The sequence below is a fragment of the Streptomyces sp. NPDC004752 genome (assembly GCF_053601275.1).
Window position 1 is genome coordinate 1 of record NZ_JBSGBN010000023.1, and the last position, 57,288, is coordinate 57,288.

Consider the following 57,288-nt stretch of genomic DNA (forward strand, 5'->3'; position numbering starts at 1 on the left):
GGACGCCCCGACGGCCGAGGCCGCGCCCGCGTCCGCGTCTGCGCCCGCGTCCGCGAAGAAGGCCGCGGCGAAGAAGACGGCGGCGAAGTGAGCACCCCGCAGCTGGTCGTGCACCGCGACAAGGAGCTGATGGCCCAGGCCGCCGCGGCCCGCCTGATCACCAAGGTCGTGGACGCGCAGGCGTCCCGCGGCTCCGCGTCCGTGGTGCTGACCGGCGGGCGCAACGGCAACGGTCTGCTGGCCGCGCTGGCGGCGGCGCCCGCCCGGGACGCCGTCGACTGGGCCCGGCTCGACGTGTGGTGGGGCGACGAGCGCTTCCTGCCCGAGGGCGATCCGGAACGCAATGTCACCCAGGCCCGCGAGGCACTGCTGGACGCCGTACCGCTGGACCCGAAGCGCGTGCACCCCATGCCCGCGTCGGACGGCCCGTACGGCGGCGACGTGGACGCGGCGGCGGACGCGTACGCGGCGAAGCTGGCCCGGGCCGCGGGCCCCGAGAACCATGGGGCCGTGCCCACCTTCGACGTGCTGATGCTCGGCGTGGGCCCGGACACCCATGTGGCCTCGCTCTTCCCGGAGCTGCCGGGGGTGCGGGAGACCGAGCGCACGGTGGTCGGCGTGCACGGCGCGCCCAAGCCGCCGCCGACCCGGGTCTCCCTGACCCTCCCGGCGATCCGGGCGGCCCGCGAGGTGTGGCTGCTCGCGGCCGGTGAGGACAAGGCGCGGGCCGCGCAGATCGCGCTGTCCGGCGCGGGCGAGATCCAGGCCCCGGCAGCGGGCGCGTACGGCAGACAGCGCACCCTGTGGCTGCTGGACGCGGCGGCGGCCTCCCGGCTGCCGCGCTCGCTGTATCCGCCGGCGTCGGCGTGACACGACGGGCGGCGGGGCCGGTGCCCCGCCGCCCCGGTCATTTCACCGACCCCGCCATCACGCCCTGCACAAAGTGCCGCTGGAAGGCGAAGAACACCACCACCGGCACGATCAGGGACAGGAAGGCGCCCGGCGCGAGCACATCGATGTTGCTGCCGAACTGCCGTATCTGCGACTGGAGTTCCACGGTCAGCGGCTGTGCTGAGGTGTCCGCGAACAGCAGGGCGACCAGCATGTCGTTCCACACCCACAGGAACTGGAAGATGGCGAGGCTGGCGATGGCCGGCCGGCCGACAGGCAGCACGAGCCGGATGAAGATCCGCCATTCGCTGCCGCCGTCCATCCGCGCCGCCTCCAGGATCTCCTTCGGCATCTCGGCGAAGTAGTTGCGCAGCAGGAACACCGCGAACGGCAGCCCGTACGCGACATGGAACAGCACCACGCCGGGGATCGTGCCGAACAGCCCGAGCTGGCCGAAGAGTTTGGCCACCGGCAGCAGACCGATCTGCACCGGCACCACCAGCAGGGCCACCACCAGCAGGAACAGCGGTTCGCGGGCCGGGAAGTCCAGCCAGGCGAAGGCGTATCCGGCCAGTGCGGCGACGACGACCACGAGCACGGTCGTCGGCACCGAGATCAGCACGGTGTTCCAGAACGCCTGGGTGATCCCGGCGTTCTTCAGCAGCGCCGAGTAGTTGTCGAAGGACAGCTGCCCGGGGCTGGCCAGCGCCGTCCACCAGCCGCCCTTGGCCGAGTCCTCGGCCGATCTCAACGAGGACAGGAACAGCCCCGCGAGCGGAGTCAGCCAGATCAGGCCGATCACCACCAGGAACGCCTGGACCAGCCCGTTGCCCAGGCCGCGCCTGACCGCGTTCATCGCTGACTCCTTCGGAAACGGCGGACGTTGAGGACCATCGCGGGGATCACCAGGAGCAGGAGCAGCACCCCGAGGGCGCTGCCGAGGCCCTGATTGTTGCCGCCGCCGAAGGACACCAGCCACATCTGCGTCGCGAGCACGGTCGCGTCCTCCTGCACCGGCCCCGGCGCGATGATGTAGACGAGGTCGAAGACCTTCATCACGTTGATGACGAGGGTCACGAAGACGACGGTGAGCACAGGCGCCAGCAGCGGCACGGTGATCCGCCGGAAGATCTGCCACTCGCTCGCGCCGTCCATCCGCGCGGCCTCCAGCGCGTCCCGCGGCAGGGTGGCCAGGCCCGCGCCGATCAGCACCATCGCGAACCCGGTCCAGATCCACAGATACGCGCCGATGATCGCCGGGGTGACCAGCGCCGGACCCAGCCAGGAGACGCCCCGGTAGGGGGGTGCGAAGTTGTCCGCGGGCAGCTTCACCGTATAGGTGCCGGCGGCGAGCCCGGTCAGGCGGAAGGAGCCGTCGGACGCGGTCGTGGTGCTCGCCACGGTCCGTCCGTCGCGCACCGCCTCGACCTTCATCTCGGGCAGTCCGCTCTCCCCCTGGTCGACCTTGCCCCGGGTGCCTCCCCCGCCGGGTGTGAAGTCCAGATAGACGACGCCGCGCAGTTCGTCGGGGGCCGCGCCGCGGCCGGCCGACGGGTCGGCGGGCGCGGCGCCCTGGGGCAGGTCCTTGGGCAGCACGCCGACGATCGGAAGCGTCACGGAGTCGCCCGGTGCGGCGCTCACCCGGTACGAGCCGTCGCTGTCCCGGGTCAGCCCGTTCCCCTCGCGGGCCCGCGCCGTCGGATACGACGAGGATCCCTTGACGGCGTCGTGGACGGAGACCACGGCCGCGTTCAGTACGCCCTTGTCCGGGTCCTCGTCATAGGCGAGCCGGAAGATGATCCCGGCGGCCAGGAAGGACACCGCCATCGGCATGAACAGCAGCAGTTTGAACGCGGTGGCCCAGCGGACCTTCTCCACCAGCACGGCGAGGATCAGGCCGAGCCCGGTGAGCAGTATCGGGGCGACGACGACCCAGACGGCCGTGTTCCGGATGGCCTTGAGGGTGGCCGGGTCGCGGAACATCTCGGTGTAGTTGTCGCCGCCGACGAAGCGGGTGCCGGAGGCGTCGAAGAAGCTGCGGCCGACAGAGAACAGCACCGGGTAGACGACGAGGGCGCCGAGCAGGAGCAGGGCGGGGAGGACGAAGAGCAGGGCGATGATCCGGCCCCGCCGCCGGGTGCGGCGCTTCCGCGTCGCACCGGCGGCGGGCGGGCCCGCCTCCTTCGGTGTGGTCATGGTGGTTGCGTTCATGGCAGGTCAGTCCTGGTATGCCTTGGCCGCCGCGTCCTCCAGCCGAGCCGCGGTCGCCTTGGGGTCGGACGGGTCGCGCAGGAAGTCCTGGAGGAGCTTCCACTCGCCGGTACCCTTGGTGCCGCCGAAGGCCGCGGGTGCCTGGTCGGACATGTCGAAGCGGACCGAGTCGCCGGCGCCGACCAGGGACTTGGCGGTGGCGCGGGTGACCTCGTCGCCGTAGGCGGCCAGGTCCAGCTTCTTGTTCGGGGACAGGAAGCCGCCGGCCTTGGCCCATACGGCCGCCGCCTCGGGGGTGGCCAGGTACTCCAGGAGCTTCATGCCGGCCTTGGCGTTCTTGCCGTCCTTGAGGACGACGGCCGCGTCGCCGCCGCTGACGACGGGCGCGGTGCCGCCGTCGACCGCCGGGAACGGGAAGAAGTCGGCGTCCTTGCCGACGGTCCGCCCGAACTGGTCGTGGGCGACACCGGCGACGAAGTCGCCCTCATAGACCATCCCGGCCTCGGGCTTGGGTCCGAACACCTTCTCCACCGAGCCGGGGAAATCGGTGTTGAGGGCCTCCTTCTGGCCGCCGGCGACCAGCTGCTTGTCCTTGAAGAGCTTGCCGAGGGTGGTGAGCGCCTCGACCACGCTCGGGTCGGTCCACTTCAGCTTGTGCGTGGCGAGGGCGTCGTACTTCTCGGGGCCGGCCTCGGAGAGGTAGACGTTCTCGAACCAGTCGGTGAGCGTCCAGCCGTCCTGTCCGGCGACCGCGAAGGCGGCCAGACCGGAGTCGGAGACCGTGCGGCCCGCCTTCAGCATCTCGTCGTACGTGGTGGGCGGCTTGACGCCGGCCTGGGCGAGGGCGTCGGGGCTGTACCAGACCGTCGACTTGTGGGCGGCCTTGAAGTAGAGGCCGTAGAGGGTGTCGTCGACGCTGCCGTAGGTGCGCCACACGCGGGCGTAGCCGGCGTCGATGCTCTGCTGGGCGGTCTTGGACAGCGGTTCGAGCCAGCCCTCCTTCGCGAACTGCTGGAGCACGCCGACCTGCGGGACCATCACCACGTCGGGCGCGTTGCCGCCCTCGATCTTGCTGCCGACGACGGTGGAGACGTTGTCGCCGGTGGACATGAACTGCGTCTTGGCGCCGGTCTTCTCGGTGAAGGCGTCCAGCACCTTCTGGAAGTTCTTCTGCTCGGTGCCGGACCAGACCCCGGCCACGGTGACCGTCTGGCCGCTGAGCGCCTTGTCGCCGCCGCCGGCCGAGACGGGCTCGTCGCCGCCGCAGGCGGTCGCGCCGAGCGCCAGGGCGAGGGCGGTGCAGGAGGTGAGCAGCGTCGTACGTCGTCGCATCATCGTTGATGTCCCTTCAAAATGGCTTTGGGTGGGGGAACTGACGGGGTGACAGGGAACGGATCTCGGGCGGCCGGGTCAGAGGTCGCTCATCCACCAGGCCGCGGTGGAGCCGGGCAGCACCCCTACCGGGCAGGGGCCGCTGGACAGCAGGGGGGTGCCGGCGACGGGCGCGGGCGTGGGGGCGGTGGTGAAGTTGACGGCGCAGACCAGGCCGTCGCCGCGGACGAAGGCCAGCACGCCCGGCGGGCACTGCAGCCAGTCGAGCGTGCCCTCGCCCAACTGGGGCAACGCGGACCGCAGTTGCAGGCCGTCGCGGTAGAGGTGCCAGAAGGAGCGGGTGTCGGTGACAGCCCGGTCGGTGGCGTACTCGGCGAAGTACTCGGGCTGTGGCAGCCACGGTTTGGCGCCCTCGGCGCCGGAGGTGAAGCCGAACGGGGAGGCGTGCCCGGACCAGGGCAGCGGCACCCGGCAGCCGTCCCGGATCCGGGCGCGACTTCCGGTGCGCCGGAAGATGGGGTCGGTGAGCACGTCGTCGGGCAGGTCGACGACCTCGGGCAGGCCGAGTTCCTCGCCTTGGTAGATGTAGGCGGCGCCGGGCAGCGCCAGCATGAGCAGCGCCGCGGCGCGGGCGCGGGCGGGGCCGAGCCCGCTGCCCCCGGTGGCCGGTTCGCCGTAGCGGGTGACGGTGCGGACCTGGTCGTGGTTGTTGAGGACCCAGGTGACCGTGGAGCCGGTACCGGCGATGTCCTGCATGGCCTCGGAGATGACCTTGCGGAAGGCGTCGGCGTCCCAGGGGGCGCTGAGCAGGTCGAAGAAGAACGCCTGCTGGAGTTCGTCGGGGCGGACGTAGCGGGCGTGTTCGCGGGCGGTGGGGACGGAGACCTCGCCGACGAGCAGCCGTTCGCGGCCGTCGCATGTCGTGTACTCCTCGCACACCGTGCGCCAGCGCCGCCACACGTCGTGCACCTCGGGCTGGTTCCAGGCGAGCGGGTTGACCGAGTCGCGGGTGCGGGCGTCGGCCTCGGGGTCCGGTGAGTCGGGCAGGTCCGGGTGCTTGTAGAGGCCGGCGGCGACGTCGATGCGGAAGCCGTCGACGCCCCGGTCGAGCCAGAACCGCAGGGTGCGTTCGAACTCGGCGGCGACCTCGGGGGTGCGCCAGTTCCAGTCGGGCTGCTCGGGGGTGAACATATGCAGGTACCACTGGCCCGGGCGGCCGTCGGGCTCGGTGACCCGGGACCAGGCGGGGCCGCCGAACATGGCGTGCCAGTTGTTGGGTGGCTCGGCGCCGCCCGGGCCACGGCCGTCGGCGAAGTGGAAGCGGGCGCGGGCCGCGTCGCCGGGCGCCGCGGCGAGGGCGGCGCGGAACCAGGGGTGCTCGCTGGAGCAGTGGTTGGGGACGATGTCCAGGAGCACCTTGATGCCGAGGCGCCGGGCGGCGGCCATCAGCAGGTCGAACTCGGCGAGGTCGCCGAAGAGCGGGTCGACGTCGCAGTAGTCGGCCACGTCGTAGCCATGGTCGTGCTGGGGGGACGGATAGAAGGGGCTCAGCCATATTCCGTCGACGCCGAGCTTCTTCAGGTACGGCAGCCCGGCCCTGACCCCGGCCAGATCGCCGATGCCGTCGCCGGTGCTGTCCAGGAAGCTGCGGACGTACACCTGGTAGATCACTGCGTCGCGCCACCAGCGGTGCGCGTCGATGTGCTGGGAACTCACCCCGTCGACCTGTCTGTGCGTGCTAACGGTTATGCATGCATGTTAGGTATTCGTTTCATGAGGGTGTCAATGAAGTGGACGGAAACTACTGCGGAGTTGGGGGTTCAAATCCGGACTTGTCAACCCAGCGAGGGCACAGATGAGATGCGCGCGTTACCTAACAGGTAACTATCGACGAGAGATGGCCGCCAGCTCCCGTGCCAGCCGTCGCACCGCGCTCTCGGGCGTCTCCTGCCCGGTCAGCGCGTCGTGCACGACTGCCTGCACCACCAGGCTGACCTGGTCGTAGCGCGGGCTCTTGGGACGCGGGGCCGCCGAGAGCACGGCGGCCCGCAGGGTCGGCAGATAGGGGAACTGCCGGATGAGGTCCGGGTCTTCGTAGAGCGCGGCGCGCACCGGCGGCAGGGCGCCGCGGGTGAGGACCTGGCGCTGGACGGGCTCGCTGGTGAGGTAGGCGATCAGCCGGGCGGCCGAATCGGCGTGCCTGGCATGCGTGTTGACGGCCAGATTCGAGCCGCCGAGGACGCTGGTGCCCGGCCCATCGGGACCCGGCAGCGGTACGGCGCCGATCTTCCCGGCGACCGCGGAGCCCTCGGCCGACGCACCGACGTACGCGTACGGCCAGTTGCGCAGGAAGAGCAGCCGGCCGTCCTGGAACGCCTGCTTGGACTCCTCCTCCTTGTACGTCAGCGCCTGCTCGGGGATCCAGCCCTCGCGCACCCCACGGACCAGGAAGCCGATGCCCTCGCGGGCCGCCGCCGAGTCCACGGTGACCCGGGTGCCCTCGTCGCCGAGGATCGTGCCGCCCGCCGAGTAGACGGCCTCGGCCGCGTTGACGGTGAGTCCCTCGTAGGGCAGTAACTGGCCCGCGTAGCCGTCGAGTCCGTACTTCGGCGCGACGGTCCGCGCGAGGTGCGCCAGCTCGTCCCAGGTGCGCGGCGGGGCAACGTGCTCCTTCGCCAGGATGTCCGCGCGGTACAGCAGCAGTCCGGCGTTGGTGACGTACGGCACCGCGTACAGCCGGCCGTTGTAGGTCGCCGTGTCGACGACCGGCGGCAGAAAGGCGTCCAGCGGGAACCGGTCGCGCGGCAGCGGGCGGATCCAGCCCGCCGCGGCGAACTCCGAGGTCCAGTTGACGTCGATGTTGAGCACGTCGAAGCGGCTTCGGTCACCGCCGCGCAGGTCGGTGGCCATCTGCGCGCGGGTCTCGTCGGCGGAGTCCGGAAGCTCCACGAGGGTGACCCGCTCGGCGGGATGCGTGCGATTCCAGCCCGCCAACAGGGGGCCGAGATAGCCGGTGAGGTCGCCCGCGGTGGCCAGGGTCAGCGGCCCGCGGCCCCCGCCGCCCTCGTCGACCCGGGCGCCGGAGGCCAGATAACCGGCCAGGACCACGGTGAGAGAGAGGAGGCCCCTACCGGCGGCGCGCATCCACCGCATAGGTTCCTCCTTGCACCCCCGGCGCCGGGCACCCCCGCCCGGTGCGGCCATGTATACCTGTTAGGTATGGGCGATACTAGGGCCTGGAGCACAGCACGAGAACAGGAGGACTGCACGAGTGCGCCTGCCCCTCCTGGCCCTCCTCGCGCGCGGCCCCGCCCACGGCTACGAGCTGAAACAGGGCCTTGAGCAACTGCTGGGCTCCGCGTACCCTCAGCCGAACGTCGGCCAGATCTATGTGACCCTCGGCCGCTTGGAGAAGCAGGGCCTGATCGAGGGCGAGGAGGTCGAGCAGAGCAGTCGGCCCAACAAGAAGATCTACCACCTCACCGACGCCGGGCGTGAGGCGCTGCGCGGCTGGTTCGCGGAGCCCGAGGACGAACCGCGGGTGCGGGACGAGTTCTTCATGAAGCTGGCCCTCGCCCCGCAGACCGGACTCGCCGACCAGCTCGCCCTCATCAACAAGCAGCGGCGCCAGTACCTCAACACCATGCGCAACCTGTCGAGACTGGCCGCCGCCGAGAACCGGGACAACCGCATCGCCCACCTGCTCATCGAGGGGGCGATGCTGCACCTGCAGGCCGACCTGGACTGGCTGGAGCGGTGCCAGGAGGAACTGGAGGAGCCGGAGTGACCAACCGCCCGAGCGCTCCGGCGTTGTGGGCCGAGGGTCTGGTCAAGACCCACCACGGCCGTGGCGCGCCGGCGCACGCCGTGCGCGGCGTCGATCTGTCCGTGGCCCGCGGCGAGTTCGTGGCGGTCACCGGCCCCTCCGGCGCCGGCAAGTCGACCCTGCTCCATCTGCTCGGCGGGCTGCAGCGGCCCGACGCCGGCAGCATCCGGCTGGACGGCGCGTGCACCGACTCCTACAGCGAGGCGCGCTGGGCGGTGGAGCGCAGAAAGCGCATCGGGATCGTCTTCCAGTTCTTCAACCTGGTCTCCAACCTGTCCGTCGCCGACAATGTCGAACTGCCCGCACTGCTCGCCGGCGTCCCGCCGAAGCGGGCCCGGGCCGAACGGCGGGAACTGCTGGACGAGTTGGGGCTGACCGGCAAGGAGTGCAGCATGCCGGGCGAGTTGTCCGGCGGCGAGCAGCAGCGGGTCGCCCTCGCCCGGGCGCTGGTCAACCACCCTCCCCTGCTGCTCGCCGACGAACCCGCGGGCAGCCTCGACAGCAGGGGCACCCGCGAGGTGATGCGGCTGCTGTCCCGCTTCCACGACCGCGGCCAGACCATCCTGCTGGTCACCCACGACGCCCGGCTGGCCAGCGCCGCGGACCGGGTGATCTGCTTCTTCGACGGCCGGATCGCCGACGACGCCGCGCTGGACGCCGCACCGCCGCGCCGGACCGGGACATCCGGCGTGCTGGAGCTGAGGGACTGAGCCGCGGTGGACGACGACCTTCACGGCCCCCGCCCGGGGGCGCGCCGCGGGACGGGGCGTACCGCCGTGCGCGGGACGGGACGTACCGCCATGCGCGGGACGGGACGTATCCCCGTGCGCGGGACGAGCGGGACGAGGGGCTGAGCCGGTGCGGGCCACGTTGCGCTGGGCGCACTCCGATCTGCGGACGCACCGCGGCGAGGCACTGTTCCTGGTGCTCGCCACCGTCGGCATCGTCGTCTCGCTGCTGCTGGCGACCGCCCTGTTCGGCTATGCGACCAACCCCTGGCAGCGGGTCTTCGCCCAGTCCCGCGGCGCGCACGTGTGGATCCACACGGCGCAGACCGCGGACACCGCGCGGCTCGCCCGGCTGGACGGCGTCCGGGCCCTCGCCGGCCCCTACGCCACCGAGAAGGTCACCGTCTCGTCCCGCGGCACCCGCGCCTCCGTCGAGCTGCGCAGCACACCGGAGCGACCGGCCGTGGGCCGCCCGCTGCTCGCCTCCGGCCACTGGCTGCGGCCCTCCGACCCCGACGGCGTCGTCCTGGAGAGCCGGCTCGCCCGGGCCCTGCTGGCCGAGCCCGGGGACGTCCTGACCCTGCCCGGCACGGCCCGGGCCCTGACGGTCGTGGGCGTCGCCGACAGCCCCGAGCCCCGCTACAGCCCAGGTGAGCAGCCCGGACTCGTCTGGGCGCCGCCCGCCGCCGTGCGCGACCCCCGCGGCCAGGTCGTCGGGCTGCGCCTCGCCGATCCCGACGACACCGACTACGCCGTGCAGCGGGCCGTCACGGCACTGGGCGCGGGCGCGGTCGGCGAGGTCTCCACCTGGCAGCAGGCGCGGGCCGAGGCACAGGGCGACAGTCGGCTCCTCGGCCAGGTACTGGGGCTGTTCGGCCTGAGCGCGCTGGTCGCGGCCGGGTTCGCGGTGCACGGCGCGATCGGCACCCGTATCCGTGGCCATCTGCGGGACATCTCGGTGCTGAAGGCGATCGGGTTCACCCCCGGCCAGGTGGTGCGGATCTTCCTGCTCCAACACATCGCCTACGCCGTCCTCGGCGCACTGGCCGCCGCGGCGCTCACCGAGGGTCTGGGCCACCGGATCCCCGGGCGGCTCGGCGACGCGGTGGGTGTGTGGCAGGGGCTGCCGGGGCACACCCTGACCCTGCTCGCCGTGCCCGTGGGCGCGGTGCTGCTCATCGGGCTGACCACGTCCCTCGCGGCCTGGCGGGCGGGGCGGGTGCCGCCGGTGCCGGTGCCGCGCCCGGCGGCCCCGGCCGACGGGCGGCTGGCACGGGCGGGCCGGCTCGCCCTCGGGCTCGGCCTGCCGCCCGCGCTGGTCCTCGGCTGCCACACGGCGTACACCGGCCGTCGCCGCTCGCTGGCCACCGTGGGACGGCTGGCGCTGCCGCTGCTGCTGATCGTGGTGGCCCTCAGCGCCTGGACCACGATCGACCGGGTCCACCGCGATCCGCAGCACGTGGGCCTCGCGGCCACCCTCACCGCCCGTACGGACGGCAGCCTGAGCGACCGGGAGGCGCGGGCCCTGCTGGAGTCCGACCCCGACGTCGCCGCCGCCTACCCCGGGGTCGAGGTCGCCGCCCTGGTCCCCGGCCAGACCGCCACGATCGCCCTGCGCGGCCTGGGCACCCGCCAGGACCCCTACCCGTACGCGCTCGCCGAGGGACGCCCGGCGACCGGCCCGGACGAGGCGGTGGCCGGCCAGGGGCTGCTCGACCTGCTGGAGGCGCACGTCGGCGACTGGGTGCGGATGACCGTGGGCGACCGGCCGCAGATCCTGCACATCGTGGGCCGCAGCATCGAACCGGAGAACGCCGGCCGGGTCGTCTCCACCTCGCTGGACACGCTCCGCGAGAACGACCCCCGGCTGGCCCCCGGTCTCTACCAGCTACGGCTGCACCCGGGTGCCCAGCCGCACCGGGTCGCCGCCGACCTGGCCCGGGCCGGGCGCGGGCACCTGGACGTGCACGCCGTGCCGAACCCGGCCGACGGGCTGTCCCCGCTGCGCGGGGTCGTCGTCGGCGTGGTCGCCGTCCTCGCCCTCATCGGGCTGATCGAACTGCTCACCGCGATCGGCGGGACCGTCCGCGAGAGCGAGCGGGACCTGCCCGCGCTCAAGGCGAGCGGCATGTCCCCACGGCAGATCACCGCGATCACGGTCACGGCGACCGGCTGTACGGCCCTGGCGGCGGTCCTCGTCGGCATGGCGCTGGGGGTGCCCCTGGCGCGCTGGCTGATCGACGCCCAGGGCAGCTCCAGCGGCATCGGCAGCGGAATCGCCCAGTCCCCCTCCCCCGGCCTGCTGCTGGTGCTGGGCGCGGGCGCGGTGCTGGGCGCCGCCGCGCTGGCGGCCCTGCCCGCGGCCCGCTCGGCGCAGCGGCGGCTGGCGGACACGCTGAGCGCGGTGGCCTGACCGCGCTCAACTCCGGCCGCCCGCCCGGAGGGCTCCCGGCTCCGGCCTTCCGCCCGGGGGCTCCCGCTCGGCGCCGGTGCCGCGCTCAGCTCCGGCCGCGCAGTTCCCGGTACGTGGCGACCAGGGCCCGCGTGGACTCGTCCAGGCCCTCGACCTCGGCGCCTTCGGTGAGGGCGGGTTCGACGCGCTTGGCGAGGACCTTGCCCAGCTCGACGCCCCACTGGTCGAAGGAGTCGATGTTCCAGACCGCGCCCTGGACGAACACCTTGTGCTCGTACAGGGCGATCAGCTGCCCGAGCACCGACGGGGTCAGCTCACGCGCAAGGATCGTGGTCGTCGGCCGGTCGCCGCGGAACGTCTTGTGCGCCACCAGTTCCTCCGGCACCCCCTCCGCACGCACCTCCTCGGCGGTCTTGCCGAAGGCCAGCGCCTGGGTCTGGGCGAAGAAGTTCGCCATCAGCAGGTCGTGCTGGGCCGCGAGTTCACCGCCCAGCTCGGCCACCGGCTCGGCGAAGCCGATGAAGTCAGCGGGGATCAGCCTCGTGCCCTGGTGGATGAGCTGGTAGTAGGCGTGCTGCCCGTTGGTGCCCGGCGTTCCCCATACGACCGGCCCGGTCTGCCACGCCACCCGGTTCCCGTCCCGGTCCACGGACTTGCCGTTGGACTCCATGTCCAGCTGCTGCAGATAGGCGGTGAACCTCGACAGATAGTGGCTGTAGGGCAGCACCGCATGCGACTGCGCGTCGAAGAAACCGCCGTACCAGACACCCAACAGCCCCAGCAGCAGCGGCACATTGGCCTCGGGAGGCGCCGTACGGAAGTGCTCGTCGACCAGGCGGAAACCGGCCAGCATCTCCCGGAAACGGTCCGGGCCGACGGCGATCATCAGGGACAGGCCGATCGCCGAGTCGAAGGAGTACCGGCCGCCGACCCAGTCCCAGAACTCGAACATGTTGTCCGGGTCGATACCGAACGCGGCGACCTTCTGCGCGTTCGTCGACAGCGCCACGAAGTGCCGCGCCACCGCCTTCACGTCACCGCCGAGGCCCGCCAGCAGCCAGTCGCGGGCCGAGGCCGCGTTGGTGATCGTCTCGATGGTGGTGAAGGTCTTCGAGGCGACGATGAACAGGGTTTCCGCGGGATCCAGGTCACGGGTGGCCTCGTGCAGGTCGGCGCCGTCCACGTTCGACACGAAACGGAACGTCATCTCCCGGTCCGTGTACGCCCGCAGCGCCTCGTACGCCATCGCCGGACCGAGGTCGGAGCCGCCGATGCCGATGTTCACCACGTTCCTGATGCGCCTGCCGGTCTGTCCCGTCCAGGCACCGGAGCGGACCCGCTCGGCGAAGCCGGCCATCTTGTCGAGCACCGCGTGCACGGCGGGGACCACGTTCTCCCCGTCGACCTCGATCACCGCGTCACGCGGGGCGCGCAGCGCCGTGTGCAGCACGGCGCGGTGCTCCGTGACATTGATCTTCTCGCCGCGGAACATCGCGTCCCGCAGCCCGAACACGTCGGTCGCGGCGGCCAGCTCACGCAGCAGCCGCAGCGTCTCGTCGGTGACGAGCTGCTTCGAGTAGTCGACGTACAGGTCGCCGACCTGAAGCGTGTAGCCGGTGCCGCGCCCCGGGTCGGCGGCGAACAGATCCCGCAGACGGGTGTCGGCGAGCTGCTCGCGGTGCTCCGCCAGCGCGGTCCACTCGGGCATCTGATCGAGCCGGATACGGCCGTCTGCGTTCATTTCGGACTTCAGCCTTCTTTCCTACATCTGTCCTGCTGCGTTCCTTGCCCCGCTGCCGGTCCCAACCTAGTTGATCACGGCGTGACATGATGTCCCGTCGCGCCGTCCTGCGGCGCAACAACAGATACGTCCGGCTTGCCCGCCGGTATCAACGAGGCGACCGCCAGTGCGAACAGGCCCGCCGCAAGCAGGGCCGGTCCATTGGACCCGTAAGCCCCGGCCACGGCGCCGCCGAGGAGGGCGCCGAGCGGGGCGCCGGAGGCCGAGGCCGTACGGAAGGCGGAGGCGATGCGGCCCGCCATCGGGCCCGGGCTGCGCTGCTGCATCAGCGTGACCTGGTTGACGTTCCACACCAGGCTCATCGCGCCGAGCAGCAGCATGCCGGCCAGCAGCGCGGGCAGGTACCGGACACAGCCGATGAGCAGCAGCGACGCCGTCTGCACGGCGCCGGCGAACAGCAGGGCCCGCACTCGTCCGGTGCGGCGAGCGATCCGCTGGGCGAGCAGGCCGCCGGCGATGCTGCCCGCCGAGTACGCCGTGAGTCCGGCGGCGTATCCCGTGGTTCCGGCGTGCAGCCAGCGGGTGACGTGCAGCACCAGTGTGGCGATCAGGGCGCCCATGCCTATGTTGCACAGCAGGGTGGCGGCGCAGACCGCGCGCAGCGGCCGGTCGCGCCACAGGTGGCGCAGTCCCTCGCCGATCTCGCCTCGCAGGGTGCTGCCCGACGGGCGCGGCTGCCGTCCGGGCGGCCGGACCGGCAGGGAGGCGACGAGCACGGCGGCCAGCAGATAGGTGCCCGCGTCGGCCGCGAACGGCAGGAACGCGCCGCCGACCAGGAGCAGCGGCACGCATGGTCCCGCCAGCAGCCCGCCCGCGACCTGCTGGCCGGTCATCAGCCGGGCGTTCGCGCCGCCCAGGCTCTCGCGGTCCACCAGGGACGGCAGCAGGGCCGTGGAGGCGTTGTCGAAGACCGTCTGGAGCGTGGTCAGCGCGAAGGCCAGCACGAGCAGCAGGGGGATCGACGCGTGGCCCAGGCCGACCGCGAGCGCGAAACCGGCGACGAGCAGGCCCCGTGCCGTGTCCACCGTCCACATCGCCCGCCGCTGGTCCACCCGGTCCGCGACGGCGCCGCCGAGGAGGCCGAACAGCAGCCACGGAGCGTAACCGCAGGCGGTCACGGCGGCGACGGCGAGGGAGTCGTCGGTGAGCCGCACCGCGATCAGGGGCAGCGCGGCGGCGCGCAGCGCGTCCCCGAAGCGGGAGACGACGGCGGCCGTCCACAGCCGTCCGAATCCCCCGCGCCACACGGGTGCGCTCCTGCCCACCGCCATGACCGCCGCCATGCGTCCCCCCTCACGATTCGCCGATGCACAAACCGTAGAGGGCACCACTGACAATCGGTCCGCGGACGGTGCCGACGGACCCGCACAACGGCTCCGGCCGGGTGCCCTCGGGCACCCGGCCGGTTCTCAACTGCTAGATCTCGCCGCGGAGTTTGGCGAGTGCCTCGGCGAGGATCGCCTCGCCGTCCGCGTCGCTGCGCCGCTCCCGTACATACGCGAGATGCGTCTTGTACGGCTCGGTGCGCGGCGGGTCCGGCGGGTTGTCCCGGTCCTGTCCGGCCGGGAAGCCGCAGCGCGGGCAGTCCCAGGTCTCGGGAACCTGCGCGTCACTGGCGAAGCTGGGCTGCGTCTCGTGCCCGTTGGAGCACCAGAAGGAGATGCGCAGACGCGGGGCGGACTCGCCCCGCTCGGCCTCGCCCATCGGCCCCGCCCCGACCCGGCTTCCTCGGATCGCGTTGCCACTTGCCACGGTCGTAACTCCCTGCGTGATGGTGCCGCAAAGCGAGTCGGCGTTTCGCTTCGCTGCGAGCGCCTCAGTCTACGTAAGGCCCAACGCGCGTCCAGTGCTTGGAGTTACCGTCCCCCTCAACCAGACGCAAGCCCCATGATAGGCCGCGCCCAGAGGGGCGTACCGAACATGGGGCCTTACGTTCGCAACGTACGCGTCACTCAACTGTTCGTCTTCATGAGCAGGCCGAGCACGATGATGCACGTGAACCACAGCAGACCGACCACCAGGGTGATCCGGTCGAGGTTGCGCTCGGCGACCGAGGAGCCGCCGACGGACGACTGCATGCCGCCACCGAACATGTCGGAGAGGCCGCCGCCCTTCCCCTTGTGCATCAGCACCAGCAGCATCAGCAGCAGGCTGAAGACGATCAGGGCGATCGAGAACCCCAAAACCACGGCTGGACCAACTTCCTCGGATTCGGATGGACGACGGGGGCCGACAGGCGCCTGCCGACCCCCGCCAGGGTACGACGGATCTCCGCTGCCGCCTACTCGCGGCGTCGCCGGACCGCCTCCGGGGCCGCGCCCCGGAGGCTCACTGGTCGCGGAAGCGGACGATCTTGACGAACTCGTCGGCGTCCAGCGAGGCGCCGCCGACCAGGGCGCCGTCGACGTCGGGCTGGGCCATGATCTCGGCGACGTTGCCCGACTTCACGGAGCCGCCGTACTGGATGCGCACCTTGTCGGCCACGTCCTGCGTGTACAGCTCGGCGATCTTGCCGCGGACGGCCGCGCAGACCTCCTGGGCGTCCCCGGCCCCGCAGACCTTGCCGGTGCCGATGGCCCACACGGGCTCGTAGGCGATCACGACCTGCTCGACCTGCTCGGCCGTGAGGTCCTTCAGACCACCCTCGACCTGCGCGAGGGTGTGCGAGACATGGTCGCCCGCCTCGCGGACGTCCAGCTCCTCACCGACGCACAGGATCGGGGTCAGGCCGTGCTTGAAGGCGGCCTTGGCCTTGGCGTTGACCTGCTCGTCGGTCTCGCGGTGGTACTGGCGGCGCTCGGAGTGGCCGATGACCACATAGGTGCACTTCAGCTTGGCCAGCATCGGCCCGGAGATCTCGCCGGTGTAGGCGCCGGAGTCGTGCGCCGAGATGTCCTGGGCCCCGTACTTGATCTTGAGCTTGTCGCCGTCGACCAGGGTCTGCACGGAGCGCAGGTCGGTGAAGGGCGGCAGGACGGCGACCTCGACGGCCTCGTAGTCCTTGTCGGCCAGGGCGAAGGCGAGCTTCTGGACGTGTGCGATGGCCTCCAGGTGGTTGAGGTTCATCTTCCAGTTGCCCGCCATCAGCGGCGTGCGCGTGCTCATGCTTGGTCAGTCCTCCAGTGCGGCGAGGCCGGGGAGCGTCTTGCCCTCTAGGTATTCGAGGGAGGCGCCGCCACCGGTCGAGATGTGGCCGAATGCGGTCTCGTCGAAGCCGAGCGTGCGCACGGCCGCGGCGGAGTCTCCGCCGCCGACGACGGTGAAGCCGTCCGTGTCGACGAGGGCCTGGGCGACCGTCTTGGTGCCCTCGGCGTAGTCGGGGTGTTCGAAGACGCCCATGGGACCGTTCCAGAAGACGGTCGCGGCGTCGGCGAGCTTCGCGGCGTACAGCTCTCCGGTCCTCGGGCCGATGTCCAGGCCCATCTGGTCGGCGGGGATCTTGTCCGCGTCAACCACGGAGTGCTCGGTCGCCGCCTTGGCCTTCAGGTCCGGGAAGGCGGGGGCGACCACGACGTCGACCGGGAGCAGCAGCTCGACGCCCTGCTTCTCGGCGCGCTCCAGGTACTCGGTGACCACCGGGAGCTGGTCCTCCTGGGCGAGGGAGACGCCGATCTCGTATCCCTTGGCCTTGAGGAAGGTGTAGGCCATGCCGCCGCCGATGAGGAGCCGGTCGGCCCTGCCGAGCAGCTCGTCGATGACGGCGAGCTTGTCGGAGACCTTGGCACCGCCGAGCGCGACGGCGTAGGGGCGCTTGACGTCCTCGGTGAGCTTCTTCAGCACACCGACCTCGGTGGCGATGAGGTAGCCGGCGTAGTGCGGCAGCCGGGCCGGGAGGTCGAAGACGGAGGCGTGCTTGCGATGCACGGCGCCGAAGCCGTCACCGACGTAGACGTCCGCGAGGGCGGCCAGCCGGTCGGCGAACTCGCCGCGCGCGGTGTCGTCCTTGGCTGTCTCGCCGGGGTTGAAGCGCAGATTCTCGATGACCGCGACCTGGCCGGGCTGCAGGCCGTCGACGGCGTCGTGGGCGGCGGGGCCGATGGTGTCCTGGGCGAACGCGACCGGTGCGCCGAGGAGTTCACCCAGCCGCTCGGCGGCGGGCAGCAGCGAGAAGGCGGGGTCCGGGGCGCCCTTGGGGCGGCCCAGATGGGAGGCGACGACCACCTTGGCGCCCGCCTCGGCGAGGGCCTTGATGGTGGGCAGGACGGCGCGGATGCGGCCGTCGTCGGTGATGACGCCGTCGGCGAGCGGGACGTTGAGGTCGGCGCGGACGAAGACCCGCTTGCCGTCGACGCCTTCGGCGAGGAGTTCGTCGATCGTCTTCATGGATGGGACTCCCGGAGAGGGGCTCGTGATCGTACGAGGGCTGAACACGCGCGTAAGGGCCCGGACCGCGCGCCGTGCGCTGCCCGAGCCCTGCACTCACATCGAAGTGGCGCCTGGGGTGGCGATCAGAGCTGGCCGCCGACGAAGACGGTCAGGTCGACGAGGCGGTTGGAGTAGCCCCACTCGTTGTCGTACCAGCCGATGACCTTCACGTTCTTGCCCTCCTGGACCATGGTCAGGGAGGAGTCGAAGGTGCAGGACGCCGGGGCGTTGACGATGTCGGAGGAGACGATCGCGTCCTCGGTGTAGTCGAGGAGGCCCTTCAGCTCGCCCTCGGCGGCCTTCTGGAAGGCGGCGTTGACCTCTTCCTTGGTGACCTCGCGGCCCAGCTCGACGACCAGGTCGGTGACCGAGCCGGTCGGGACCGGGACGCGCATGGCGATGCCGTCCAGCTTGCCCTTGAGCTGCGGCAGCACCAGGGCGGTGGCCTTGGCGGCGCCGGTGGTGGTCGGGATGATGTTCTCCGCGGCGGCCCGGGCGCGACGCAGGTCCTTGTGCGGGAAGTCCAGGATGCGCTGGTCGTTCGTGTACGCGTGCACCGTCGTCATCAGGCCCTTGACGATGCCGAAGTTCTCGTCCAGGACCTTCGCCATCGGCGCCACACAGTTGGTGGTGCAGGAGGCGTTGGAGATGACGTGGTGGTTGGCCGCGTCGTACTTGTCCTGGTTGACGCCCATCACGATGGTGATGTCCTCATCCTTGGCCGGAGCCGAGATGATGACCTTCTTGGCGCCACCGGCGATGTGCTTGGCGGCGTCCTCACGCTTGGTGAAGATGCCGGTCGACTCGATGACGAGGTCGACGCCCAGCTCGCCCCACGGGATGTTGGCGGGGTCGCGCTCGGAGAGCACCTTGATGGTGTGGCCGTCGACGGTGATGGTGTCGGCGGTGTGGGAGACCTCCTGCTTGAGGCGGCCCAGGATGGTGTCGTACTTCAGCAGGTGGGCGGTGGTCGCGGTGTCACCCAGGTCGTTGACAGCCACGATCTCGATGTCTGCACCCTGCTCCAGCAGCGCGCGGAAGTAGTTACGACCGATGCGGCCAAAGCCGTTGATGCCTACGCGGATCGTCACGAACCGATCTCCTCGTTGGTACGCCGGCTTTCGTTTGCCGGCGAGCTGTATGGGATGTCCCCGACCACCCCCGACCCTACCTCCCCGATGCCCCGTCGGTGACATCGAGACGCCCCATACACGACACGGTGGCCCGTACCCGTCAGTAGGGGTACGGACCGCCCGGCCCGCCGCCACCGCGCGACCGGCCCGAGCGCGTCCGCCGACGCCCGACGGCTCCGGACCGCCGGTTTCACCGTTTCGAGGGATGCGCCGCGCCGAGGGCTGCCGGGACGGTCACTCCAAAGCGTCGTCGGCGACGGCGAGTTGACGCGACCGACGGGAGCGCGCCGGTGTTGCCCGGATCAGAGGCGCGTTTCCTGCCCGCGGGCGCCGTCGGACTCCTCGACGCGAACACCCGTCAGGTCGGCGCGTTCGCCGCGGTGTCGGCCGTCTGCTGTTGCCTGATCGGCCCGCCCGCGGGCGTCGGCCTGCCGCGTGGGGGTCGGCGCCGGTGGCGGCGGAGCGGGTCTCAGCCCACCAGGTTGTCGGCCATCTCCTCGGTGAGGTTGGCCTCCGTACCCGGGATGCCCAGGTCGGCGGCGCGCTTGTCGGCCATGGCGAGCAGCCGGCGGATCCGGCCCGCGACCGCGTCCTTGGTCAACGGCGGGTCGGCGAGCGCCCCCAGTTCCTCCAGGGACGCCTGCTTGTGTTCCATGCGCAGCCGGCCGGCGGCGGCGAGGTGCTCGGGGACCTCGTCGGCGAGGATCTCCAGGGCCCGCTGGACGCGGGCACCCGCCGCGACGGCCGCACGCGCGGAGCGGCGCAGATTCGCGTCGTCGAAGTTGGCGAGCCGGTTGGCCGTGGCACGGACCTCACGGCGCATCCGCCGCTCCTCCCAGGCCAGCACGGACTCGTGCGCGCCGAGGCGGGTGAGCAGGGCACCGATCGCGTCGCCGTCGCGCACCACCACGCGGTCCACGCCGCGCACCTCGCGGGCCTTCGCCGCGATCGACAGCCGACGGGCGGCGCCGACCAGGGCGAGCGCCGCCTCCGGGCCCGGGCAGGTCACCTCCAGGGAGGAGGAGCGGCCGGGCTCGGTCAGTGAGCCGTGCGCCAGGAACGCCCCGCGCCAGGCCGCCTCGGCGTCGCAGGTGGCCCCCGAGACCACCTGCGGGGGCAGGCCCCGAATCGGACGCCCGCGCCCGTCGACGAGTCCCGTCTGCCGCGCCAGCTGGTCACCGCCCGCGACCACCCGCACGACGTAACGCGAACCGCGGCGCAGCCCACCGGGCGCCATCACGATCAGCTCCGAGCTGTGGCCGAAGATCTCCAGGATGTCCCGCTTGAGCCGCCGGGCCGCCATCGCGGTGTCCAGCTCCGCCTCGATCACGATGCGCCCGCTCACCAGGTGCAGGCCGCCGGCGAACCGCAAAATGGCGGAGACCTCCGCCTTTCTGCAGCAGGTCCGGGTGACGGGGAGCCGGGAGATCTCATCCTTCACCGCTGCCGTCATCGCCATGGGCCGATCCTTCCATGCATCCGAAAAATACGGTCGTACGCGGCGGCCAACAACTCCGGGTCGTGCCGAGGAGAGCCGTCGGTCCGGGCCACCGGCGCCAGCTCGACCGCGGCCCCGAGCCGCTTGGCGGCCTCGGTGAGCGAGTCCCGGTCGGGCACGGCGGCCTCGTCGGCCAGCACCACGTCCAGGGCGAGTTTAGGGGCGTGTCGCCCTAAAACCTCCAAATGACGCTGCGGAGAGAAGCCTTCGGTTTCTCCCGGCTGCGGAGCGAGGTTCAGGGACAGGACGCGACGCGCCTTGGTGTCGGTGAGGGCGTCCAGCAGTTCGGGTACGAGCAGATGCGGGATGACCGAGGAGAACCAGGAACCGGGGCCCAGCACCACCCAGTCCGCGTCCAGGACCGCCGCGACGGCCTCCGGCACGGCGGGCGGATCGTGCGGCACGACGTGCACCGACTGCACCTCGCCCGGCGTGAGCGCCACCGTCGCCTGCCCGCGGACCGTGTCGACCTCCTCCGGCCGGGCCGGGTCATGGCCCTTGACCAGGGCCTGGAGTTCCAGCGGCACGGCCGACATGGGCAGCACCCGGCCGTGCGCGCCGAGCAGCTTGCCGACCAGGTCCAGGGCCTGCACATGGTCACCGAGCTGTTCCCACAGGGCGACGATCAGCAGATTGCCGACCGCGTGGTCGTGCAGGTCGCCCTGGGACTGGAAGCGGTGCTGGATGACCCGGGCCCAGGTCTGGCCCCAGTCGTCGTCGCCGCACAGCGCAGCCAGCGCCTTGCGCAGGTCGCCTGGCGGCAGCACGCCCAGCTCGTCGCGCAGCCGCCCGCTGGAGCCGCCGTCGTCGGCCACGGTGACGACGGCGGTGAGATCGCCGGTGATCCGGCGCAGCGCGGCAAGCGAGGCGGACAGGCCCATGCCGCCGCCGAGGGCGACGACCTTGGGCTGGGCGCCCCGGCGGCGCGGCCGGGCACCACGGGCCTCGGCGGGGCGGCCCGCGCGTGCCGCGGGGACCGCCAGACGCAGCCTGCTCAGCCGCGGAGTACGTGGCGTCATTCCCGTCCCATGTCCCGGTGCACGACCACCGTCTCCACGCCCTCGGCCGCGAGCCGCGCGGCGAGCTTCTCCGACATGGCCACCGAGCGGTGCTTGCCGCCGGTGCAGCCGATGGCGATGGTCACGTAGCGCTTGCCTTCGCGGCGGTAGCCGGCCGCGATGAGCCGCAGCAGTTCGGCGTACCGGTCGAGGAACTCCTTGGCGCCGGGCTGGTTGAAGACGTACGCGGCGACCTCCTCGTGGACGCCGGTGTACGCGCGCAGCTCCGGGACCCAGTGCGGATTGGGCAGGAAGCGCATGTCCGCGACCAGGTCGGCGTCGACCGGGAGGCCGTACTTGAAGCCGAAGGACATCACGGTGGCCCGCAGCTCGGGCTCCTCCTCGCCGGCGAACTGGGCGTCCATCTTGGCGCGCAGCTCGTGCACATTGAGGCTGGAGGTGTCGATCACCAGGTCGGCGTCGCCGCGCAGCTCGCGCAGCAGCTCGCGCTCGGCGGCGATGCCGTCGACGATCCGGCCGTCGCCCTGGAGGGGGTGCGGGCGCCGCACGGACTCGAAGCGGCGCACCAGGGCCTCGTCGGAGGACTCCAGGAACACGATCCGCCGGGTGACCCCCCGCGTGTCGAGGTCGGCGAGGGACTCGCGCAGATTGTCGAAGAAGCGCCGGCCGCGTACGTCGACGACCACCGCGATCCGGGCCACGTTGCCCTGGGAGCGGGCGCCGAGCTCCACCATGGTGGGGATCAGGGCGGGCGGGAGGTTGTCGACGACGAACCAGCCGAGGTCCTCCAGACACTTCGCGGCTGTCGAGCGGCCCGCTCCGGACATGCCGGAGATGATCACCAGCTCGGGGATGGCCGCCTCGGGGACCCCGGCCGTCGTGACGTCCGTACTCACTGCCTCTCCGCTTTCCTGGACCGCCTGCTGCGGCTGATCCTCGCTTGCTTCCTTGTGCGTCTGATCTCGTTCCGCTGTGTGCTGTGCGTCGTACTCGGTCATCTCTCCTGCCCCCGTCGTTCGTCCGGGGCGCCCGCGGGCACGGGCTCCCCCGAGGAACCCCCCGTCGTATCGGGTTCCTCGTCATCAATGATCTCTCCGGTCGCCGTGTTCACGGCGGATGCGGCCGGGGCCGCCCGGGCGAAGGCCGCGGCAATCGTCTCGGCCGTCTTGCGGCCGATGCCGGGCACCTCCTGGATCTGGTCGATTGTCGCGGACCGCAGCTTTTTCACCGAGCCGAAATGCTTGATCAACGCCTGTTTGCGGGTATCGCCGAGGCCGGGCACGTCGTCCAGGGGGCTCGCCCGGAACCGCTTGGCGCGCTTGGTGCGCTGGTAGGTGATGGCGAAGCGGTGCGCCTCGTCACGGACGCGCTGGAGCAGATAGAGGCCCTCACTGGTCCGGGGCAGGACCACCGGGTCGTCGTCGGCCGGCAGCCAGACCTCCTCCAGCCGCTTGGCCAGGCCGCAGACCGCGATGTCGTCGATGCCCAGCCCGTCCAGGGCCCGCTTGGCGGCGGCGACCTGCGGCCGGCCACCGTCGACGACGACGAGCTGCGGCGGATAGGCGAACTTCTTGGGACGGCCGTCCTCGTCCTTGAGGGTGTTCTCCCCGTCCTCGTCCAGCCATTCGCCCGTCTTCTCCTTGTCGGCGAGGTAACGCTTGAAGCGGCGGGTGATCACCTCGTGCATGGAGCGGACGTCGTCCTGGCCCTTGAAGCCCTTGATCTGGAAGCGGCGGTATTCGCTCTTGCGCTGGAGCCCGTCCTCGAAGACGACCATGGAGGCCACCACATCGTCGCCCTGGAGGTGCGAGATGTCGTAGCACTCGATCCTGAGAGGGGCGCTGTCCAGGTCGAGGGCGTCGGCGATCTCCTCCAGAGCCCGCGAGCGCGTGGTCAGGTCGGAGGCGCGCTTGGTCTTGTGCAGGGCGAGCGCCTGCTGGGCGTTGCGCTGCACGGTCTCCATCAGGGCCTTCTTGTCGCCGCGCTGCGGGATGCGCAGGGAGACGTTGGACCCGCGGCGCCCGGTGAGCCACTCCTGCACGGGTTCGGCCGGCTCCGGCAGGGCGGGGACCAGGACCTCCTTGGGTACGGCGTCCCCCCTCTCCTCGCCGTAGAGCTGCTGGAGGGCGTGCTCGACGAGGGCGGCGGTGGTGACCTCCTCGACCTTGTCGGTCACCCAGCCCCGCTGGCCGCGCACCCGCCCGCCGCGGACGTGGAAGATCTGAAGGGCCGCCTCCAGCTCGTCCTCGGCGACGGCGATCAGATCGGCGTCGGTCGCGTCGGCGAGCACGACCGCGTTCTTCTCCATGGCCTTCTTCAAGGCCTCTATGTCGTCGCGCAGGCGGGCGGCCCGCTCGTACTCCATCTCCTCGGCCGCCTCCGTCATCCGTCTCTCCAGGCGGCGCAGATACGTGCCCGTGCGCCCGGCCATGAAGTCGCAGAATTCCTCGGCCAGTTCGCGGTGTTCCTCGGCGGAGATCCGGCCGACGCAGGGCGCGGAGCACTTGCCGATGTAGCCGAGCAGACAGGGGCGGCCGGTGCGGGCGGCGTTCTTGAAGACACCGGCCGAGCAGGTACGCACGGGGAAGACGCGCAGCAGCAGGTCGACCGTGTCACGGATGGCCCAGGCGTGCCCGTACGGCCCGAAGTAGCGGACGCCCTTCTTCTTGTGACCGCGCATCACCTGCACGCGGGGGAACTCCTCGTTCATCGTCACCGCGAGGTAGGGGTAACTCTTGTCGTCGCGATACTTGACGTTGAACCGGGGGTCGAACTCCTTGATCCAGGAGTACTCCAGCTGCAGCGCCTCGACCTCCGTGGACACGACGGTCCACTCCACGGACGCCGCCGTGGTGACCATCGTCCGGGTGCGCGGGTGGAGGTTCGTCAGGTCCTGGAAGTAGTTCGCCAAGCGCTGGCGCAGGCTCTTCGCCTTTCCGACGTAGATCACCCGACGGTGCTCGTCACGGAACCTGTACACCCCGGGCGAGTCCGGAATCTCTCCCGGCTTGGGACGGTAGCTGGAGGGGTCGGCCATGTCTCAACCCTACTGTCGGGCGGGGACAGTCCGGCGGGGCTGTGGACAACGCCGCTCCGCCCCTCGACTCAGCGGTCCACGACCCACCCGGCCCCCGTCGGCGGCTCCCCGGTGGCGATCAGCCGCCGGACGGTCCGGAATGCCTCCGCGAGGGGCACAGTGTCCCGGTTGGGGTACGTGTCGCACTGCCCGTTGGCAAGGACGAAACCACCGCTCGTCCCGCGTGCCAGGGGGTCGACCGCGTGCCCTTCCGGATCGCCCTGCGCGTCGAGCAGCATCACCATCGCCCGCTCGGCGTTGCTGACCACGGCGAGCGAGAGCCCCTCCCGACTCGTCAACCACGTTTCGAGGCCGCCCGCGGCGATCCGCCGCCGCAGCACATCGACCGCCTCATCGCCCGTCAGCACGGTCGATCCACCGGCCAGGGACCAGGACTCCGTCACACGGCGATCCTGCCACCCGAATCCCGCCACCCGCCCGACGCATGCAGGACCGAGTGGGCGGCGGGGCGCCGGAGCGGCGAGAGGCCCAAAGCAGTGGACGGCCCGGGGCGCGGAACGGTGGGAGGCCCGGGGCGCGGTGGCCCGTCATGCGAGCGGCGAGGTCCTCGGTGGTGACCGGCCGTGCGGGGCGGTCGGCGGTTGTGGGGGCGACCGTGCGCCAGGGTCGCGGCGGCCGACCGGGTGCCGCGGCGGTGGGGGCCAAGGTGGTACCGAGGCGTTGTCGAGGTGTTGTCGTCGGGGTGTTGTCGGGGATTGGTCAACACGCTTCAATGCGGTGGGGCTCGGGACCGTGAACGACGGCGCGCGAATCGGCGTACGGATATGTGAGCACCGCCCCGGCGCCACCACGGTGATCCCGAAGACCCGCGCGAACGGTCTGACCCGCCGTAGCGAGCCCTTACAGAAAGGCCCCTGTGCATGCGGCACGGCACACAGCACGCGGACCTCGCCAGCGAGGAACTGGACACGGCTCTGCGGGGCGGCCCCTTCCATGTCGCGCTGCGCGCCGCGATCGCCGCCCGCGGACTGCCGCTCCAGCGCGTCCAGCACCACCTGTCACGGCACGGGGTCAAGGTCGGTGTCACGAGCCTGAGTTACTGGCAGCAGGGTGCCCGACGACCGCAGCGCCCCGAGTCGCTGCGGGCCGTACGCGCACTGGAGGAGATACTCAAGCTGCCGGAGGAGTCACTGATCCGGCTGCTCGCCGAGACCGACGAGGGCTCGGCCGCCCAGCGCCCTGCGGCCCGCTCGTACCGCTCCCGGATGGAGGCATCCGGTGTCCTGGACCGGCTCCAGGCCGAGCTGGGCTGGAGCCTCGACGGCGGGCTGCATGCGCTGGGCCACCACGAGCGGGTACGGGTGGGCGCGCGCCGTGAACTGGCCGGCCACGATTCGCACCACATCGTGCGGGCGCACCGGGACGGGGTCGACCGCTTCGTGGCCGTCCACCAGGGCGATCCCGGCTGCGTTCCCGACCGGATGACGGTGCACGCCCTGGAGAACTGCCGCACGGGACGCGTCTGTTGGGACCAGAGCACCGGTGTCTTGGTCGCCGAACTGCTCTTCGGCACCCGGTTGCACTCCGGGGACACCTTCCTGTTCCGGTACGGCGTCGAGGACGGCACGGCCGGACCCTCGCGCGAGTACCTGCACGGCTTCGCCTTCCCCGGTGGCCAGTACGCCCTCCAGGTGCGGTTCGACGCGGACGCGCTCCCGGCCCGCTGCCACCGCTTCGCCCAGCACTCCGCCGCGGCGCCGCGCAACGGCCGACAGGACCTGCCGCTCAGCGGGGTGCACCGCTCGGTGCACCTGGTCGAGCCGCGGGTGCGGCCGGGCCTCATAGGGATCGGCTGGGACTGGGAGTAGACCCGCCGCCCCGGCCGGCCCGCTGATCAGGCGCCGGGCCCCGCGATGAGCTTGCCGCCGGACGCCTTCACCGGCAGCTCGGCAAGCGGCTCGGTGGCAGGCGACTGCACCACCTTGCCCGTCATGGCGTCGAACTCGCTCCCGTGGCAGGGGCAGATCAGCGTCGTCCCCTCCAGTTTGTTGATGGGGCATTTGGCGTGCGTGCAGATCGTGCTGTATGCCTTCAGCTTGCCCTGCGCGTCCCTGCTGACCACGACGTTGTGATCCCGGTACAGCTGGGCGCCGCCCTCGGCGACCTCGCTCTCGGCCCCGAGTTCGACCGGAGCGGTCGGCGTCGCGTCCGATGTCGTCCCGCCCAGGGCCGAGCATGCGGCGAGACCGAACCCGGCGACCGGAGCGACTGCGGCTCCTCGGAGGACCGTACGACGACGTGCGGAGGGGCGGGCGGGCATCGGGGTCTCCACTGGTCAGAGGGTGGTGCGGGGTCGAGCCTATCCGGCGCCCCACCGGGGGACGCGTCCGAGGTGGCCGAGCGAGGGCGAGGGCGAGGATGCGCTGGCGTAGACGCTTGCGCAAGCGTCTACGCGCACCGCCGAATGGGATACCTTCCCCGCGAGAAGGACAGCCGCGGCCCGCCGGGAGGAAGCGCGATGCCCACGATCGCCGACGTGGCACGGAGCGCCGGAGTCTCCGTGGCGAACATCTCCCGTGTGCTGAACGGCACGCGGCCCGCGTTGCCCCACACCCGTCAGGCGGTGTTGGACATGATCGACCGGCTCGGCTTCACGCCCAACACCCTCGCTCGCTTGCTGGTGACCTCCCGGACCCGCTCCATCAGGCTCGCGATGTCGGTGGCTAGCAACCCCTGCTTCACCAAGATCCTCCAGGACGCCCTGGACCATCGCCGGATCGGCCCGGTCGCCGGACTGCCCGGGCTCAGCACCACCGGTGAAAGGATCACCGGCTACCGGGACGGCCTCGCCGCCGAGGGTCTGCCCCACGACGAACGCCTCGTGGTGCCGGACAACTCGGAGTCGGCCGGTGTCGCGCAGGCGACGGCGGCCCGGCTTGTCCCTCGCCGCTCCGCCCACGGCGCTCGTCACCGCCAACAACGCGATGACCATCGGCGCCCTGCGGGACCGCGGTCTGCGGGTGCCGGACGACATCGCTCTGTGCTGCTTCGACGACTTCGCCTGGGCGGACCTCTGCTCGCCCCGGCTCACCGACATCGGCCAGCCCAGCAGAGAAATCGGCAACACAGGCCGTCCGCGTGCTGCTGGACCGCCTGGCCGCACCGGACCGCCCAGCGCGGACGGTCCGGCTCCCGTACGCCTTGGTGCACCGCACATCCTGCGGCTGCCCGGGGCCTTCATGAAGCCCGGGCCGCCGGAGCCCACTCCGCACCCCCGCCCACCCGGGCAACCCGAACAGCCCAGGAAAGGAAGCGTCTCATGATCGTCGTCGCCGGTGAGGCCCTGATCGACCTGGTACCACAGGGCGCGGGTGCCCTGGCGGAGCTGAAACCGACACTCGGCGGCGGCCCCTACAACACGGCCGTGGCCCTCGGCCGCCTCGGCTCCCCGACCGCCTTCTGCTCCCGGACCTCCTACGACGCCTTCGGCGAGGCCCTGCTCGACGGCTTGCGCGGGGCGGGCGTCGACATCTCGGGCGTGCAGCGCGGCGCGGAGCCGACGCCCCTCGCGGTCGCCACTATCGACGGGAGCGGCTCGGCTGCCTACTCCTTCTACGTCGAGGGCACCGCCGACCGCCTCTTCGCGGCCCCGGCCACTCTGCCCGCCGGGGCGTGCGCCCTGTCCTTCGGCACCTGCTCGCTCGTCCTGGAACCGGGGGCGAGCGCCTACGAGGAGTTGATGCGGACCGCCTCCGGACAGGGACTGTTCACCGCGCTCGACCCGAACATCCGCACGGTCCTGATCGCGGACCCTGACGCCTACCGGGCCCGTTTCCGCAACTGGCTGCCCTCCGTGACGCTGCTGAAACTCTCGGAGGAGGATGCCGAGTGGCTGGGCGGCAGCCCGCGCGAGTGGCTGGCCGCGGGGCCCTCGGCCGTGGTGGTCACCCGGGGCGGTGACGGGCTCACCGCCTTCGTCCGGGACGGCGCGGAGTACTCCGTGCCGGGTGAGAAGGTCGATGTCGTCGACACGATCGGTGCCGGCGACACGGTGAACGCGGCTCTGCTGCACGGGCTGTCCGCGCAGGACTCCCTCTCCGCCGACGCACTCGCGGGCCTGGGTGCGGACGGCTGGACACGGCTGCTGCGGTTCGCGGCACGTGCGGCGGCGATCACGTGCTCGCGCGCGGGGGCGGAGCCGCCGTACGCCGCCGAACTGGGCGAGTTGTAGGGGCGTCGGCGGCGGAAGGGGCGCAGCGGTTTCGAGGGCCCTTCGAGGGCGGGTTCCTTGATGTTGTTGTCAAGGTTCGGCCGGGCCTGCGGTACAGGGAAGCGGTGAAACCGCAGGGCCGGGCTTGCTGTTGATGGAACGAGCGGCGCCCCACGGAGAGTTCCCGCAGAGCGCCGATTTTTTGAGGTTTTGTCAGGATGTGACCGCGCCCGGTTTCTGAGGCCCGGGCGCCCGGCTAGACCTTGCGCGTCCGTGTCGTCTTCTTAGCGGGTGACGCCTTCTTGGTGACCCCTGCGGCCTTCTTGGTCGCCGTGTTGTTGGCGGACTTCGCCGTTCTGGCCGTGGCCGTCTTCTTCGCCGTCGACTTGGCCGCGACGGTCTTCTTGGCCGAGGCTCCGCGCGGGGCCGGCACCGACGCCGCGTCGCTGATGCGTTCGGCGCCGAGGACCTCGCGCAGGAACTTGCCGGTGTGGCTCGACGGGACCCCGGCGATCTCCTCCGGTGTGCCCTCGGCGACGACAAGCCCGCCACCGGCACCGCCCTCGGGGCCCATGTCGACGACCCAGTCGGCGGTCTTGATCACATCGAGGTTGTGCTCGATGACGATGACCGTGTTGCCCTTGTCGACCAGGCCGGACAGCACCTTCAGCAGCTTGCTGATGTCCTCGAAGTGCAGACCGGTGGTCGGCTCGTCCAGCACATACACGGTGCGTCCGGTGGAGCGGCGCTGGAGTTCGCTGGCGAGCTTGACGCGCTGGGCCTCACCGCCGGACAGGGTGGTCGCGGACTGGCCCAGCCGGACATAGCCGAGGCCGACATCGTGCAGGGTCCGGAGGTGGCGGGCGATCGCGGGGACGGCCTCGAAGAAGTCGAGGGCCTCCTCGATCGGCATGTTCAGGACCTCGGCGATGGACTTGGCCTTGTAGTGGACCTCCAGGGTCTCCCGGTTGTACCGGGCGCCGTGGCAGACCTCGCACGGCACGTACACGTCCGGGAGGAAGTTCATCTCGATCTTGATCGTGCCGTCGCCCGCGCAGTTCTCGCAGCGGCCGCCCTTGACGTTGAAGGAGAAGCGGCCGGGTTGGTAGCCGCGGACCTTCGCCTCGGTCGTCTCGGCGAACAGCTTGCGGATGTGGTCGAAGACGCCGGTGTACGTCGCCGGGTTGGACCGAGGGGTGCGGCCGATGGGCGACTGGTCGACGTGCACGACCTTGTCGACGAGGTCGTCGCCGTCCACACGCGTGTGCCGTCCCGGCACATTGCGGGCGCCGTTCAGTTCGCGGGCCAGGTGTGTGTAGAGGATGTCGTTGACCAGCGTCGACTTGCCGGAGCCGGACACGCCCGTGACGGCCGTGAACACACCCAGCGGGAAGGACACGTCGATGTCCTGGAGGTTGTTCTCCCGGGCCCCGTGCACGGTGAGCCGACGGGACTGATCCTGCGGGCGTCTGGCGTCGGGCACCGGGATGGACTTCCTGCCCGCCAAGTACTGACCGGTCTGTGACTCCTCGTTGGCGAGCAGTTCCTTGAGGGAGCCGCTGTGCACGACCTTTCCGCCGTGCTCGCCCGCGCCGGGGCCGATGTCCACGACCCAGTCGGCGATCTTGATGGTGTCCTCGTCGTGCTCGACGACGATGAGCGTGTTGCCCATGTCCCGCAGCCGGACCAGGGTCTCGATGAGCCGGTGGTTGTCGCGCTGATGCAGGCCGATCGACGGTTCGTCGAGGACGTACAGGACGCCGACCAGCCCGGAGCCGATCTGAGTGGCCAGGCGGATGCGCTGCGCCTCGCCGCCGGAGAGCGTGCCCGCGGCGCGGTTCAGCGAGAGGTAGTCCAGACCGACGTCGACCAGGAAGCGCAGTCGCTCGTTGACCTCCTTCAGCACCCGCTCGGCGATCTTCTTGTCGCGGGTGCTCAGCTTCAGCTCGCCCAGGAAGTCCGCGCAGTCGCTGATCGACATCGCGGAGACCTCGGCGATCGACTTCCCCATGATCGTGACCGCGAGGACGATCGGCTTGAGGCGCGTGCCCTCGCAGGTGGGGCAGGGCACCTCGCGCATGTAGCCCTCGAAGCGCTCGCGGCTGGCGTCGCTCTCGGCCTCGCTGTGCCGGCGCTTGACGAAGGGGACCGCTCCCTCGAAGGGCGTCGTGTACACGCGCTCGCGCCCGTACCGGTTGCGGTAGCGCACTTCGATCTGCGTCTTGTGGCCGTAGAGCAGGGCCTTCCTGGCGCGCTGTGGAAGGCCGGCGAAGGGGATGTCCGTCCGGAATCCCAGGGCGTCCGCCAGGGCGCCGATAAGACGGCCGAAGTAGTCCTTGGTGTGCCCGTGCGACCAGGGGTGGATGGCGCCCTCGTCGAGCGACTTGTCCTCGTCCGGGACGATCAGCTCCGGGTCGACCTCCATGCGCGTGCCGATGCCGGTGCAGTCGGGGCAGGCGCCGAAGGGCGAGTTGAAGGAGAAGGAGCGGGGCTCCAACTCCTCGAAGGACAGATCGTCGTAGGGGCAGTACAGGTGCTCCGAGTACATGCGCTCGCGCTCGGGGTCGTCCTCGGAGAGGTCGACGAAGTCGAGCACGACCATGCCGCCGGACAGACCGAGGGCGGTCTCCACGGAGTCGGTGAGGCGACGCTTGGCGGAGTCCTTCACCGTGAGGCGGTCGACGACCACCTCGATGGTGTGCTTCTCCTGCTTCTTCAGCGCGGGCGGGTCGGAGAGCTGGACGGTCTCCCCGTCCACGCGCGCACGGCTGTAGCCCTTCGTCTGAAGATCGGTGAACAGATCGACGAACTCGCCCTTGCGCTCGCGCACGAGGGGCGAGAGCACCTGGAAGCGGCTCCCCTCCGGCAGCTCCAGGACCTTGTCGACGATGGCCTGGGGCGACTGGCGCGAGATGGGGCGGCCGCACTCGGGGCAGTGCGGCTTGCCGATGCGTGCGAAGAGCAGGCGCAGGTAGTCGTAGACCTCGGTGATGGTGCCGACCGTGGAGCGGGGGTTGCGCGAGGTCGACTTCTGGTCGATGGAGACCGCCGGGGAGAGGCCCTCGATGAAGTCGACGTCCGGCTTGTCCATCTGCCCGAGGAACTGCCGGGCGTAGGAGGACAGCGACTCCACGTAGCGCCGCTGTCCCTCGGCGAAGATGGTGTCGAAGGCCAGCGAGGACTTGCCCGACCCCGACAGGCCCGTGAAGACGATGAGCGAGTCGCGCGGCAGGTCGAGCGAGACATTCTTCAGATTGTGCTCGCGCGCGCCACGGACGATGAGACGGTCGGCCACGCCGGTCCGCACCTTTCTTCAGAGAAGTGACAGGGGCCGTAGACCCCGTGCTTCTTCAGGCTAGGGGGAACCACTGACAACGCCGGTCGGATTCCGGGTTCCACAACAATCCCGGGCCATCCAGCATGCCCGACGCCGCTCCCGACGATATAGCACGCGCATTCGATTTGCGGGACGACCCCACAACCTTCACCCGAAGGAGTGGCGGGACTAGGGTCGGCCCCATGATTGATCACGCCCGCGACCTGGCGTCCGTACGTACCGCGTCCGACCGGCTCCTCATTGCAGTCGCCGCACTGGACAACGCGGCCGTGACCGAGTCGTCACGGTTGCCCGGCTGGACCCGGGGCCACGTCCTGGCCCACCTCGCCCGCAACGCGGACGCACTCGTGAACATCCTGGAGGGGCGTCCCATGTACGCCTCCGCCGAGGCCCGCGACGCCGACATCGAGCGCGACGCCCCACGCCCCCTGGACGTCCAGCTCGCCGATCTGCGGGACAGCGCGGCCCGCCTCCAGAACATGGGCGCCGCACCCGTGGACTGGGCGCGACAGGTGGAGCTGCGCAACGGGGTCGTCGACTCGGCGTCCCGGCTGCCGTTCCGGCGCTGGGTCGAGGTCGAGCTGCACCACGTGGACCTCGGGATCGGGTACGAGCTGGAGGATCTTCCGGCGGAGTTCGTGGCACGCGAGATCGACTTCCTCGCGGAGCGCTTCCGAGGTCACCGGGACGTGCCCGCGACGCGTCTGACCGACGACGAGGGCCGGACGTGGACCACGGGCGGCGGTGCCGACGGTGACCCGATCGCCGTCGAGGGCCCGGCCGCCGACCTGCTCGGCTGGCTGGCCGGGCGGCGCGACGGCTCCGCCCTGCGGGCCGCGGGCGGCCCGCTGCCCACGCTGCCTGTGCTGTAGCCGCGCGGGGGTTCCCGGGCCGCTCCCCCGCTATAGGCTGGCGGCCATGACGTACAGCGGAGAGGTGACGGTCGGCGGACCGGCGGACGTACACGAGCTCAAGGACCTGATGATCACGAAGATCGCGGTCGGGCCGATGGACAACAACGCCTATCTGCTGCGCTGCCGGGCCACGGACGAGCAGTTGTTGATCGACGCCGCCAACGACGCGGAGACGCTGCTCGGCATGATCGGTGACGACGGCATCGCCTCCGTCGTCACCACGCACCAGCACGGTGACCACTGGCAGGCGCTCGACCGGGTGGTGGCGGCCACGGGCGCGCGTACGTTCGCGGGCCGGGACGACGCCGTCGGCATCCCCGTGCCGACCGACGTCCCGGTCGACGACGGCGACGTCATCCGGGTGGGGCAGGTCCAACTGACCGCGCGCCACTTGGTGGGGCACACTCCGGGGTCGATCGCGCTGGTCTACGACGACCCGCACGGCCACCCGCACGTCTTCACCGGGGACTGTCTCTTCCCCGGGGGGCCCGGCCGGACGACACGCCCCGCGGACTTCCAGAGCCTCATGTCCGGGCTCGATGCGAAGGTCTTCACCCTGCCGGACGAGACGTGGATCTACCCGGGCCACGGCAACGACACCACCCTCGGGGCGGAACGCCCCCACCTTCAGGAATGGTGGGCCCGCGGCTGGTAGGCCCGGGTACCGGTCGCGGCCGAACTACTGGGCGCTCGGCCGCACGATCCCGAGCGTGCGGCTTACGGAGGCACGCGACCGGCTCGGACACGCTCTGTCGCGTCGTCCTGTGATACGTCGTCCGCTGGCGCGTCGTCCCCTGGTGTCGTCCTCTGTCGCGTCGCCTGTGAGCCCGTCACGATGGCCCTGGCAGTCGCCGACGAAGGGACGGACATGGATCGCGTAGGGGTTCCTCATCGGACGTTCGAGCTTGCTCAGCGGATTCATCCGCAGCGAGGCCGAGGAGATCGCTCACTTCGGAAGGGACGCCGAAGTCGTGATCCCGGGAGAGCCGTTCGGCAATGCGTTCGCCTGGCTCTGGGAGGAGGACAGGGATGCCGCGGTCGGGGCTTTCGCCAGTCTCTTGGCCGAGGCACGACGTGCCGGCCAGCTGGGCGACGAGATACGGCTGGAAAGCCTGATCAAGGGTCTGCGCTCGGCACTTCAGCGCTCTCGCCTCGGTCAGGAGCAGGACTTCTGGGATGTGGAGCGGACACTGCGCGAGCAGGTACCACAGCACTTCGGCGGCAGGACCGACCTCTGACGGCGAACGCCCACGCGGCCAGGCGCCCCACCCCACCAAGCGATACGGGCCGCCTGGCCGCGAAGTGATCAACGGTGCGCCGCGTGGTGGCCGCCGTCGCTCTGTCGCACGCGCCGCTTGCCCACATGCGCCGCGCACGCGCCTGCCATGGGCGCTGGGCGTACGAACTCCGTTTCCACGCCCGGCGCACGCTCGGCCCGTACGCCCCGGGCAAGGTCGCAGCGCGCGCCCCATGTGAACCATTCGCACACGTCGATTGCCCGTGCGCGCTCCCGGAACGCGCCGATGCACGGTCAACTGGAAGCAGCCCCGCGCAGGATGACGGCTCCTGGGCGGTACGGGCCGTCGGCCACACCATCCCGCCCTCGGCCGACGGCCCAGGCGGCGGACACGCGGTCACGGGCCATCGGCCAGGGGTGGCCACGGGCGGCGTTCACACGGCGGCAACACCCGTTCCCAGCATGCGGACAATGACCGTCATGACCTCGACAAGCACGGCATTCACTGCCACTCTCCCGCCATGCATCTTGCCCCTCGCGCACTGCGCGGTGTCGTCGCCGCCGCCATAGCCCTGCTCGCCACCGCCGTCGGCTGCGCTCCACAGCCCAAGGAGCAGGCGGCCGGCGCGCCGTCCGGTTCAGCCGGGACCGCCTGCGCCAAGGGCGAGTTGGACACCAAGACGGCCGGCAAGCTGACCGTCGCGACGGACGAACCCGCCTACGAACCGTGGTTCAAGGACGACGAGCCCGCCAACGGAAAGGGCTTCGAATCGGCGGTCGCGTACGCGGTGGCCCGGCACCTCGGCTACGACCGGGATGCCGTCGTCTGGCAGAGCGTCCCCTTCAACAAGGCGTTCGCGCCCGGGGCGAAGACCTTCGATTTCGACATCAACCAGGTGTCGATCAGCGCCGAGCGCAAGAAGGCCGTGGACCTCTCGTCCGGCTACTACGACGTGCGCCAGGCCGTCATCGCGCTCAAGGGCACGAAGGCCGCGAAGGCGACGCGCATCGCGGACCTCACGGGTCTCAAGCTGGGCGCCCAAGTGGGCACCACCAGCCTCGACTACATCTCCGACGTGGTACGGCCGAAACAGGAGGCTGCCGTGTACGGCAAGAACGACCAGGCGAAGTCCGCCCTGAAGAACGGTCAGGTCGACGCCATCGTCGCCGACCTGCCGACCGCCTTCTACATCACGGCCGCCGAGATCACGAACGCCGAGATCGTCGGCCAGTTCGAGAACCAGGGCGGCACGCCCGAGCAGTTCGGACTCGTGCTCGACAAGGGCAGCGCGCTCACCCCGTGTGTGACGCGGGCCGTCGACGCGCTGCGCAAGGACGGCACGCTCGCCAGGATCGAGACACGGTGGCTGTCCGATGCCGTCGACGCCCCGGTGCTCAAGTGAAGGTCACGAAGGGCGAGTCCGGCGGGGAGGGCGCGGACGACGGGGGGCATCTGTCGGATGACCGGACGGACGCGGACGCCGACCCCGACGACGGCTACGTCCCGTCGCGGCGGCGGCTCGACCGTGAGCGCCACAAGCGCGTCCGGGCCCGGCGCGCCACGGCCGTGGCGGCGCTCTCGACGCTGGCCACGGCTGCCGTCCTGTATCTGATCGTCGTCAACGCGCCCGGCTGGCCGCGTACCAAGGAGACATTCTTCAACGGGCAGTACGCGCGCGAGGCGTTCCCCAAGGTTCTCGAAGGGCTGTGGCTGAACGTCCGACTGCTACTCGTGTGCGGTGTCGCCGTTCTGGTCCTCGGCATGCTGATCGCCATCGCGCGCACGCTGCGCGGCCCGGTGTTCTTCCCGCTGCGGATGCTGGCCGCCGCGTACACCGACTTCTTCCGCGGGCTGCCACTGATCATCAACCTGATGATCGTGGTACTGGGCGTTCCGGCGCTGCGGCTGCAGGGCGTGACAGTCGATCCGGTGCTGCTGGGCGGCACGGCACTCACCCTGACGTACTCGGCGTACGTCGCCGAGGTGTTCCGCGCCGGAATCGAGTCCGTGCACCCCTCGCAGTGGGCCGCCGCCCGCTCCCTCGGCCTCACCAACCGGCAGGCGTTGCGCCACGTGGTGCTGCCCCAGGCCGTGCGCCGCCAGGTGCCGCCGCTGCTCAACGACCTGGTGTCGCTCCAGAAGGACACCGGTCTCGTGTCCATCGGCGGCGCCGTGGACGCCGTGCGGGCCGCGGACATCATCGTGGGCCGCAGCCTCAACTACACGCCCTACATCGTCGCGGGACTGGTCTTCGTCGCTCTGACCATCCCGATGACCCGCTTCACGGACTGGGTGACGGCCCGGATGGACCGACAGCGGGCCCAGGGAGGCACGATATGAGCACCACGCACATGGACGGCTCCCCCGTGCTGCGCATGGAGTCCGTCCGCAAGAACTTCGGCGCCTCGGTCGTCCTGCGGGCCGTAGATCTGGAGGTCGCCCCGCACACGGTGACGGCACTGATCGGAGCCTCCGGCTCCGGCAAGTCGACGCTGCTGCGCTGCGCCAACCTCCTGGAGGAGATCGACGACGGCGCGATCTGGCTGGACGACGAGGAGATCACCGATCCCAGGGTGGACCAGGATGCGGTACGCCGCCGTATCGGCGTGGTCTTCCAGGCGTACAACCTCTTTCCGCACATGACGGTGCTGGAGAACATCACGCTCGCCCCGCGCCGGGTGCACGGGGTGGCGCGCGCGGAGGCGGAGGAGCGCGCCATAGGCCTGCTGGAGCGGCTCGGTCTGAGCGACAAGTCGCGGGCGTACCCGGACCGGTTGAGCGGCGGCCAGCAGCAGCGGGTGGCGATCGTGCGGGCCCTGGCGGTGCGCCCGCGACTGCTGCTGCTCGACGAGATCACCGCGGCCCTCGACCCCGAGTTGGTGGGTGAGGTGCTCACGGTGGTCCGTGATCTGAAGAACGACGGCATGACCATGGTGCTGGCGACGCACGAGATGGGCTTCGCCCGGGAGGTGGCCGACCAGGTCTGCTTTCTGGACGGCGGCGTCGTGCTGGAACGGGGCACCGCCGAGCAGGTCTTCGAGGACCCGCAGCAGGAACGGACCCGGCGCTTCCTGCGACGGATCGTGAACGCGGGCCACCCATGAGGCGACAGCCTTAAGGACAACGGCTACCTTCAAGGCGACGGTTGACTTTAAGTCGTCAGCCGCCTTTCAAACCTGTGCGTGTCTATGCGTCGGCCTGGGCCGCGCCCGCCAGCGCGGCGACCCGCTCCACGCCGAACACGTACCCCTGTACTCCGCATCCCGCGATGACGCCGTCGGCGCGCAGGGAGACGTACGAGTGATGCCGGAACGACTCACGCTTGTGGATGTTGGAGATGTGGACCTCCAGCACGGGCATGCCGTCGCAGACGTTGAGCGCGTCCAGAATCGCCACGGACGTGTGCGAGTAGGCACCGGGGTTGATGACGATCCCGCAGTGGTTGAGCCGCGCCTCGTGGATCCAGTCGACGAGTACGCCCTCGTGGTTGGACTGCCGGAAGTCCACCGTGCCTCCGTGCGCCCCAGCGGCCTTGGCGCACAGGGCCTCGATGTCGGCGAGCGTGTCGGAGCCATAGATCTCGGGCTGGCGCCGGCCGAGCAGATTCAGATTGGGCCCGTTGAGGATCATGATCGGGGCGTTTGCCAGGGTGCGGGGCACGGTTCCTCCGGTCCGTTCGGGGTGGCGGTGCGTCGACGACCGCTTCTGGGACCCGGTTTATCACGGTGCGTCGGCGTGGTGGCCGGCCCTGCCGTCCGGGCATGACGGCGATCGCAGGCCCTCCCAACGGGTATGTGACGACCCGGAAGACGGGCACATCGCCCTTGGAGCGGGCCGACGACCTCCATGCCGCCTCACCGACCCTGACGTCCGGGCGGTCGTCGTCTCGATCCGCGTCGGCGACCAGATCACCGTGCTGCCTCTGCTGGACCGGGAGTTGATCCGGGCACTCCCGAAGTTCTGGGCCGGCTGCTGATGGCCGACCGAGATCTCGCACGACCTCTCGCAGTACGACGGCTGGGTGCTGTTCCTGGAGACCGCCGAGGAACCGCCGGGTGGCACGGAGGCGTTCGGCACCTTGGGGAGCTTCGGTGGGCGCGGTCTGCTCCAACGATCTCCGCCCTGCGCCTGGCCCGCGCCGGGACCTGGTCGTTCGCGCGGCCCAACAGCCCGGAGGAGGAGGCGCGTCATGCGGCGGAGCAGCGCGAGGCCGTGTGCCGTGTACTGCGGGCGTGCGCCCCCGACCTGCCGGTCGCCTTCGCCAATGCCTACGTTCACACCGATTCCCGGCTCGGGATCCCCTGGAGAGGAACGTTTCATGTCGACACCCCGGCCCAGCGCATCACGGTGATCTATTGACGCGCGCCTCACCTCCGCACGCCCCCGTAAGCACCCGTCACTGTGGGTAGTTGACACGGCATGCACGATGTACGCACTGTAAGGGCACCATCCATGCTGCGGCTCGCCGCCGCCTCACTCGTCGGCAGCGCGATCGAGTTCTACGACTTCTTCGTCTACGGGACCGCGGCGGCCCTCGTTCTGGGTCCGCTGTTCTTCCCGACGTTCTCGCCACTGGCGGGGACGCTGGCCGCCTTCGCGACGTTCGGCGTGGGGTTCGCGGCCCGGCCGCTGGGTTCCGTGCTGTTCGGGCACATGGGGGACCGACGGGGGCGGCGGCCGGTCCTCATCACCTCACTGCTGCTCACCGGCGTGTCGACGGTCGCGGTGGGATGTCTGCCGACGTACTCGACGATCGGGGTGGCGGCGCCCCTGCTGCTGCTCGGCCTGCGTTTCCTGCAAGGGCTGGGACTCGGCGGCGAGTGGGGCGGGGCGGTGCTGCTGACCGCGGAGCACGCGCCTCCCGGACGGCGCGTCCTGTGGTCGAGCTTTCCGCAGGTAGGGCCGTCGCTGGGCTTCGCGCTGGCCAACGGCGTGACGCTGGCCCTGTCGGCGTCGCTGTCCGACACGCAGTTCGCGCAGTGGGGCTGGCGGGTGCCGTTCTGGCTGGCCGGGGCGCTCGCCCTGGCCGGGCTGTGGCTGCGCTCCTCGCTCGCCGAGAGTCCCCGGTTCCTGGCCATCGAGGATCACGCGCGTGTGCCGCTCCTCGACGTCGTCCGGCACCACTGGCGGCTGGTGCTGCTGACGGCCGGGGCGCTCGCGGCGGGGTACGCCGTGTTCTACGCCGTGACCACATGGTCCCTCGCCTACGGGACGGAGCGGCTCGGGGTGAGCCGCTCCGTCATGCTGATCTGTCTCATGGCCGCGGTGGCGGTGAACGGGGCGCTGACACCCGTCGCGGCCCTGCTCGGCGACCGCTTCGGGCGGCGGCCCATGTGCCTGACCGGGTGCACCGCCGCCGCCCTGTGGATGCTCCCGATGGTCGCGCTCCTGGCCACCGGGGAGCCGCTGCTCATGTTCCTCGCCTTCCTCGGCGCGCTGGTCGCGTTCATCACCATGTTCGCGGTGATCGCCGCGTATCTGCCGGAGTTGTACGAGGCCCGGTTGCGCTGCACCGGCGCCGCGGTGGGCTACAACCTCGGCGGAGTCCTCGGCGGCGCGCTCACCCCGATCGTGGCGACCGCGCTCGCCGAGCACTCGGGGCGCGTCCCCTGGAGCGTGGGCGCCTATCTGACCGGGGTGGCGCTGCTCAGCCTCGGTTGCTTCGCCTTGCTGCCGGAGACCCGCCCGGTGCCGACGGTGGCGGCCAAGCCGGTCACGGGTTGATCGCCAGTTCCAGATAGGCCGCGAACAGCACCAGGTGCACCCCGCCCTGGAGGGGCGTGGCCCGGCCCGGCACGACCGTCAGGGAGCTGACCACCACGGTCAGGGCGAGCAGCAGCATGTGCGTGGAGCCGAGTCCGAGGACCAACGGTCCGGAGAGCCAGACGGAGGCGAGGGCGACGGCTGGGATGGTCAGCCCGATGCTGGCCATCGCCGAGCCGAGGGCGAGGTTCAGGCTGGTCTGCACCCGGTCGCGACGGGCGGAACGGAGCGCGGCGATCGTCTCGGGCAACAGCACCAGCAACGCGATGATCACGCCGACGACCGCATGATGCAGGCCGACGGCCTCCACCCCGGACTCGATGGTGGGCGATACGCCCTTGGCGAGGCCGACCACGCCGACCAGGGCCAGGCCGAGGAGACCGAGGCTGATCCAGGCGGTGCGCGCGGACGGCGCCGCCGCGTGGTCGTCCGCGGTGATCACCACGCCCTGGCGGGTGATCGGCAGGAAGTAGTCGCGGTGCCGGACGGTCTGGGTGGCCACGAACAGTCCGTAGAGGATCAGTGAGGTGAGTGCCGCGAAGGTCAGTTGCACGCCTGAGAACTCGGGGCCCGGTTTGCTGGTGGTGAAGGTCGGCAGCACCAGGCTCAGCGTCGCCAGGGTCGCGACGGTCGCGAGTGCGGCGCCGGTGCCCTCGGGGTTGAAGACGGCGGTGCCGTGGCGCAGGGACCCGACGAGGAGACACAGGCCCACCACACCGTTGCAGGTGATCATCACCGCGGCGAAGACCGTGTCCCGGGCCAGAGTTGAGCTCTTGTCCCCGCCGTCAACCATGAGGGTGACGATCAGGGCGACCTCGATGATGGTGACGGCGATGGCGAGCACGAGGGAGCCGAAGGGTTCGCCGACCCGGTGAGCGACCACCTCAGCGTGGTGCACGGCCGCCAGGACGCACCCGGCGAGGACCACGGTCACCAGCGCGACTACGGCGCCGGGCAGGCTGCGGCCCCAGGTGAAGACGAGAAGGACGACCGCGAGCACCGGCACGAGGAGCGTCCACTGAGTGAGCGCCCTGAGCCGAGGGATCATGCGGCGATGGTGGCAGAGGCGTACAGGGTTCGCATTCCAGTCCTTTCGATGGCGAAGGGGGAGCGAGCGCGGCTCGGATCCCCGTCGGTTCGGGGTTGTCAGGTGCGTCGGCCTGAGCCAGCGTCCGCCCCGGAGGGGCAGGGAACGCTCAGCACCCGGCGGAGCACCGGGAGCGGCGGGCGGCCAAGCGCTGCGCACCGCTCCCGTGCTGACTGATTTCGCGTGCGCCTTGTCCCGCGTTCGCCGCGGTCAGGCGTCGATGCTGTCCTTCGGCCCGTCGCCGGGCGTCGGTGACTGTGCCGCTTCGGCCGCCGCCTGCTTCCTGTTCGCCGCCAAACTGGTGATCGTCGTGACGATCAGAACGCCGCAGATCACGCCGAGTGAGACCGGGATGCTGATCTCCGGGACGTGCGCCCCGGACTCGTGCAGGGCGTGCAGCACCAGCTTGACGCCGATGAAGCCGAGGATGACCGACAGGCCGTATGAGAGGTGGACCAGCTTCTTGAGCAGTCCGCCGATGAGGAAGTACAGCTGCCTGAGACCCATCAGGGCGAAGGCGTTGGCGGTGAAGACGATGTACGGGTCCTGCGTGAGACCGAAGATCGCGGGGATGGAATCCAGCGCGAACAGCACGTCCGTCGTACCGATCGCGAGCATCACGACCAGCATCGGCGTCATGACGCGCTTGCCGTTCTGCTGGATCCACAGCCGGGTGCCGTGGTAGCGGTCGGCCACGCCGAACCTGCGCTCGACGGCCTTCAGCAGCTTGTTCTCCTCGTACTCCTCGTCCTGCTCCTCCGCTCTGGCTTCCTGGATCAGCTTCCAGGCGGTCCAGATCAGGAAGGCGCCGAAGAGGTAGAAGACCCAGGAGAAGCTCGCGAGGATCGCGGCTCCCGCGGCAATGAAGACGGCCCGCAGGACCAGGGCTATGAGGACGCCGACGAGCAGCACCCGCTGCTGGTACTGCGAGGGCACCGCGAACTTCGCCATGATCAGGACGAAGACGAAGAGATTGTCGACGCTCAGCGATTTTTCGGTGATGAAGCCCGCGAAGAACTCGCCGGCCGGCTGGCCGCCGCCGAAGACGAGCAACCCGAGGCCGAAGAGCCCGGCCAGGGCGATCCAGACGACCGTCCAGATGCCGGCTTCCTTGATCGACACGTCGTGGGGTTTGCGGCCGATGAAGAAGTCGACCGAGATCAGGGCGGCGAGCCCCGCGATGGTCAGGGCCCACAGGGCCACGGATACATCCACTGCGCCTCCGGTACGTGAACGGGCAAAGAGTCAGCTTCGTCGCTACCGGAGGTCTCTTCCACCCGAGACGGGCCGACGCCCCGGGATCTGGCCTGATCCGTATTGACGGGTACGCCGCAGCAGACAGGGAGTACTCCCCTCCGTACGAAGGACAGTACCCCAATCACCAAGTAAAGGTAAAGCAATTGGCAAAAGAATGATCAAATCGCCTGGTCGGGGACCTTTACTTGATCTTGGTCCGGGCGATGGCCACCTGGGTGAGCACATGGTCGAGCACCTGGCTGCCCGGTGGGACGAGCGACGGCTCGTACGTCCAGGCATGGCCGACCCAGGGGTCGGCGAGGTGATCGTCGGGCACTGGTGTGAGTCGCATCAGCGAACGCCACAGCGGGTCCAGCAAGGGACCGTACGCGGCGGCGTCCTGTCGGTCCGCGACCATCAGCAGGTGGACGCCGACCGACGGACCCTCGTCCGCGAGATAGCGCAACCCCGTGACCGCCCGGTCGTCGAAACCGTGCGGGAAGTCATTGACGATCAGCAGGTGCCGGGCCGTGTCGAGACCGGGCGGCAACGCATCGGCGGCGTCGCCACGCAGCGCCATCTGCACCAGGTCGACGCGCTGTGTGAGCCCGCCCAGGACCTGCGTCACGGCGGCGGCGCCGCTCGCGGGCGGAGCGGCCAGCACGCCCGCCCGTACCAGCGGAGCGAGTTCCCGGGCCGCCGAACCGGCCGGATCGATCACATGGACGGCGAAGTCGCCCGCCGGGTGGGCGGCCAGCAGCCGGGCCGCGAGCGCCACCGCCGTCTCCATCGCGCGCTGCCGCAGTTCACCGGAGTCCAGGAACGAGACTCCCGCCGCCGCGGAACCGCCGTCGATCCACAGCCCACGCTCCAGGGGCAGCCGCATCAGCAGCGGTATGCGCAGCGCCGGGTTCTCCGGCAGATGGAGGTCGCCCAGCCGCAGGGCCATCGGGGACTCCGTCGGCACGCGGTACCCGTGCCAGACCGGGTTGTCCCAGCGGGCGTACGCCGGTGGAAACGCGGGCTCCACGACCCCGGCCTCGGCGGTGAGCTGGGCCAGGTCGCGGTCGAGGACCGCCGCTGCCTGGTCGATGAGCTGGGCGCGCTTGGCCCGGGCCGCCTCCCGCGCGGCGTCGCCGACGGAGCCGAGCCTGCTGCGCGGGTCGGACAGGATCTGGTCCAGCTCCTTCTCCATGCGGGAGTCCGCGAAGTCGACGGCGCTGCGGTACGCGGCCGCCGTACGGGCCAGGTCCTCGAACATGCCCCAGACCTGGTTGTAGAGCCGCTCGTCGAGGGACCAGCCGGCCGCATCGCCCGCCACGGGTGGGGTGGGCGAGCCCGGCGGGGCGGGCGGCGCCTGCGGCGGAGGCGGAGGCGCCGTCGCGTGTCCGCGGTTCGGGTGGGTGTAGTCGATCGGACGGCCGGCGGCCGCGGTGGGCTGTGCCGTGTCCGCCGCCGCCCCCTCGAAACCGCGTTCCCCTGGGCCTGCCGGTGTCTGCGCCGTGTAGGGGCTGGACGCCTGGTACGGATGGGCGGGCCGCGACGGCATCGGGTCGGCGCCGCGCGACGCGGAGCCCGGCTGGTCGGCGCCGGCCGCGGGCGCGGCGGCCCGGCGGGTGCGATCGCCGTCCGCCGAACGCGGCGGGGGCGCCGCGACCGACCGGGCCAGGCCCCGGGCCACCGCCTCCTGGATGCCGTCCGCGAGTTCGTCGGCCCCGGGCACCACCAGGTCGGCGAAGAGCGCGGCGAGGCCGCCCGCGTAGCCCTGTCCGACGGCGCGCACCTTCCAGGCGCCCTGTCTGCGGTACAGCTCCAGGGCCACGACGGCCGACTCGGCGTCCAGGCCGGTCAGGGTGTAGCGGGCGATCTCCGTGCCGTCGAGGCCCGTGACCGACGCGCGGGGGGCGGTGACGGCGCCGAAGCGGAGCGGGCCGCCCACCCCGGAGGGCAGGGCGAGCAGCACGTTGACCCGGTGTACGGCCTCGGGCATGGCCGCCAGGTCCACGGCCAGCCGATGGTCGGCCGCCGCCTGTCTGGACACCTCGATGCCGGGCAGCGTGGGCGCGCCCGGGTGGGCGACCCACTCGTCACCGCACGCCTTGCCCTGCTCGTCGCTGAGCGTGGCGCCCGCCACGACCGGCACATCAGCCGTGATCCGGATCTCAAGCCGGGCCTGGGCGAGCGGGTGGTTCTGCCCGCGTACCAGTTCGGCCGTCATGGCCTTCCCCCTGTGTCGTGGTGTCGTGCGCCGCTTGTCGTGCCGCCGGTTGTCCTACAGGTGCGGCAGGATCGCCGGCATCAGGTCCTGGAAGGTGCGGCCGTTGGCCGGGGTACCGAGGGCGGTCATCGCCCAGCCGGCACCGGACCGGTGCACCTTGGCCATGATCTGGGCGGTGTAGGCGCCGCCGCCGGCCAGCGTGTAGCGGGCGAGTTCCTGGCCGTTGGTCTCGTCGACCAGGCGGCAGAACGCGTTCTGCACCTCCTGGAAGGTCTGGCCCGTGAAGGAGTTCACGGTGAAGACGATCTGGTCGATGTGGACGGGCACACGCTGGAGGTCGACGAGGATGGACTCGTCGTCGCCGCCCTGGCCCGCGCCGCCGACGAGGTTGTCACCGGTGTGGCGCACGGAGCCGTCGTCGCTCACCAGGTGACGGAAGAACACGACGTCGACCGGCTGCTTGTCGGCGAAGAGCACCGCGGAGGCGTCCAGGTCGATCTCCCGCGTACGGGAGCCGAACAGGCCCCGGCGCGGGGCCGCCTGCCAACCGAGACCCATCCGGACCGCGGTCAGGGTGCCCCCGTCCTTCTTCTCCAGGCTGATGGCCTGACCCTTGGTCATGTTGACGGTCACGGCTGCTTCCCCTCTCGGTGTTTCCCCTGTTGCCGCGGCACCCGCGGTTGACCAGAACCCTACGCACCGCCACTGACAGTGCCGAACCCCGGTCGGTGCTTTGTGTCGTTGTTGCAACACTCCGCGCACGTGCCGGGGTCCGAGACGGCCGGTCACAGCGTTCAGGCCAGCCCTGCCTCCCTCATCTGACGCAACTCCTTCTTCATCTCGGAGACCTCGTCGCGCAGCCGGGCCGCGATCTCGAACTGCAGGTCCGCGGCGGCGGCGCGCATGCGTTCCGTCATCTCCTCGATCTGCTCGGCGAGTTCGGCCGCGGGGCGGTCCGTCGGCACCGCTTCCTTGGCCTTGCCCTTGGCGGGCTTGGCGGCCTTCGCGCCCTTGGCCGCCTTGTCGCCGAGCGACGGGACCAGGGCCTTGGCGCCCTTGCCGTCCTTCGACTTGCGGTAGCCGCTGCCGAGGAGCTGTTCGGTGTCGACCTCCTCGCGGGCGATCTGCGCGACGATGTCGTTGATCTTCTTGCGCAGCGGCTGCGGGTCGATGCCGTTGGCCTTGTTGAAGGCGTTCTGTTTCTCCCTGCGCCGGTTGGTCTCCTCGATGGCCCGCTCCATCGCCGGGGTGATCTTGTCGGCGTACATGTGGACCTGACCGGAGACGTTGCGCGCCGCGCGGCCGATGGTCTGGATCAGCGACGTACCGGAGCGCAGGAACCCCTCCTTGTCGGCGTCGAGGATCGCCACGAGGGACACCTCGGGCAGGTCGAGGCCCTCTCGAAGGAGGTTGATGCCGACGAGGACGTCGAACTCGCCGGAGCGCAGCTCCCTCAGCAGTTCGACGCGGCGCAGGGTGTCCACGTCGCTGTGCAGATAGCGGACCTGGATGCCGAGTTCCAGGAAGTAGTCCGTGAGGTCCTCGGCCATCTTCTTGGTGAGCGTGGTGACCAGGACGCGCTCGTCCTTCTCGGTGCGTCTGCGGATCTCGTGCACCAGGTCGTCGATCTGACCCTCGGTGGGCTTGACCACAACCTCCGGGTCGACCAGGCCGGTGGGGCGGATGATCTGCTCCACGGCCCCGTCGGAACGCGACAGTTCGTAGGCGCCCGGAGTGGCCGACAGGTAGACGGTCTGCTCGATGCGCTCCTGGAACTCCTCCCACTTCAGCGGACGGTTGTCGAGGGCGGAGGGCAGGCGGAAGCCGTGCTCCACGAGGGTGCGCTTGCGGGAGGCGTCGCCCTCGTACATGGCGCCGATCTGCGGGACGGTGACGTGCGACTCGTCGATGACGAGCAGGAAGTCGTCCGGGAAGTAGTCCAGCAGGGTGTTGGGCGGGGAGCCGGGCAAGCGGCCGTCGAAGTGCATCGAGTAGTTCTCCACGCCGGAGCAGCTGCCGATCTGGCGGAGCATCTCGATGTCGTATGTGGTGCGCATCCGCAGCCGCTGGGCCTCCAGGAGCTTGCCCTGCTTCTCCAGCTCGGCCAGACGCTCTCCCAGCTCCTTCTCGATGTCGTTGACGGCCCGCTCCAAGCGCTCGGGACCGGCGATGTAGTGCGAGGCGGGAAAGACGTACAGCTGCTCGTCGTCGCTGATGATCTCGCCGGTGAGGGGGTGGAGCGTGGACAGCGCCTCGATCTCGTCGCCGAACATCTCGATGCGGACGGCGAGTTCCTCGTACACCGGGAAGATCTCGATGGTGTCGCCGCGGACACGGAAGGTGCCACGGGTGAACGCCATGTCGTTGCGCGTGTACTGGATGTCCACGAAGCGGCGCAGCAGCTCGTCGCGGTCGATCTCGTCTCCGACCCGGAGGGGGACCATCCGGTCCACGTACTCCTGTGGCGTGCCGAGGCCGTAGATGCAGGAGACCGAGGCGACCACGACGACGTCGCGGCGGGTGAGCAGCGAGTTGGTCGCGGAGTGCCGCAGGCGCTCCACTTCCTCGTTGATCGAGGAGTCCTTCTCGATGTAGGTGTCCGACTGTGGGACGTACGCCTCGGGCTGGTAGTAGTCGTAGTACGAGACGAAGTACTCGACCGCGTTGTTCGGGAGCAGCTCGCGGAACTCGTTGGCCAGCTGGGCGGCCAGTGTCTTGTTCGGCGCCATCACGAGCGTGGGGCGCTGGAGCTTCTCGATCATCCACGCCGTGGTGGCGGACTTGCCGGTGCCGGTCGCGCCCAGCAGGACGACGTCCTTCTCACCGGCCCCGATGCGCTTGGCCAGGTCGGCGATGGCCGTCGGCTGGTCGCCGCTGGGCTGGTAGGGGCTGACGACCTCGAAGGGCGCCACCGTGCGTTCGATGTGGGAAACGGGCCGCATGCCATCCACCGTACGACCCCGCACTGACAACGGGCTCCGATCAGCGGTTCTGCGGGGTGCGTGAGCTGTGGTGCCCCGGCTGGCCGACCCCCTGGCGGATCCGCTGCGGGCCGACCGGGACCTCCGGGCGGCGGCGTGGGTGAGGGGCGACCGCGTCGGCGGGGACGCCCGGTTTGCGCTCCTGCGGGGGCCGGACGGGCCTGCCCGCGATCATCAGCGGATCGATCACCACGACGATGCCTGCGAGCAGGAGAAAGGCGAGCGGGCCGATCAGCATGGGCACGAGCACGGCCGCCGGCGAGGAGTCGCCGACGGCCGTGGCGGAGTCGTGTACGTGGACGGTGAGGGCGGCCATGCCGGTGTAGTGCATACCGCTGACCGCGAGTCCCATGACGAGGCTGGCACCCACACTCCACAGAAAGCCGCGCACCTGTCCGGCGGCCCACAGGGCGGTGGTGGCGGCCACGACCGCTATCACGACGGATGCGGCGACCGTGACGGTGTTGTATTCGAGCCTCCCGTCCAGGCGTATGCCCGCCATGCCGAGGTAGTGCATCGAGGCGATACCCAAGCCGGTGATCGTTCCGCCGGTGAACAGCGCCGTTCCGGTGGCGCCGCGGTAGCCGACGATGAAGATCCCGACACCCACCATGACGATGGCGATGGCGAGGCTGGCGTACGTGATCGGTTTGTCGAAGTGGACCGGGGCCTCCACGACACTGAACCCCATCATGCCGACGAAATGCATGGTCCAGATGCCGGAGCCGATGGCGGCCGAGCCCAGGGCGAGCCAGGCCGGGCGTCTGGAGTCGGACACCAGCAGGGATCTGGTGGTGCAGCGCAGACCGAGGGCGCCGCCGAGGCACGCCATCAGAAAGGCCACCAACGGGGTGACGGCCCCGTAACTGAAGTCGTCGACCGTGCCCTGCATGCCCGGCTGCCTTTCCGCCCTTTTGTGTCCCCGATTATCTGAAATACGCCCCCGTCCCAGGACCGCTCGGGCGGTCAGGGTTGACGCAGAGAGTATGACCCCCACCGGAACGGACGAACGATTTTCCGGCAAAGAAACACGCCCTTGCCCCACTTGTGCGGCACCGGTGAGCGACCACGGGCATCTCCGTCCAAACTGTGCTCATCCTGTACCCGTCGCCACCTACTCTCTGCTGTCACCCTGGTGCCGTCCGTATTCACGCGATGCGAGGAGTACGCATGCACGCGCGCGCCATTGCCGTCACGACCGTCGCGCTCCTGGGGGCCACCGCCCTGCTGACGCCCACCCGCGACGCCCGGGCCGGCGGCGCCGGCGCCCAGGTCATGATCGTCGCCCACCGGGGCGCCTCCGCCTACGCCCCGGAGAACACCCTGCCCGCCGTCGACGAAGCGGCCCGGAGGGGCTTCACCTGGGTCGAGAACGACGTGCAGCGGACCAAGGACGGCGAACTCGTCGTCATCCACGACGACAGCCTGACCCGCACCACGAACGCCGAGGAGGTGTTCCCGGGCCGGGCGCCCTGGAAGGTGAAGGACTTCACCACGGCCGAAATCGCCCGCCTGGACGCGGGCAGCTGGTTCGGCCCTGCATACGCGGGCACGCGCGTGCCGACGCTGAAGGAGTACATGCGCCGGATCGAACGCAACCACGAGAAACTGCTCCTCGAGATCAAGAGTCCGGAACTGTACCCGGGCATCGAGCGGGAGACCCTGAAGCTCCTCGGCAACGAGGGCTGGCTGGACCGGCAGCACCTCGGACGGCTCGTCGTGCAGAGCTTCAGCGCGGACAGCCTGCGGATCGTGCACGACCTGAAGCCGGGCCTCACGACCGGCTACCTCGGCACTCCGCCGGCGGCGGAGCTGCGCACCTACGCAAGTTTCACAGACCTGATCAACCCGTCCTACGAGTCCCTCTCCAGGAACTACGTCACCACCGTGCATGCCTGCGACGGTCCGCACGGCAGGCCGCTCGGAGTGTTCGCCTGGACCGTGAACGACGCGCCGACCGCCCGGAAGGTCGCCGGGTACGGCGTCGACGGCATCATCACGAATCGGCCCGACGTGGTGCGGGAGGCGCTGAGCGCGTCCTGAGCCCGGGCAGCGGTACGCCCGGGACCGACCGGCGCCGGGGCGTTGTCAGTGGCGGGTCGTACGGTGGGCGCATGGACAGCCATGGGCAGTACGAGCAGCGGGTCGTGTGGGCCGTCGTGGGCACCGACATCGGTCCGCTGCTGCTGGCGGCGACCCGGGACGGCCTGGTCAACGTCGTGTTCCACGCCACCGACGGGGTGCGTGACCGGGCGCTGGAGCGGCTCGCGGCCCGGCTGGGCACCGAGCCCGCCGAGGCACCCGAATCACCGCTGCTGGCCGAGGCGATATGCCAGGTCGAGGCGTACTTCGCGGGCAGACGGCACGACTTCGAGCTGCCGCTGGACTGGTCGCTGATCTCCGGCTTCAACCGGCAGGTGCTGCGCGAACTGGCGTCCGGCGTCCCGTACGGCACGGTCGTCGGGTACGGCGACCTGGCCGGGCGGGTCGGCCAGCCGGGCGCGGCGCAGGCGGTGGGCATGGCCATGGGCTCCAATCCGCTGCCGGTCGTCGTGCCCTGTCACCGCGTAGTGGAGAGCGACGGCGGCATCGGCGGGTTCGGAGGGGGTCTGGAGACCAAGCGGAAGCTGCTCGCCCTGGAGGGCGTGCTGCCCGAGCCCCTGTTCTGACACTCCTGTCGCCTCCGAGGTGTGCCCTTGTGCCGGCACACCTCTGGGGCGGGGCCAGGGCTACGCGCGTGTACAGGGCATCGACGTCGTCGGCGGACAGCGACAGGCGCAGATGGCCGACCGGGTGGCCGGCGCTCCCGACGGAGCCGGGCGGCATCTTCATCCACTCGATCCGCTCGGCCATGGTGAGCGGGGCCAGGTCGAGGACGGTCTCCTCGTTGACCCGCACGGAGGGGAACGATGTCCGCCCCGCGGCGAACTCTTCGCCCCGCAGCGGGTCCAGACCTACCGCGCACTCGTGGAAACCGGCGCCGGGGCCACGGGGTCGCGCACCCGGAGGACGACGGGGGTCGAGACGTGTCGTGGGGTTCGTCATGCCGCCCGGGCTGGTGGCGGTCGACCGCAAGCGTTTATTCCGCCGGGCGGCTCGCCAGGGATGAGGGAGGGAGCGAGTGACAGGAGGCAGGCGCGTGGTGCTGGTGATGGCGGAAGAAGTACGGGAGGCGATCGACGCACGTCGCCCCGTGGTGGCCCTGGAGTCCACGATCATCGCGCACGGGCTGCCCCGCCCGCGCAATCTCCGGGTGGCACAGGAGCTGGAGGACGCGGTGCGGCGGGAGGGTGCCGTGCCCGCGACGATCGCCGTGCTGGACGGGCGGCCCCATGTGGGCCTGGACAAAGAACAGTTGGAGCGGATCGCGAACGAGGAGGGGATTCGCAAGCTGGGCCATCGCGACCTGGCCCTCGCCGTGGCGGCGGGGGCGAGCGGGGCGACCACGGTCTCGGCGACCGCGCTGCTGGCCGCGCTGGCCGGCATCAGGATTTTCGCGACGGGCGGGCTGGGCGGCGTGCACCGGGAGTGGACGGTGACGCAGGACGAGTCCGCGGACCTGGGTCTGCTGGCTCGGACCCGGATCACGGTCGTGTGCGCGGGGGTGAAGTCGATCCTGGACGTACCAGCCACCCTGCAGCGGCTGGAGACGCTGGGAGTCGCGGTCGCCGGGTACGGCACGGACCGGTTCCCCGGCTTCTACCTGTCCGACTCCGGGCACCCCGTCGACTGGACGTTGCGGAGCCCGGAGGAGGTGGCGCGGGTCATGCGCGCCCAGGACAGGCTGGACGGGCCGGAGTCGGCGTTGATCGTCGCGAACCCCGTGCCCGAGGCGGAGCAGCTGGATCCCGCGCTGCACTCCCGGGTGCTCGCCGACGCGCTCCGCGCGTGCGAGCAGGAGGGGATCACCGGGCAGGCGGTCACGCCGTTCCTGCTGGACCATCTGGTCAGACACACCGACGGCGCCTCGCTGAGCGCCAATCTCGCGGCCGTCCGCGGCAATGTGCGGCTCGCGGCACGGATCGCGGCCGCGTGGGCCCTGAGGTGACGGCGGGGCGGGCGGGAGCGCTGCTGGTCGTCGGGGACGTCGTCACGGATGTCGTCGCCCGGCACCGGGGCCCGCTCGCGGCAGGCACCGACACGGCGGCGGCGATCCGCACGCTGCCCGGCGGGGCGGGCGCCAACGTGGCCTGCTGGGCCGCTGCCGCGGGCTGTGCCGATGTGCGGCTGCTGGGGCGGGTGGGTACGGACGCGGCGGCGTGGCACGAGCACGCGCTGGTATGCGCCGGAGTGCGTCCGCGGCTCGTGCTCGATGCGGAGGCGGCGACCGCGACGGTGATCTGTCTCGTGGACTCGGACGCCGCGGCCGAGCGCACCTTCCTCACGGACAGTGGCGCGTCACTGCGGCTCGAACCGGCCGACTGGTCGGACTCGCTGCTCGACGGGGTCACGTGGCTGCACCTGTCCGGCTATCTGCTGTTCTCCGAGCGGAGCCGGGCGCTCGCGGCGCTGGCGCTCCGGGCGGCACGCGCGCGTGAGGTGCCGGTGAGCCTGGATCCGGCGTCGACGGGGTTTCTCCAGGCGTTGGGGGTGGACCGCTTCCTGGCGTTCACCGAGGAGTTGGACGTCCTGCTGCCCAGCCGGGACGAGGCGTGTCTGCTGACGGGGCTGCCCGATCCGGCGGACGCGGCGGCCAAGCTGAGCCGTGTCGTCCCCCTGGTGGTGGCCAAGCTCGGTGCCGACGGGGCGCTGGTGGCCCGGTCCGGCGATGTGCTCGCCCGCGTTCCCGCCGCGCCGGCGACGCCCCGGGACACGACGGGCGCGGGAGACGCGTTCACCGGCGCGTTCCTGGCCGCTCTCGTCGCGGGTGCGGGTGTCGAGAACGCGGCGGCGCAGGGGTGCCGGGCGGGGGCCCGTGCGGTGGAGCGGGTGGGCGGTCGGCCACCGGCTCGGAAATGACCGCGACAGCGCCCCGGCCGCAACGCGATCCTGGCCACGACACGTTCCCAGCACCGGCGCGGAATGACCGCGGCGCTGCGGGCGCGTGCGATCGCGTGCGATACGGCGGACGGGCGCGGCACAACGGACGGGAACGGCAGCGCGGGCGCGCGGGACCGAGCGGGGAGGTAAGGCGTCGGGCGCAGCACAGCAGACACGAAGGGCTGCCCAGCGGGGTGCGAGGGCGCGGACGGCGCGGGGATCCGGCGGTGGTCGGACGCGGTACGGCCGGTACGGCTTGCGATCGGCCTATGCCTTGCGCCCCCACCTATGCCTTGCGCCCCCACGCTGAGATCATCGGTGCCGTGGCCAGGTCCATGCCGCCCGCGGCGACGTTGGCGAGGTGCTGGTCGATGTCCTCGTCGGTGGCCAGTCCCGCGGCGACGAGCCGGTCCCGGATCTGCCGCACGGTGGCGGACTCCAGGGCCGCACAGGCGGGCGAGGTGAGCGGGAAGTACGCGTCGGCCTGCACGTTGTGCAGTCCGGCCTCGCTCAGCAGGCGCGGGAGCCTGCGGCCGTAGGACAGGTCGGCGCCGCGCTCGGCGAGCAGCGTGCGGAAGCCCTTCCGCAGCCGGTTGGCGAGTTGCTGCTCGGTGCCGTACTCGTCCGGGCAGATGAGGGGCTGGAGCGCGGGGTCGGCGTCCTCGACCAGGAGCCGTCCGCCGGGCCGCAGCGCCTGGACCATCGAGCGCAGCGCCCGCTCCCGGTCCGGTACGTGTACGAGGACCAGACGGGCATGCACCAGGTCGAACCCCTCTCCGGGCGGCTCCTGCGCGCCGACATCGTGGACGCGCACCTCGACGGGCGGACGCGCGGCCGGGAGGAGCAGCGAGGTGTCGATGTCGGTGGCGACGACCTTGCCGGTCGGGCCCACCTTCTTGGCCAGCCAGGACACCACGGAGGTACCGCCGGCACCGACCTCCCAGCAGCGCCAGCCGGGCCCCAGCCCGAAGTCCGTCAGGTGCCGGAAGGTGGTGGGGTCGAAGAGGGTGGCGAAGGCGTCGAAGCGCTGCCCCGCCTCGGTTTGCCGGTTGTCGAGGAGATATCCGTCGGATCGCGTCATGCCGCGATCATCCCAGTTGTCCCGCCGGTCGGGGAGGGGCGACGCTCCGGCACGACGGGCGGCCCGCCGCGGCCGTGACCACTTGTCCACAGCCGGGAACCAAGCGGAATGGGAAGCTCCCACAGGCTTGCCCGCGCATCGCGCCGGGCTGGCAGACTTTCTGCTCAAGGCGCGACAGCACGGCGCGAGGAGTACCAGGCAGGGGGATCCAGATGTCCATGGCAGGGAATCTGCGCAAAGTCAGGGACCTGAGCGGGGTCGGCCGCCTACGCAAGGTCGCGCGGCTGGCCCGGAGGCGACCACGCGTCGATCTGAGCCATCCCGCCCGGTCGCCCCTGGGCTCCTCGGTGGTCAACTGCGTGACATACCGGGACGGCACCCGGGTCTTGGGCGGCGGCGACCTGGTCGACACCGTGGACCGAGTGCGCAAGAGCGGGGAGGGATTCGTCTGGCTGGGGCTGCACGAGCCGACGGACGCCGAGTTCGTCGGCATCGCCGAACTGTTCGACCTGCATCCGCTCGCGGTCGAGGACGCGGTGGAGGCCCATCAGCGCCCGAAGCTGGAGCGGTACGGGGAGACGCTGTTCGCGGTGTTCAAGACGGTCTGCTACGTCGAGCACGAGGAGCTGACGGCGACGAGCGAGGTGGTGGACACCGGCGAGATCATGGTGTTCCTCGGCCAGGACTTCGTGATCACCGTCCGGCACGGACGGCATGGCTCACTGGGACCGCTGCGTGAGGAACTGGAGTCGCAGCCCCGGCATCTGGCCAAGGGCCCGGCGGCGGTGCTGCACGCCGTCGCGGATCATGTCGTGGACGAGTATCTGAATGTGACGGACGCGGTGCAGTCCGACATCGACCAGGTCGAGATGGAGGTGTTCGCGGAGAACGGGGCGCGGGTCGACCCGGGGCGGATCTACCAGCTGAAGCGGGAACTCCTGGAACTGAAGCGGGCGGTGGTGCCGCTCGCCCGCCCGGTCGAGGACCTCGCCACGCGGCCGATCCGGGTGGTCGACCCGGAGATACAGGCATATTTCAGGGATGTCCTCGACCACTTGATACGGGCCAAGGAGCAGATCGCGTCCTTCGACGAACTGCTGAACTCGATCCTTCAGGCCCATCTGGCACAGGTGACGGTCGCACAGAACGAGGACATGCGGAAGATCACGGCCTGGGCCGCGATCGTCGCCGTACCGACAATGGTGTGCGGGGTCTACGGCATGAATTTCGACCACATGCCGGAGCTGCACTGGCGGTTCGGCTATCCGCTGGTCATCGGGGTGATATCCATCGCGTGTCTGACGCTGTACCGAGGGTTCAGGCGCAACGGCTGGCTGTGACCGGCCCAGGGCCGGACGAGGGGGTCAGTGGCTGGACGGCGTGGTCCGGGCGTAGACACTCTCGGTGAAAGCGGCGATCTGGTCCTCCCCCAGGTGCTCGGCGAGGTCGGCCTCGCTGATCATGCCGACCAGGCGTTTGTTCTCGATGACGGGCAGACGGCGGATCTGGTGCTCCCGCATCTCCCGCAGCACTTCACCGACGTCGGCGCTCACCTCGATCCAGCGGGGCGTGCCGTGGGCCATCTGACCTGCGGTGATCTTGGCGGGGTCGTGCCCCAAGGCCACGCAGCCGACCACGATGTCGCGGTCGGTGAGGATGCCGCAGAGCCGTTCGTTCTCATCGCTGATGGGCAGCGCTCCGACGTTCAGCTCGCGCATCAACTGGGCGGCACGGTCCAAGGTCTCGTGGGCGGGTATCCACTGGGCGCCACGGTGCATGATGTCTCCGGCAGTGGTCATGGTGCACCTCCCGGTAACCGGACGGGCCGGCGCGGCGCGGGAAACACCGCTGGTCCCGGCGCTCTTCATTCTCCCGTGCCCGGCCCGGTCTCCGCACCCGCAGAGGGAACACCGACCCGGCCTCGGCCCCGGTGCACGGGCTGGGCCTGCCGTGGCTGAAGCCCCGCGGGGGAGGAGGTCAGCCGTTCCAGGCCGGGTGCCGGGGGTCGTCGGCGCGGACGAGGACATCGGCCGTCGCGGCGGGGTCGGTCTCGTCCGCGTACCGCGCGAAGGCGGGCAGCGTCCAGTGGTCCGCCTCGGGGGTGCGGCGGCGCAGGGCGCCCGGCGAGAGGAGGACGTGGACGGTCAGATCGAAGGGAAACCAGTGCCGCAGAAGGAGCGGACCGTGCAGCAACAGCAGCCCTCCGGGCGGGAGTTGCATGTAGGAACTGCGGGTGGCCCGATCGGTGGCCGGGTCCCACAGGTCGGGCAGGACACGGCCGTCGCCGCCGGGTTCGAGAGGGCCGAAGACCTCGCGCCACAGTGCCGCAGTGTCGAACCAGCCGTGGTAATACGACTCCACGTCCTGGTGGCCGTGCTCCAGTCGGAGCGAGGCGGGGCGCAGGAAGCCTTCGGTGGCCACGACGAACGAGGGACGTCCGCGTACCCGCAGCGCCTGCGCTACCTGCTCGGCGATCTCGCCCGGGCGGGCGGCAGAGGCGCCGTCGAAGGCGACACGCGGCCAGGGACCGCCGTCCGCGGGCCGGACGTCGAGCAGCCGCTCGGCCAGCCGTTCGGCGAGCCGGTCCCAGGTGATCGCTTCGAGTCGCACGGGCCCATGATGCCGCGCCGGACCCAGCGCACCGGCACGGGCCCGACCGGGGCCGTTCTGACGCCGGGCGTCCTCGGTCCGCCGGCGGGGCGGACGCCGGCGCCGTGGTCTGCGGCAGCCGCGCTCCCGGCCGGTCACGGCGTCGGGGGGCGTGTGGTGGCCGGAGTCGGTCAGGAATGCCGTTCGTGGGCGCGGCGGGCAGCCAGCAGGGCCGGCAGGTGCTCCTCGCTCCAGGCGCGGGCGGCGTCGAGAAGGGGGATCAGGGTGTGACCGAGAGGAGTGAGGGCGTATTCGACACGAGGTGGGTTCTCGTCGTACGCGGTGCGGGTGAGCAGACCGTCGCGTTCCATCGCGCGCAGGGTCTCGCTGAGGACCTTGGGGGTGATCGCCCGGAGCGGGACGCGGAGTTCGCCGAAGCGGCGCGGGCCGCCTTCGAGGCAGCGGATCACCATCCCGGACCAAGTGGCGCCGACCCGGACGGGCATCGCCGAGGACGGGCAGACGGGGTCGAACATGTCGGGGGCGAGCGGGGCGGGGGCGAGCCACTCATGGTCCGTCGCGTCGGTCATCCGTCGAGGGTAGCGCCGATACCGTTGAAGTAACCGGGGGCCCGGTCCCTAATGTCCAGGTCAGCACGCGAATCCGCGGTGCGGACAAGGAGGTTGGGCATGGGCGGGGCCAAGGGCGGGATCGTCGTCTTCGGAGCCGGCGGGCGGGCCGGGAGGGCGGTCACCGCGGAGGCGCGCGGGCGCGGGTACGAGGTGACGGCGGTGGTGCGGGATCCGGCGCGGTACCCGGGTCTCGCCGTGGACGGGGTCACCGTCGTACGCGGGGACGTCATCGATCGCGGTTCGGTGGCCGGTGTCGTGGACGGGCAAGTCGCCGTCGTGCACGCGGTGTCTCCGTTCAGCGGTCCCGAGCAGGGGTTCGACACGCTCGACCCGGAGTTCTTCGTGAAGGCGGCGGACGCGCTGCTCGGCGCCCTCGTCGCCGCCGGGGTGGGGCGTCTCGTGGCCATCGGGCTGGGCGCCAACCTGCTCGGGGCGGACGGCCGAGCGGTGATGGACGATCCCGAGGCGTTCCCGGCGGAGATACGGCCGTTCGCGCTGGCACACACCGCTGGGCTCGAACGGCTCCGTGAGCACCGTGCCGGGGCGGTCGACTGGGTGATGCTCACGCCGGCCGGACATCTGGAGCACGGCGGTGCACGGACCGGACGGTACCGGGTCGGCGGGGAGCGGCTGCCCGACGGCGACGCCTGGCTGTCGTACGCGGACCTCGCCGTGGCGGTCGTCGACGAGATCGAGGCCCCGGCGCGGCACCGCACCCGGGTCTCGGTGTTCAACCTCCGCGGGGACGCGGGGACCGGCCTCCGCGGG

At 70.9% G+C, this 57,288-nt stretch carries 49 protein-coding genes and 2 pseudogenes (1 of these 51 only partly in view); 20 read left to right on the top strand and 31 right to left on the bottom strand.

Annotated elements, in window-relative coordinates; genetic code table 11:
* Positions 1–87 precede the first annotated feature (87 nt).
* Positions 88–870, top strand: a complete 783-nt coding sequence (gene pgl, locus ACWEKM_RS12330) for a 6-phosphogluconolactonase (RefSeq protein WP_451621114.1) — start codon at positions 88–90, stop codon at positions 868–870.
* A 37-nt stretch (positions 871–907) separates the two neighbouring features.
* On the opposite strand, the gene ACWEKM_RS12335 is transcribed toward pgl, so the two are convergent.
* The 5 genes from ACWEKM_RS12335 to ACWEKM_RS12355 all read right to left on the bottom strand — a co-directional run bounded on the left by ACWEKM_RS12335 (position 908) and on the right by ACWEKM_RS12355 (position 7,587).
* On the bottom strand, positions 908–1,747 hold the full coding sequence (locus tag ACWEKM_RS12335; protein ID WP_451621115.1) for a carbohydrate ABC transporter permease: 840 nt from the start codon (positions 1,745–1,747) through the stop codon (positions 908–910).
* Positions 1,744–3,102, bottom strand: a complete 1,359-nt coding sequence (locus tag ACWEKM_RS12340; protein WP_451621116.1) for an ABC transporter permease subunit — start codon at positions 3,100–3,102, stop codon at positions 1,744–1,746. Before ACWEKM_RS12340 ends, ACWEKM_RS12335 begins: the two co-directional genes overlap by 4 nt.
* 6 nt (positions 3,103–3,108) lie before the next feature.
* Positions 3,109–4,437: an ABC transporter substrate-binding protein gene (locus tag ACWEKM_RS12345; protein WP_451621117.1), complete on the bottom strand. Its 1,329-nt coding sequence runs from the start codon at positions 4,435–4,437 to the stop codon at positions 3,109–3,111.
* 75 nt (positions 4,438–4,512) lie between these two features.
* Positions 4,513–6,150, bottom strand: a complete 1,638-nt coding sequence (locus ACWEKM_RS12350; protein WP_451621118.1) for a glycoside hydrolase family 13 protein — start codon at positions 6,148–6,150, stop codon at positions 4,513–4,515.
* Between the two features lie 168 nt (positions 6,151–6,318).
* On the bottom strand, positions 6,319–7,587 hold the full coding sequence (locus ACWEKM_RS12355) for an ABC transporter substrate-binding protein (protein WP_451621119.1): 1,269 nt from the start codon (positions 7,585–7,587) through the stop codon (positions 6,319–6,321).
* Between the two features lie 118 nt (positions 7,588–7,705).
* Here ACWEKM_RS12355 and ACWEKM_RS12360 point away from each other — a divergent pair, with 118 nt between their 5' ends.
* The 3 genes from ACWEKM_RS12360 (at position 7,706) to ACWEKM_RS12370 (ending at position 11,401) form a co-directional block, all read left to right on the top strand.
* Positions 7,706–8,221, top strand: a complete 516-nt coding sequence (locus ACWEKM_RS12360) for a PadR family transcriptional regulator (RefSeq protein ID WP_451621120.1) — start codon at positions 7,706–7,708, stop codon at positions 8,219–8,221.
* Positions 8,179–8,970, top strand: a complete 792-nt coding sequence (locus ACWEKM_RS12365; protein ID WP_451621184.1) for an ABC transporter ATP-binding protein — start codon at positions 8,179–8,181, stop codon at positions 8,968–8,970. The genes ACWEKM_RS12360 and ACWEKM_RS12365 overlap by 43 nt, the downstream gene beginning before the upstream one ends.
* A gap of 148 nt (positions 8,971–9,118) precedes the next feature.
* Positions 9,119–11,401, top strand: coding sequence for an FtsX-like permease family protein (locus ACWEKM_RS12370; protein WP_451621121.1), 2,283 nt, complete (start codon positions 9,119–9,121; stop codon positions 11,399–11,401).
* An 85-nt stretch (positions 11,402–11,486) separates the two neighbouring features.
* Here ACWEKM_RS12370 and pgi read toward each other — a convergent pair whose 3' ends face one another.
* The 12 genes from pgi to ACWEKM_RS12430 all read right to left on the bottom strand — a co-directional run bounded on the left by pgi (position 11,487) and on the right by ACWEKM_RS12430 (position 24,697).
* Positions 11,487–13,142 carry a glucose-6-phosphate isomerase gene (gene pgi / locus ACWEKM_RS12375; protein ID WP_451621122.1) on the bottom strand — a complete coding sequence of 552 codons (1,656 nt, stop codon included), beginning with the start codon at positions 13,140–13,142 and terminating at the stop codon, positions 11,487–11,489.
* A 74-nt stretch (positions 13,143–13,216) separates the two neighbouring features.
* Positions 13,217–14,485, bottom strand: coding sequence for an MFS transporter (locus ACWEKM_RS12380; RefSeq protein ID WP_451621123.1), 1,269 nt, complete (start codon positions 14,483–14,485; stop codon positions 13,217–13,219).
* A 133-nt stretch (positions 14,486–14,618) separates the two neighbouring features.
* Entirely contained in the window at positions 14,619–14,954 is a 336-nt protein-coding gene (locus ACWEKM_RS12385) for an RNA polymerase-binding protein RbpA (RefSeq protein WP_003976875.1), read from the bottom strand.
* Between the two features lie 200 nt (positions 14,955–15,154).
* Complete coding sequence (gene secG, locus ACWEKM_RS12390; RefSeq protein WP_451621185.1) at positions 15,155–15,385, bottom strand: preprotein translocase subunit SecG; 231 nt, start codon at positions 15,383–15,385, stop codon at positions 15,155–15,157.
* Positions 15,386–15,530: 145 nt separating this feature from the next.
* Positions 15,531–16,307: a triose-phosphate isomerase gene (gene tpiA, locus ACWEKM_RS12395; RefSeq protein ID WP_451621124.1), complete on the bottom strand. Its 777-nt coding sequence runs from the start codon at positions 16,305–16,307 to the stop codon at positions 15,531–15,533.
* A 6-nt stretch (positions 16,308–16,313) separates the two neighbouring features.
* Complete coding sequence (locus ACWEKM_RS12400; protein ID WP_451621125.1) at positions 16,314–17,525, bottom strand: phosphoglycerate kinase; 1,212 nt, start codon at positions 17,523–17,525, stop codon at positions 16,314–16,316.
* 125 nt (positions 17,526–17,650) lie between these two features.
* Positions 17,651–18,658: a type I glyceraldehyde-3-phosphate dehydrogenase gene (gap, locus tag ACWEKM_RS12405; RefSeq protein WP_451621126.1), complete on the bottom strand. Its 1,008-nt coding sequence runs from the start codon at positions 18,656–18,658 to the stop codon at positions 17,651–17,653.
* 511 nt (positions 18,659–19,169) lie between these two features.
* A complete protein-coding gene (gene whiA / locus ACWEKM_RS12410; RefSeq protein ID WP_451621127.1) occupies positions 19,170–20,159 on the bottom strand; it encodes a DNA-binding protein WhiA in 990 nt (329 codons plus the stop codon).
* Positions 20,150–21,217, bottom strand: a complete 1,068-nt coding sequence (locus ACWEKM_RS12415; RefSeq protein WP_451621128.1) for a gluconeogenesis factor YvcK family protein — start codon at positions 21,215–21,217, stop codon at positions 20,150–20,152. The genes whiA and ACWEKM_RS12415 overlap by 10 nt, the downstream gene beginning before the upstream one ends.
* The gene (gene rapZ / locus ACWEKM_RS12420) at positions 21,214–22,215 is read right to left on the bottom strand and encodes an RNase adapter RapZ (RefSeq protein ID WP_451621129.1); all 1,002 of its coding nucleotides are present in this window, start codon (positions 22,213–22,215) and stop codon (positions 21,214–21,216) included. The genes ACWEKM_RS12415 and rapZ overlap by 4 nt, the downstream gene beginning before the upstream one ends.
* On the bottom strand, positions 22,212–24,254 hold the full coding sequence (uvrC, locus tag ACWEKM_RS12425; protein WP_451621130.1) for an excinuclease ABC subunit UvrC: 2,043 nt from the start codon (positions 24,252–24,254) through the stop codon (positions 22,212–22,214). Before uvrC ends, rapZ begins: the two co-directional genes overlap by 4 nt.
* A 68-nt stretch (positions 24,255–24,322) precedes the next feature.
* A complete protein-coding gene (locus ACWEKM_RS12430; protein ID WP_451621131.1) occupies positions 24,323–24,697 on the bottom strand; it encodes a hypothetical protein in 375 nt (124 codons plus the stop codon).
* A gap of 477 nt (positions 24,698–25,174) precedes the next feature.
* On the opposite strand from ACWEKM_RS12430, the gene ACWEKM_RS12435 reads away from it, so the two are divergent.
* Complete coding sequence (locus ACWEKM_RS12435; RefSeq protein ID WP_451621132.1) at positions 25,175–26,122, top strand: hypothetical protein; 948 nt, start codon at positions 25,175–25,177, stop codon at positions 26,120–26,122.
* A 26-nt stretch (positions 26,123–26,148) separates the two neighbouring features.
* On the opposite strand, the gene ACWEKM_RS12440 is transcribed toward ACWEKM_RS12435, so the two are convergent.
* Positions 26,149–26,574, bottom strand: a complete 426-nt coding sequence (locus ACWEKM_RS12440; RefSeq protein ID WP_451621186.1) for a Rieske 2Fe-2S domain-containing protein — start codon at positions 26,572–26,574, stop codon at positions 26,149–26,151.
* A 198-nt stretch (positions 26,575–26,772) separates the two neighbouring features.
* On the opposite strand from ACWEKM_RS12440, the pseudogene ACWEKM_RS12445 reads away from it, so the two are divergent.
* Both ACWEKM_RS12445 and ACWEKM_RS12450 read left to right on the top strand, forming a co-directional pair.
* A pseudogene (locus ACWEKM_RS12445) lies at positions 26,773–27,577 on the top strand (LacI family DNA-binding transcriptional regulator).
* Positions 27,574–28,485, top strand: coding sequence for a carbohydrate kinase family protein (locus ACWEKM_RS12450; protein ID WP_451621133.1), 912 nt, complete (start codon positions 27,574–27,576; stop codon positions 28,483–28,485). The pseudogene ACWEKM_RS12445 and the gene ACWEKM_RS12450 overlap by 4 nt, the downstream one beginning before the upstream one ends.
* Positions 28,486–28,720: 235 nt before the next feature.
* On the opposite strand, the gene uvrA is transcribed toward ACWEKM_RS12450, so the two are convergent.
* A complete protein-coding gene (gene uvrA, locus ACWEKM_RS12455; protein WP_451621134.1) occupies positions 28,721–31,759 on the bottom strand; it encodes an excinuclease ABC subunit UvrA in 3,039 nt (1,012 codons plus the stop codon).
* A gap of 224 nt (positions 31,760–31,983) precedes the next feature.
* Here uvrA and ACWEKM_RS12460 point away from each other — a divergent pair, with 224 nt between their 5' ends.
* The 6 genes from ACWEKM_RS12460 to ACWEKM_RS12485 all read left to right on the top strand — a co-directional run bounded on the left by ACWEKM_RS12460 (position 31,984) and on the right by ACWEKM_RS12485 (position 37,057).
* The gene (locus ACWEKM_RS12460; RefSeq protein WP_451621135.1) at positions 31,984–32,673 is read left to right on the top strand and encodes a maleylpyruvate isomerase family mycothiol-dependent enzyme; all 690 of its coding nucleotides are present in this window, start codon (positions 31,984–31,986) and stop codon (positions 32,671–32,673) included.
* A 46-nt stretch (positions 32,674–32,719) separates the two neighbouring features.
* A complete protein-coding gene (locus ACWEKM_RS12465) occupies positions 32,720–33,370 on the top strand; it encodes an MBL fold metallo-hydrolase (RefSeq protein WP_451621136.1) in 651 nt (216 codons plus the stop codon).
* 250 nt (positions 33,371–33,620) lie between these two features.
* A complete protein-coding gene (locus tag ACWEKM_RS12470) occupies positions 33,621–33,953 on the top strand; it encodes a hypothetical protein (RefSeq protein ID WP_451621137.1) in 333 nt (110 codons plus the stop codon).
* Positions 33,954–34,473: 520 nt separating this feature from the next.
* Entirely contained in the window at positions 34,474–35,355 is an 882-nt protein-coding gene (locus ACWEKM_RS12475) for an ABC transporter substrate-binding protein (protein ID WP_451621138.1), read from the top strand.
* Positions 35,352–36,293: an amino acid ABC transporter permease gene (locus ACWEKM_RS12480; protein ID WP_451621139.1), complete on the top strand. Its 942-nt coding sequence runs from the start codon at positions 35,352–35,354 to the stop codon at positions 36,291–36,293. Before ACWEKM_RS12475 ends, ACWEKM_RS12480 begins: the two co-directional genes overlap by 4 nt.
* Positions 36,294–36,304: 11 nt before the next feature.
* Positions 36,305–37,057: an amino acid ABC transporter ATP-binding protein gene (locus tag ACWEKM_RS12485; RefSeq protein ID WP_451621187.1), complete on the top strand. Its 753-nt coding sequence runs from the start codon at positions 36,305–36,307 to the stop codon at positions 37,055–37,057.
* 82 nt (positions 37,058–37,139) lie between these two features.
* On the opposite strand, the gene aroQ is transcribed toward ACWEKM_RS12485, so the two are convergent.
* Complete coding sequence (gene aroQ / locus ACWEKM_RS12490; protein WP_451621140.1) at positions 37,140–37,613, bottom strand: type II 3-dehydroquinate dehydratase; 474 nt, start codon at positions 37,611–37,613, stop codon at positions 37,140–37,142.
* 792 nt (positions 37,614–38,405) lie between these two features.
* On the opposite strand from aroQ, the gene ACWEKM_RS12495 reads away from it, so the two are divergent.
* Positions 38,406–39,677: an MFS transporter gene (locus ACWEKM_RS12495; RefSeq protein ID WP_451621141.1), complete on the top strand. Its 1,272-nt coding sequence runs from the start codon at positions 38,406–38,408 to the stop codon at positions 39,675–39,677.
* Here ACWEKM_RS12495 and ACWEKM_RS12500 read toward each other — a convergent pair.
* The 6 genes from ACWEKM_RS12500 to ACWEKM_RS12525 form a co-directional block, all read right to left on the bottom strand.
* A complete protein-coding gene (locus ACWEKM_RS12500; protein WP_451621142.1) occupies positions 39,667–40,764 on the bottom strand; it encodes a calcium:proton antiporter in 1,098 nt (365 codons plus the stop codon). The genes ACWEKM_RS12495 and ACWEKM_RS12500 overlap by 11 nt on opposite strands.
* Before the next feature lie 249 nt (positions 40,765–41,013).
* A complete protein-coding gene (locus tag ACWEKM_RS12505) occupies positions 41,014–42,018 on the bottom strand; it encodes a TerC family protein (protein ID WP_451621143.1) in 1,005 nt (334 codons plus the stop codon).
* A 223-nt stretch (positions 42,019–42,241) separates the two neighbouring features.
* Entirely contained in the window at positions 42,242–44,257 is a 2,016-nt protein-coding gene (locus ACWEKM_RS12510; protein WP_451621144.1) for a TerD family protein, read from the bottom strand.
* 54 nt (positions 44,258–44,311) lie between these two features.
* A complete protein-coding gene (locus ACWEKM_RS12515; RefSeq protein WP_121888045.1) occupies positions 44,312–44,890 on the bottom strand; it encodes a TerD family protein in 579 nt (192 codons plus the stop codon).
* Positions 44,891–45,051: 161 nt separating this feature from the next.
* Entirely contained in the window at positions 45,052–47,199 is a 2,148-nt protein-coding gene (gene uvrB / locus ACWEKM_RS12520) for an excinuclease ABC subunit UvrB (protein ID WP_451621145.1), read from the bottom strand.
* 40 nt (positions 47,200–47,239) lie between these two features.
* Positions 47,240–48,130, bottom strand: a complete 891-nt coding sequence (locus tag ACWEKM_RS12525) for an MHYT domain-containing protein (RefSeq protein WP_451621146.1) — start codon at positions 48,128–48,130, stop codon at positions 47,240–47,242.
* Between the two features lie 278 nt (positions 48,131–48,408).
* Between ACWEKM_RS12525 and ACWEKM_RS12530 the strand changes: the two genes are divergently transcribed.
* Positions 48,409–49,281, top strand: coding sequence for a glycerophosphodiester phosphodiesterase (locus ACWEKM_RS12530; RefSeq protein WP_451621147.1), 873 nt, complete (start codon positions 48,409–48,411; stop codon positions 49,279–49,281).
* A 71-nt stretch (positions 49,282–49,352) separates the two neighbouring features.
* Positions 49,353–49,907, top strand: a complete 555-nt coding sequence (locus tag ACWEKM_RS12535; RefSeq protein ID WP_451621148.1) for a methylated-DNA--[protein]-cysteine S-methyltransferase — start codon at positions 49,353–49,355, stop codon at positions 49,905–49,907.
* A gap of 61 nt (positions 49,908–49,968) precedes the next feature.
* On the opposite strand, the pseudogene ACWEKM_RS12540 reads toward ACWEKM_RS12535, so the two are convergent.
* Positions 49,969–50,283 (bottom strand): annotated as a pseudogene (locus ACWEKM_RS12540) (VOC family protein); the annotation flags it as partial.
* A gap of 94 nt (positions 50,284–50,377) precedes the next feature.
* Here ACWEKM_RS12540 and ACWEKM_RS12545 point away from each other — a divergent pair.
* Together ACWEKM_RS12545 and ACWEKM_RS12550 are read left to right on the top strand one after the other, a co-directional pair.
* A complete protein-coding gene (locus ACWEKM_RS12545) occupies positions 50,378–51,286 on the top strand; it encodes a pseudouridine-5'-phosphate glycosidase (RefSeq protein ID WP_451621188.1) in 909 nt (302 codons plus the stop codon).
* Positions 51,271–52,197 carry a carbohydrate kinase family protein gene (locus ACWEKM_RS12550; RefSeq protein ID WP_451621149.1) on the top strand — a complete coding sequence of 309 codons (927 nt, stop codon included), beginning with the start codon at positions 51,271–51,273 and terminating at the stop codon, positions 52,195–52,197. The genes ACWEKM_RS12545 and ACWEKM_RS12550 overlap by 16 nt, the downstream gene beginning before the upstream one ends.
* Positions 52,198–52,504: 307 nt before the next feature.
* On the opposite strand, the gene ACWEKM_RS12555 is transcribed toward ACWEKM_RS12550, so the two are convergent.
* A complete protein-coding gene (locus tag ACWEKM_RS12555; protein WP_451621150.1) occupies positions 52,505–53,299 on the bottom strand; it encodes a methyltransferase in 795 nt (264 codons plus the stop codon).
* A gap of 212 nt (positions 53,300–53,511) precedes the next feature.
* On the opposite strand from ACWEKM_RS12555, the gene ACWEKM_RS12560 reads away from it, so the two are divergent.
* On the top strand, positions 53,512–54,639 hold the full coding sequence (locus tag ACWEKM_RS12560; protein WP_451621151.1) for a magnesium and cobalt transport protein CorA: 1,128 nt from the start codon (positions 53,512–53,514) through the stop codon (positions 54,637–54,639).
* Between the two features lie 24 nt (positions 54,640–54,663).
* Here ACWEKM_RS12560 and ACWEKM_RS12565 read toward each other — a convergent pair whose 3' ends face one another.
* The 3 genes from ACWEKM_RS12565 to ACWEKM_RS12575 form a co-directional block, all read right to left on the bottom strand.
* Entirely contained in the window at positions 54,664–55,098 is a 435-nt protein-coding gene (locus ACWEKM_RS12565; protein ID WP_451621152.1) for a CBS domain-containing protein, read from the bottom strand.
* Positions 55,099–55,276: 178 nt separating this feature from the next.
* Entirely contained in the window at positions 55,277–55,909 is a 633-nt protein-coding gene (locus ACWEKM_RS12570; protein WP_451621153.1) for a uridine kinase, read from the bottom strand.
* 170 nt (positions 55,910–56,079) lie between these two features.
* Complete coding sequence (locus ACWEKM_RS12575; protein ID WP_451621154.1) at positions 56,080–56,478, bottom strand: winged helix-turn-helix transcriptional regulator; 399 nt, start codon at positions 56,476–56,478, stop codon at positions 56,080–56,082.
* A 99-nt stretch (positions 56,479–56,577) separates the two neighbouring features.
* Here ACWEKM_RS12575 and ACWEKM_RS12580 point away from each other — a divergent pair, with 99 nt between their 5' ends.
* Positions 56,578–57,288, top strand: the 5' portion of a protein-coding gene (locus ACWEKM_RS12580; protein WP_451621155.1) for an NAD(P)-dependent oxidoreductase. The gene runs 18 nt beyond the window's last position; the window shows 711 of its 729 coding nt (coding positions 1–711); its start codon is at positions 56,578–56,580; its stop codon lies beyond the right edge, outside the window.

Bases quoted from the DNA above. Each gene is read 5' to 3' on its own strand.
- ACWEKM_RS12335 (WP_451621115.1), bottom strand. From the start codon at position 1,747: ATGAACGCGGTCAGGCGCGGCCTGGGCAACGGGCTGGTCCAGGCGTTC.
- ACWEKM_RS12340 (WP_451621116.1), bottom strand. From the start codon at position 3,102: ATGAACGCAACCACCATGACCACACCGAAGGAGGCGGGCCCGCCCGCC.
- ACWEKM_RS12345 (WP_451621117.1), bottom strand. From the start codon at position 4,437: ATGATGCGACGACGTACGACGCTGCTCACCTCCTGCACCGCCCTCGCC.
- ACWEKM_RS12355 (WP_451621119.1), bottom strand. From the start codon at position 7,587: ATGCGGTGGATGCGCGCCGCCGGTAGGGGCCTCCTCTCTCTCACCGTG.
- pgi (WP_451621122.1), bottom strand. From the start codon at position 13,142: ATGAACGCAGACGGCCGTATCCGGCTCGATCAGATGCCCGAGTGGACC.
- ACWEKM_RS12380 (WP_451621123.1), bottom strand. From the start codon at position 14,485: ATGGCGGCGGTCATGGCGGTGGGCAGGAGCGCACCCGTGTGGCGCGGG.
- tpiA (WP_451621124.1), bottom strand. From the start codon at position 16,307: ATGAGCACGCGCACGCCGCTGATGGCGGGCAACTGGAAGATGAACCTC.
- ACWEKM_RS12400 (WP_451621125.1), bottom strand. From the start codon at position 17,525: ATGAAGACGATCGACGAACTCCTCGCCGAAGGCGTCGACGGCAAGCGG.
- whiA (WP_451621127.1), bottom strand. From the start codon at position 20,159: ATGGCGATGACGGCAGCGGTGAAGGATGAGATCTCCCGGCTCCCCGTC.
- ACWEKM_RS12415 (WP_451621128.1), bottom strand. From the start codon at position 21,217: ATGACGCCACGTACTCCGCGGCTGAGCAGGCTGCGTCTGGCGGTCCCC.
- rapZ (WP_451621129.1), bottom strand. From the start codon at position 22,215: ATGACCGAGTACGACGCACAGCACACAGCGGAACGAGATCAGACGCAC.
- uvrC (WP_451621130.1), bottom strand. From the start codon at position 24,254: ATGGCCGACCCCTCCAGCTACCGTCCCAAGCCGGGAGAGATTCCGGAC.
- ACWEKM_RS12435 (WP_451621132.1), top strand. From the start codon at position 25,175: ATGCGGCACGGCACACAGCACGCGGACCTCGCCAGCGAGGAACTGGAC.
- ACWEKM_RS12440 (WP_451621186.1), bottom strand. From the start codon at position 26,574: ATGCCCGCCCGCCCCTCCGCACGTCGTCGTACGGTCCTCCGAGGAGCC.
- ACWEKM_RS12450 (WP_451621133.1), top strand. From the start codon at position 27,574: ATGATCGTCGTCGCCGGTGAGGCCCTGATCGACCTGGTACCACAGGGC.
- ACWEKM_RS12460 (WP_451621135.1), top strand. From the start codon at position 31,984: ATGATTGATCACGCCCGCGACCTGGCGTCCGTACGTACCGCGTCCGAC.
- ACWEKM_RS12465 (WP_451621136.1), top strand. From the start codon at position 32,720: ATGACGTACAGCGGAGAGGTGACGGTCGGCGGACCGGCGGACGTACAC.
- ACWEKM_RS12475 (WP_451621138.1), top strand. From the start codon at position 34,474: ATGCATCTTGCCCCTCGCGCACTGCGCGGTGTCGTCGCCGCCGCCATA.
- ACWEKM_RS12485 (WP_451621187.1), top strand. From the start codon at position 36,305: ATGGACGGCTCCCCCGTGCTGCGCATGGAGTCCGTCCGCAAGAACTTC.
- ACWEKM_RS12495 (WP_451621141.1), top strand. From the start codon at position 38,406: ATGCTGCGGCTCGCCGCCGCCTCACTCGTCGGCAGCGCGATCGAGTTC.
- ACWEKM_RS12500 (WP_451621142.1), bottom strand. From the start codon at position 40,764: ATGATCCCTCGGCTCAGGGCGCTCACTCAGTGGACGCTCCTCGTGCCG.
- ACWEKM_RS12510 (WP_451621144.1), bottom strand. From the start codon at position 44,257: ATGACGGCCGAACTGGTACGCGGGCAGAACCACCCGCTCGCCCAGGCC.
- uvrB (WP_451621145.1), bottom strand. From the start codon at position 47,199: ATGCGGCCCGTTTCCCACATCGAACGCACGGTGGCGCCCTTCGAGGTC.
- ACWEKM_RS12525 (WP_451621146.1), bottom strand. From the start codon at position 48,130: ATGCAGGGCACGGTCGACGACTTCAGTTACGGGGCCGTCACCCCGTTG.
- ACWEKM_RS12530 (WP_451621147.1), top strand. From the start codon at position 48,409: ATGCACGCGCGCGCCATTGCCGTCACGACCGTCGCGCTCCTGGGGGCC.
- ACWEKM_RS12535 (WP_451621148.1), top strand. From the start codon at position 49,353: ATGGACAGCCATGGGCAGTACGAGCAGCGGGTCGTGTGGGCCGTCGTG.
- ACWEKM_RS12555 (WP_451621150.1), bottom strand. From the start codon at position 53,299: ATGACGCGATCCGACGGATATCTCCTCGACAACCGGCAAACCGAGGCG.
- ACWEKM_RS12560 (WP_451621151.1), top strand. From the start codon at position 53,512: ATGTCCATGGCAGGGAATCTGCGCAAAGTCAGGGACCTGAGCGGGGTC.
- ACWEKM_RS12565 (WP_451621152.1), bottom strand. From the start codon at position 55,098: ATGACCACTGCCGGAGACATCATGCACCGTGGCGCCCAGTGGATACCC.
- ACWEKM_RS12575 (WP_451621154.1), bottom strand. From the start codon at position 56,478: ATGACCGACGCGACGGACCATGAGTGGCTCGCCCCCGCCCCGCTCGCC.